Annotated in this window: 45 protein-coding genes, 3 tRNA genes and 1 pseudogene (1 of these 49 running past the window's edge); 33 read left to right on the top strand and 16 right to left on the bottom strand. The window is 42.2% G+C overall.

What is annotated here, in order from left to right:
• From tviB to wecA (IQO02_RS12930), 15 genes and pseudogenes are all read left to right on the top strand, one after another.
• Nucleotides 1–1,124 carry the 3' portion of a Vi polysaccharide biosynthesis UDP-N-acetylglucosamine C-6 dehydrogenase TviB gene (gene tviB, locus IQO02_RS13000; protein WP_322626534.1) on the top strand. 154 nt of this gene lie to the left of the window's left edge, so only the last 1,124 of its 1,278 coding nucleotides appear in the window; its start codon lies beyond the left edge, outside the window; it ends in the stop codon at nucleotides 1,122–1,124.
• Between the two features lie 84 nt (nucleotides 1,125–1,208).
• Nucleotides 1,209–2,228, top strand: coding sequence for an NAD-dependent epimerase/dehydratase family protein (locus IQO02_RS12995; protein WP_193838574.1), 1,020 nt, complete (start codon nucleotides 1,209–1,211; stop codon nucleotides 2,226–2,228).
• 77 nt (nucleotides 2,229–2,305) lie between these two features.
• Nucleotides 2,306–4,126, top strand: a complete 1,821-nt coding sequence (locus tag IQO02_RS12990) for an ABC transporter ATP-binding protein (protein WP_193838573.1) — start codon at nucleotides 2,306–2,308, stop codon at nucleotides 4,124–4,126.
• Nucleotides 4,127–4,150: 24 nt separating this feature from the next.
• Nucleotides 4,151–5,272, top strand: a complete 1,122-nt coding sequence (locus IQO02_RS12985) for a glycosyltransferase (protein WP_193838572.1) — start codon at nucleotides 4,151–4,153, stop codon at nucleotides 5,270–5,272.
• The gene (locus tag IQO02_RS12980; protein WP_193838571.1) at nucleotides 5,269–6,369 is read left to right on the top strand and encodes a glycosyltransferase; all 1,101 of its coding nucleotides are present in this window, start codon (nucleotides 5,269–5,271) and stop codon (nucleotides 6,367–6,369) included. The genes IQO02_RS12985 and IQO02_RS12980 overlap by 4 nt, the downstream gene beginning before the upstream one ends.
• On the top strand, nucleotides 6,369–8,339 hold the full coding sequence (locus IQO02_RS12975; RefSeq protein ID WP_193838570.1) for an acyltransferase family protein: 1,971 nt from the start codon (nucleotides 6,369–6,371) through the stop codon (nucleotides 8,337–8,339). Before IQO02_RS12980 ends, IQO02_RS12975 begins: the two co-directional genes overlap by 1 nt.
• The gene (locus IQO02_RS12970; RefSeq protein ID WP_322626535.1) at nucleotides 8,332–9,471 is read left to right on the top strand and encodes a glycosyltransferase; all 1,140 of its coding nucleotides are present in this window, start codon (nucleotides 8,332–8,334) and stop codon (nucleotides 9,469–9,471) included. The genes IQO02_RS12975 and IQO02_RS12970 overlap by 8 nt, the downstream gene beginning before the upstream one ends.
• A gap of 88 nt (nucleotides 9,472–9,559) precedes the next feature.
• Nucleotides 9,560–10,603, top strand: coding sequence for an EpsG family protein (locus tag IQO02_RS12965; RefSeq protein WP_193838568.1), 1,044 nt, complete (start codon nucleotides 9,560–9,562; stop codon nucleotides 10,601–10,603).
• Nucleotides 10,604–10,608: 5 nt separating this feature from the next.
• Nucleotides 10,609–11,733, top strand: a complete 1,125-nt coding sequence (locus IQO02_RS12960) for a glycosyltransferase family 4 protein (protein ID WP_193838567.1) — start codon at nucleotides 10,609–10,611, stop codon at nucleotides 11,731–11,733.
• 58 nt (nucleotides 11,734–11,791) lie between these two features.
• Nucleotides 11,792–12,479 (top strand): annotated as a pseudogene (locus IQO02_RS12955) (UDP binding domain-containing protein); the annotation flags it as partial.
• Nucleotides 12,472–12,612, top strand: coding sequence for a hypothetical protein (locus IQO02_RS22190; protein WP_228006051.1), 141 nt, complete (start codon nucleotides 12,472–12,474; stop codon nucleotides 12,610–12,612). The pseudogene IQO02_RS12955 and the gene IQO02_RS22190, both read left to right, overlap by 8 nt.
• Nucleotides 12,613–12,915: 303 nt before the next feature.
• Nucleotides 12,916–14,082 carry a nucleotide sugar dehydrogenase gene (locus IQO02_RS12945; protein ID WP_193838566.1) on the top strand — a complete coding sequence of 389 codons (1,167 nt, stop codon included), beginning with the start codon at nucleotides 12,916–12,918 and terminating at the stop codon, nucleotides 14,080–14,082.
• 12 nt (nucleotides 14,083–14,094) lie between these two features.
• Nucleotides 14,095–15,099 carry an NAD-dependent epimerase gene (locus tag IQO02_RS12940; RefSeq protein ID WP_193838565.1) on the top strand — a complete coding sequence of 335 codons (1,005 nt, stop codon included), beginning with the start codon at nucleotides 14,095–14,097 and terminating at the stop codon, nucleotides 15,097–15,099.
• Between the two features lie 186 nt (nucleotides 15,100–15,285).
• Nucleotides 15,286–16,152 carry a UTP--glucose-1-phosphate uridylyltransferase GalU gene (gene galU, locus IQO02_RS12935; protein WP_016768882.1) on the top strand — a complete coding sequence of 289 codons (867 nt, stop codon included), beginning with the start codon at nucleotides 15,286–15,288 and terminating at the stop codon, nucleotides 16,150–16,152.
• 99 nt (nucleotides 16,153–16,251) lie between these two features.
• The gene (gene wecA / locus IQO02_RS12930) at nucleotides 16,252–17,328 is read left to right on the top strand and encodes a UDP-N-acetylglucosamine--undecaprenyl-phosphate N-acetylglucosaminephosphotransferase (RefSeq protein WP_016799437.1); all 1,077 of its coding nucleotides are present in this window, start codon (nucleotides 16,252–16,254) and stop codon (nucleotides 17,326–17,328) included.
• A gap of 240 nt (nucleotides 17,329–17,568) precedes the next feature.
• On the opposite strand, the gene wecA (IQO02_RS12925) is transcribed toward wecA (IQO02_RS12930), so the two are convergent.
• Nucleotides 17,569–18,633, bottom strand: coding sequence for a UDP-N-acetylglucosamine--undecaprenyl-phosphate N-acetylglucosaminephosphotransferase (gene wecA / locus IQO02_RS12925; RefSeq protein WP_016801067.1), 1,065 nt, complete (start codon nucleotides 18,631–18,633; stop codon nucleotides 17,569–17,571).
• Between the two features lie 516 nt (nucleotides 18,634–19,149).
• Here wecA (IQO02_RS12925) and gpmM point away from each other — a divergent pair.
• The gene (gpmM, locus tag IQO02_RS12920) at nucleotides 19,150–20,682 is read left to right on the top strand and encodes a 2,3-bisphosphoglycerate-independent phosphoglycerate mutase (RefSeq protein ID WP_016790150.1); all 1,533 of its coding nucleotides are present in this window, start codon (nucleotides 19,150–19,152) and stop codon (nucleotides 20,680–20,682) included.
• A gap of 505 nt (nucleotides 20,683–21,187) precedes the next feature.
• Complete coding sequence (locus IQO02_RS12915; protein ID WP_193838564.1) at nucleotides 21,188–21,769, top strand: hypothetical protein; 582 nt, start codon at nucleotides 21,188–21,190, stop codon at nucleotides 21,767–21,769.
• Between the two features lie 173 nt (nucleotides 21,770–21,942).
• Here IQO02_RS12915 and IQO02_RS12910 read toward each other — a convergent pair whose 3' ends face one another.
• Together IQO02_RS12910 and IQO02_RS12905 are read right to left on the bottom strand one after the other, a co-directional pair.
• Nucleotides 21,943–22,485 carry a methylated-DNA--[protein]-cysteine S-methyltransferase gene (locus tag IQO02_RS12910; RefSeq protein ID WP_102282504.1) on the bottom strand — a complete coding sequence of 181 codons (543 nt, stop codon included), beginning with the start codon at nucleotides 22,483–22,485 and terminating at the stop codon, nucleotides 21,943–21,945.
• Between the two features lie 74 nt (nucleotides 22,486–22,559).
• Nucleotides 22,560–23,903: an MATE family efflux transporter gene (locus IQO02_RS12905; protein WP_010433995.1), complete on the bottom strand. Its 1,344-nt coding sequence runs from the start codon at nucleotides 23,901–23,903 to the stop codon at nucleotides 22,560–22,562.
• Between the two features lie 218 nt (nucleotides 23,904–24,121).
• On the opposite strand from IQO02_RS12905, the gene IQO02_RS12900 reads away from it, so the two are divergent.
• Entirely contained in the window at nucleotides 24,122–24,412 is a 291-nt protein-coding gene (locus IQO02_RS12900) for a co-chaperone GroES (protein ID WP_010433998.1), read from the top strand.
• 206 nt (nucleotides 24,413–24,618) lie between these two features.
• Entirely contained in the window at nucleotides 24,619–26,265 is a 1,647-nt protein-coding gene (gene groL, locus IQO02_RS12895) for a chaperonin GroEL (protein WP_010433999.1), read from the top strand.
• 334 nt (nucleotides 26,266–26,599) lie between these two features.
• Here the strand turns inward: groL and IQO02_RS12890 are convergent, their stop codons facing one another.
• Nucleotides 26,600–27,895 (bottom strand): PAS domain-containing methyl-accepting chemotaxis protein, encoded by a 1,296-nt coding sequence (locus IQO02_RS12890; protein ID WP_016795236.1) that lies wholly within the window; start codon nucleotides 27,893–27,895, stop codon nucleotides 26,600–26,602.
• 344 nt (nucleotides 27,896–28,239) lie between these two features.
• Between IQO02_RS12890 and IQO02_RS12885 the strand changes: the two genes are divergently transcribed.
• Complete coding sequence (locus tag IQO02_RS12885; RefSeq protein ID WP_065099703.1) at nucleotides 28,240–29,340, top strand: sensor domain-containing diguanylate cyclase; 1,101 nt, start codon at nucleotides 28,240–28,242, stop codon at nucleotides 29,338–29,340.
• A gap of 54 nt (nucleotides 29,341–29,394) precedes the next feature.
• Here the strand turns inward: IQO02_RS12885 and IQO02_RS12880 are convergent, their stop codons facing one another.
• Nucleotides 29,395–30,738 (bottom strand): sensor domain-containing diguanylate cyclase, encoded by a 1,344-nt coding sequence (locus IQO02_RS12880; protein ID WP_065107161.1) that lies wholly within the window; start codon nucleotides 30,736–30,738, stop codon nucleotides 29,395–29,397.
• A 767-nt stretch (nucleotides 30,739–31,505) separates the two neighbouring features.
• Between IQO02_RS12880 and IQO02_RS12875 the strand changes: the two genes are divergently transcribed.
• From IQO02_RS12875 to IQO02_RS12845, 7 genes are all read left to right on the top strand, one after another.
• Entirely contained in the window at nucleotides 31,506–33,068 is a 1,563-nt protein-coding gene (locus tag IQO02_RS12875; RefSeq protein WP_010434009.1) for a sensor domain-containing diguanylate cyclase, read from the top strand.
• Nucleotides 33,069–33,208: 140 nt separating this feature from the next.
• The gene (locus tag IQO02_RS12870; RefSeq protein ID WP_065099700.1) at nucleotides 33,209–35,008 is read left to right on the top strand and encodes a CHASE domain-containing protein; all 1,800 of its coding nucleotides are present in this window, start codon (nucleotides 33,209–33,211) and stop codon (nucleotides 35,006–35,008) included.
• A complete protein-coding gene (locus IQO02_RS12865) occupies nucleotides 35,005–35,433 on the top strand; it encodes a response regulator (RefSeq protein WP_010434014.1) in 429 nt (142 codons plus the stop codon). Before IQO02_RS12870 ends, IQO02_RS12865 begins: the two co-directional genes overlap by 4 nt.
• A 16-nt stretch (nucleotides 35,434–35,449) precedes the next feature.
• Nucleotides 35,450–37,147 carry a GGDEF domain-containing response regulator gene (locus IQO02_RS12860; RefSeq protein WP_029189233.1) on the top strand — a complete coding sequence of 566 codons (1,698 nt, stop codon included), beginning with the start codon at nucleotides 35,450–35,452 and terminating at the stop codon, nucleotides 37,145–37,147.
• Between the two features lie 351 nt (nucleotides 37,148–37,498).
• Nucleotides 37,499–39,145, top strand: coding sequence for a methyl-accepting chemotaxis protein (locus IQO02_RS12855; protein WP_010434020.1), 1,647 nt, complete (start codon nucleotides 37,499–37,501; stop codon nucleotides 39,143–39,145).
• A gap of 265 nt (nucleotides 39,146–39,410) precedes the next feature.
• Complete coding sequence (locus IQO02_RS12850) at nucleotides 39,411–39,968, top strand: VC2662 family protein (protein ID WP_016787278.1); 558 nt, start codon at nucleotides 39,411–39,413, stop codon at nucleotides 39,966–39,968.
• Nucleotides 39,969–40,214: 246 nt separating this feature from the next.
• Complete coding sequence (locus IQO02_RS12845) at nucleotides 40,215–41,675, top strand: sensor domain-containing diguanylate cyclase (RefSeq protein WP_081304418.1); 1,461 nt, start codon at nucleotides 40,215–40,217, stop codon at nucleotides 41,673–41,675.
• A gap of 184 nt (nucleotides 41,676–41,859) precedes the next feature.
• On the opposite strand, the gene IQO02_RS12840 is transcribed toward IQO02_RS12845, so the two are convergent.
• Nucleotides 41,860–42,348 carry an MgtC/SapB family protein gene (locus tag IQO02_RS12840; protein WP_016787276.1) on the bottom strand — a complete coding sequence of 163 codons (489 nt, stop codon included), beginning with the start codon at nucleotides 42,346–42,348 and terminating at the stop codon, nucleotides 41,860–41,862.
• Between the two features lie 202 nt (nucleotides 42,349–42,550).
• Nucleotides 42,551–43,573 (bottom strand): EF-P beta-lysylation protein EpmB, encoded by a 1,023-nt coding sequence (gene epmB / locus IQO02_RS12835; protein ID WP_010434032.1) that lies wholly within the window; start codon nucleotides 43,571–43,573, stop codon nucleotides 42,551–42,553.
• A 33-nt stretch (nucleotides 43,574–43,606) separates the two neighbouring features.
• Between epmB and efp the strand changes: the two genes are divergently transcribed.
• Complete coding sequence (gene efp, locus IQO02_RS12830; protein ID WP_009847919.1) at nucleotides 43,607–44,173, top strand: elongation factor P; 567 nt, start codon at nucleotides 43,607–43,609, stop codon at nucleotides 44,171–44,173.
• A 274-nt stretch (nucleotides 44,174–44,447) separates the two neighbouring features.
• Here efp and frdD read toward each other — a convergent pair whose 3' ends face one another.
• The 4 genes from frdD to frdA are packed head-to-tail and all read right to left on the bottom strand — an operon-like array spanning nucleotide 44,448 to nucleotide 47,819.
• Nucleotides 44,448–44,834 carry a fumarate reductase subunit FrdD gene (frdD, locus tag IQO02_RS12825; RefSeq protein ID WP_010434036.1) on the bottom strand — a complete coding sequence of 129 codons (387 nt, stop codon included), beginning with the start codon at nucleotides 44,832–44,834 and terminating at the stop codon, nucleotides 44,448–44,450.
• A 12-nt stretch (nucleotides 44,835–44,846) separates the two neighbouring features.
• On the bottom strand, nucleotides 44,847–45,230 hold the full coding sequence (gene frdC / locus IQO02_RS12820) for a fumarate reductase subunit FrdC (protein WP_010434039.1): 384 nt from the start codon (nucleotides 45,228–45,230) through the stop codon (nucleotides 44,847–44,849).
• Between the two features lies 1 nt (nucleotide 45,231).
• A complete protein-coding gene (locus tag IQO02_RS12815; RefSeq protein ID WP_010434042.1) occupies nucleotides 45,232–45,996 on the bottom strand; it encodes a succinate dehydrogenase/fumarate reductase iron-sulfur subunit in 765 nt (254 codons plus the stop codon).
• Nucleotides 45,996–47,819, bottom strand: coding sequence for a fumarate reductase (quinol) flavoprotein subunit (frdA, locus tag IQO02_RS12810; RefSeq protein ID WP_010434045.1), 1,824 nt, complete (start codon nucleotides 47,817–47,819; stop codon nucleotides 45,996–45,998). The genes IQO02_RS12815 and frdA overlap by 1 nt, the downstream gene beginning before the upstream one ends.
• Nucleotides 47,820–48,335: 516 nt before the next feature.
• Here frdA and epmA point away from each other — a divergent pair.
• Nucleotides 48,336–49,307, top strand: coding sequence for an elongation factor P--(R)-beta-lysine ligase (gene epmA / locus IQO02_RS12805; RefSeq protein WP_016793743.1), 972 nt, complete (start codon nucleotides 48,336–48,338; stop codon nucleotides 49,305–49,307).
• A 98-nt stretch (nucleotides 49,308–49,405) separates the two neighbouring features.
• On the opposite strand, the gene IQO02_RS12800 is transcribed toward epmA, so the two are convergent.
• The 5 genes from IQO02_RS12800 to rsgA all read right to left on the bottom strand — a co-directional run bounded on the left by IQO02_RS12800 (nucleotide 49,406) and on the right by rsgA (nucleotide 56,391).
• Nucleotides 49,406–50,293, bottom strand: a complete 888-nt coding sequence (locus tag IQO02_RS12800) for a DMT family transporter (protein ID WP_016787270.1) — start codon at nucleotides 50,291–50,293, stop codon at nucleotides 49,406–49,408.
• Nucleotides 50,294–50,427: 134 nt separating this feature from the next.
• Nucleotides 50,428–52,308 (bottom strand): methyl-accepting chemotaxis protein, encoded by a 1,881-nt coding sequence (locus IQO02_RS12795; RefSeq protein ID WP_010434053.1) that lies wholly within the window; start codon nucleotides 52,306–52,308, stop codon nucleotides 50,428–50,430.
• Between the two features lie 275 nt (nucleotides 52,309–52,583).
• On the bottom strand, nucleotides 52,584–53,999 hold the full coding sequence (locus IQO02_RS12790) for an SLC13 family permease (protein ID WP_010434057.1): 1,416 nt from the start codon (nucleotides 53,997–53,999) through the stop codon (nucleotides 52,584–52,586).
• A 293-nt stretch (nucleotides 54,000–54,292) separates the two neighbouring features.
• The gene (gene asd, locus IQO02_RS12785; protein WP_010434059.1) at nucleotides 54,293–55,210 is read right to left on the bottom strand and encodes an archaetidylserine decarboxylase; all 918 of its coding nucleotides are present in this window, start codon (nucleotides 55,208–55,210) and stop codon (nucleotides 54,293–54,295) included.
• Nucleotides 55,211–55,335: 125 nt separating this feature from the next.
• Nucleotides 55,336–56,391: a small ribosomal subunit biogenesis GTPase RsgA gene (rsgA, locus tag IQO02_RS12780; RefSeq protein ID WP_010434062.1), complete on the bottom strand. Its 1,056-nt coding sequence runs from the start codon at nucleotides 56,389–56,391 to the stop codon at nucleotides 55,336–55,338.
• 150 nt (nucleotides 56,392–56,541) lie between these two features.
• On the opposite strand from rsgA, the gene orn reads away from it, so the two are divergent.
• The 4 genes from orn (at nucleotide 56,542) to IQO02_RS12760 (ending at nucleotide 57,632) form a co-directional block, all read left to right on the top strand.
• Nucleotides 56,542–57,087 carry an oligoribonuclease gene (gene orn, locus IQO02_RS12775; protein WP_010434065.1) on the top strand — a complete coding sequence of 182 codons (546 nt, stop codon included), beginning with the start codon at nucleotides 56,542–56,544 and terminating at the stop codon, nucleotides 57,085–57,087.
• 179 nt (nucleotides 57,088–57,266) lie between these two features.
• Nucleotides 57,267–57,342 (top strand) — tRNA-Gly (locus tag IQO02_RS12770).
• 61 nt (nucleotides 57,343–57,403) lie between these two features.
• Nucleotides 57,404–57,480 (top strand) — tRNA-Met (locus IQO02_RS12765).
• Between the two features lie 76 nt (nucleotides 57,481–57,556).
• Nucleotides 57,557–57,632, top strand: a tRNA-Gly gene (locus tag IQO02_RS12760).
• The last annotated feature ends 39 nt before the right edge of the window (nucleotides 57,633–57,671 follow it).

The following is a 57,671-nucleotide window of genomic DNA, read 5'->3' as shown; positions in this document are numbered from 1 at the left end:
CGCTTGAATGCTCAGAAGAAGAACTTAAAGATGCCGAGTTTCTTACGTACACGGCAGACCTTAACGAACTTAAAGAAGCCAATGTTTACATTGTTACGGTACCGACGCCAATTGACGAGCATAAGCAGCCTGATTTAACTCCATTGATCAAAGCATCAGAAGCTTTGGGCTCTATTGTTAGTAAAGGTGATGTGCTGATTTATGAATCTACAGTATACCCAGGTGCAACAGAAGAAACCTGCATTCCAGTGGTGGAGACTGTGTCAGGGCTAAGGTTTAATAAAGATTTCTTTGCTGGTTACTCGCCAGAGCGTATTAACCCTGGTGACAAAGAGCACCGAGTGACCAATATCTTAAAAGTCACGAGTGGCTCGAATGATGAGATTGCCGAATTTGTAGACCAACTTTACAAAACCATTATAACGGCAGGCACACATAAAGCTTCAAGTATCAAAGTAGCAGAAGCTGCGAAAGTAATAGAGAACACTCAACGCGATGTAAACATTGCATTGATTAACGAACTTTCAATTATCTTCAATAAGCTAGATATCGACACCCTAGAAGTACTAGAAGCCGCTGGCACAAAATGGAACTTCTTACCGTTCCGTCCAGGTTTAGTCGGTGGTCACTGTATCGGCGTTGATCCATATTACCTAACACATAAAGCACAGACTGTTGGTTATCATCCTGAAATGATCCTAGCTGGTCGTCGTTTGAACGATGGCATGGGTAAGTATGTTGTTTCTGAGCTGGTAAAGAAGATGCTCAAACAGCGTATCCACGTTGAAGGAGCAAACGTATTAGTTATGGGGCTTACCTTTAAAGAGAATTGCCCAGATCTGCGTAATACGAAAGTGGTTGATATTATCGCTGAACTAAAAGAATACAACATCAATGTCGATGTTATTGATCCTTGGTGTTCAAATGAGCAAGCGCAGCATGAATACGGCTTATCGTTAACCCAGCCAAAACCTAACCACTACGATGCTCTAATCATGGCGGTAGGTCACAATGAGTTTAAGGAAATGGGTGCATCAGAAATTCGCGCATTAGGTAAAGAGTCTCACGTACTCTACGACCTGAAATACGTACTGGATAAATCAGACGTAGATATGCGTTTATAGGTTGGTTTACGGGAGGGTAGATGTTGGTTACTTAACAGAATTTTTATACCTCCTTAAGCACTGAATCGTTAGTAAAGGGAAATCATGACTAAATTTGGACAAATCAAAAGCGAACTTGTTACCGCTCCTAAAACCTGGTTAGTAACTGGGGTTGCCGGCTTTATTGGCTCTAACCTTCTAGAAGCGTTATTAAAACTAAACCAAAAAGTAGTTGGCTTGGATAACTTTGCAACCGGCCATAAGCGTAACCTAGATGAAGTAAAAGGTTTAGTTGAGGCTAAACAGTGGGATAATTTTACCTTAATAGAGGGTGATATTCGCAATTATGAAGCCTGTCAGGATGCTGTCAAAGGCGTAGATTACGTATTACACCAAGCGGCATTAGGTAGTGTGCCACGTTCAATAGCCGATCCTATTACCACTAATGCTGCGAACATCACGGGCTTTCTTAATATGCTCACTGCTGCCAAAGAAGAGCAAGTTAAAAGCTTTACCTATGCGGCGAGTAGCTCGACTTATGGCGACCACCCAGCGTTGCCTAAGGTTGAAGACAATATCGGAAATCCGCTATCACCTTATGCAGTAACCAAGTATGTAAATGAGCTTTATGCGAATGTTTTTGCTCGTACTTATGGGTTTAAAAGCATAGGGCTGCGCTACTTTAACGTATTTGGCCCTCGCCAAGACCCGAATGGTGCCTATGCTGCAGTAATCCCTAAATGGACAGCTTCTATGATTCGAGGTGAAGAGGTGTTCATTAATGGTGATGGTGATACTAGCCGTGATTTCTGCTTTATAGAAAACACCGTACAAGCAAATATTTTAGCAGCCACGGCCAAAGATGAGGCAAGAGACGAAGTTTATAACGTTGCGTTAGGAGATAGGACCACTTTGAGTCAGTTGTATCTTCATATTTCTCAATCATTAGAAAAGCAAGGTATTAAGTCGAAATCAAATCTTCTTTATCGTGAATTCAGAGAGGGCGATGTTAGACACTCACAAGCAAATATATCTAAAATAGTAAATTCTTTAGGTTACAAGCCAACAGTAAGAGTCGAAGACGGTGTATTTAAAGCTATGCCTTGGTATATCGATAAACTTTAAGTAAATCGAAGAATCGCTCGAAAATTTTTATTAAATAATCGAAAAGCCAATATCTGATAAACAATGGTTCATTAAAAATGTACAGAACAATAGGTCAGTTGTATTCAATTCTAAATAAAAGCCAAAAGAAAAGAATATTAAAACTTCAGTTTCTCGTTATAACTATGGCTATATTAGAATTAGTCGCAATTAGTAGCATAGCTCCATTTATGGCACTGGTCGGTGATATATCTATAATAGAAAACGAAGGTGCACTTTCTCAGTTATATGCTATGTCTAGTGTAGAAAGTCCAATTAGCTTTGTCTTTATATTAGGTGTTCTACTTTTAGTAATTTTAGGTATATCGACTTTTTTTTCTGTTATTACGGTATGGAGACTTTCAACTTTTGCATATGACACGGGAACAGAAATAGCAGATCAATTATTTACTTATTATATAGACAGGGATTGGTTGTTTCATGTCGAAAATAATAGTTCTTACCTGATAAAACAAATTGCTGGCGACTCTCAAAGAGTTACAAATAATGTGTTACAACCTTTATTACAATTAAATGCCAAAGTAGTATTAGTCATTGTTTTATGTAGTGCTTTAGTAATATATAGATGGGAGGTTGCTGTTGGAGGTTTATTAATCTTTACTTTCGCTTATTTAGTTCTTTTTAAACTAGTTAGAAAACGCCTTGATAGAAATGGGAAATTTATTTCAAAACTGACTGAATATAGATTTAAAATCATGTCAGAAGTTTTTGGTGGGGTAAAAGAGCTAATTCTAACAAATAGAAAAGATGATGCAAAAAGTAAATTTAATAGATCTGGTTCTGAATTGGCCGAGTGCCAAGGTGTGAATACTGCAATTGGTTCTACGCCTAGATATATCATGGAATTTATTGCTTTCGGTAGTATAATAATATTATTACTATATCTGTACGTGAAGTTTGAAGGGAATATATCAGAAATACTCCCTGTAATATCTTTGTGTGCATTAGCCGGTTTTAAGCTTTTACCTGCATTTCAAGCTATTTATACATCTATCGCACAGATCAAAGGCAATGTCGCAGCATTTGAAGCAATTAAGGTGGATATGATTAAGTCAAAAGAATCAATGAATACTTTTAATCTGGAAACTAGCGAGAATCTTAGTGTTGTATATTTCGATAATATATCAGATGAAACAGAAATTCTCTTAGATAAGGTTAAATTTTCGTATCCGAACAGTCATGATTTGTCATTAGATATAGAGCATTTAGCTATCAAAAAATCGACGACTGTGGGTTTGGTCGGCTCATCCGGTGCTGGTAAATCAACGCTTGTTGACTTAATACTTGGTTTACTTGAACCGTCGAGCGGAAATGTTCGTTTTTCTATCTCCAATAGAAAAGAGAAATGTGTAAAAAGTTGGCAACAACAGATAGGTTATGTTCCTCAAACAATTTATTTGAGTGAAGGTAGTATCCTAGAAAATGTTGCTTTTGGTTTAGATCGAGAAGATATTGACATTGAAAAAGTAAAAATAGCTTTAGATAAATCAGAATTGCTTAATTATGTATTAGAACTCCCAGATGGATTGGAGACGAATGTAGGTGAAAAGGGGATAAAATTATCTGGCGGACAACGACAAAGAGTTGGGATAGCGAGAGCTCTATATCATGACCCGGATGTTTTGGTTTTTGATGAAGCGACTAGTGCACTTGATGGAATAACGGAGAAAGCCATAATGTATGCAGTAGACAAAATGGGGCATGATAAGACAATTATTATAATTGCCCACCGGTTAAATACAATTAGAAATGCTGATGTAATATACTATCTAGAGAAAGGCAAAGTTTTAGATTTTGGAACCTATGAAGAGTTAGTTAATAAAAATACACATTTTAAAAATATGTCTAGGCATTCATAATAAGTATATTACAAAGGTTGTTTCATGAATAAAATAAAAACGGAAACTATTTCTTTTTTTGCAACAAGAAATAGTGGCGGTGGGGCATCGAGAATTGTTAGGCAATTATCAAATGGTTTACATAAAAATAAAATAAAGGTTGATGTTAATTATTTGGCTGAAAAAACACTCTCGAATAAAAGTAGTTGGCCGGAAATTAACAAGGGTGTCACTGTAAACTGTTCAGGAAAAAAAAGATCGGTGACGTCAATACCTTGGATTATAAAAAAACACAGAGATCGTAAAGACCCTATTATTTGCTTTGGTAGAACCGCTGCAGTTACATTAGTAATTGCTTCTTTATTTTTTAAGCATGAAAGAGATATTTATATATGGGAAGGAAAGTCATTATCTGATGCACAGAAAGGTGCGAAAGATATTATTGGTAAATTTATATTACCTCTCCTAATTAAGTTCAGTTATAAAAAAGCAAAAACTCTAATTGGAATATCAAATGAAGAGATCGATGATTTCAAAAATTACTTGTCGATTGATGAATCTAAGTTAAAAAAAATATATACACCAGCAATTACTAAAGAGCATCATGATAAAATTTTCGAACCGTTACCTACATGGTTTAAAAAAACAACTGAAGGTAAAGTTGTTATTACAGCAGCCGGTTCTTTTTTGCCTCAGAAGAATTTCCCACTGTTGTTGAGTGCATTTGCAAAGTTAAATGAAAGCAAAGGAAATCTTCAGTTGATTTTAATGGGTGATGGGCCAGATAAGGAATCGCTCATAGAGTTAGCGAAAAGCCTAAAAATAACTGAAAATGTGCTTTTTACAGGTTACGTGGATAACCCTCTCCCAATCATTGCTGCTGGTGATTGTTTTGTATTGAGCTCTAGTTGGGAGGGTCTTCCTGGTGTTTTGATCGAGGCAGTATTCTGTCAAACACGTATTGTTGCCACAAATTGCCCTTCGGGGCCTTTTGAGATTCTAGACGGAGGTTCTTATGGAAAGTTGGCAAATGTTAACGATCCTATTGACCTATCAGAGAAAATTTCACAAGCACTCAACTCGCCAATTCCTGAAGGTTTAAGAAAGCGTTCTAATCTATTTAGTGAAGAAGTAATTATTGAGCAGTATTTAGAGATGTTGTCATGAAAAGTCGTATTGTGTTCGTAACCAATGATGAAACTTATGGCGGACCTAATAAAGTGTGTGAGAGAGTCTTTAATTTATTGAAAGAGAGCCAACCTACAGAGTTAATTGTACAGGGGGAAGGAAATCCTGGTTTTAAGGACCTATCTAAAACGCAGTACCGTCAATTTACTCGTGCTAATTTTAAGTTCATTACTCAATTTATAAAAGAAGAACGCAAGTACTTTGATCATTCGATCTACATAGCATTTGGCACTAAACAATCTTTATTACTATGTTTTTTGAAAATAGTATTAGGTAAAAAGATTAAACTAATTGTTCGGACTGGATTAAATAAAGAGGGGTCAAATCGAAAAAAAGGGAACTTTTTTAAAGATTACGTACAGTTGCACATATGTAAAGTGCTATACAATCTTTCCGACTCTTTGGTAACGGAAACTAAGTCAATGCAAGAGTGGTGGGTTTCTGAGGGCGTTGATCAGCAAAAAGTAACTCACATTAATAACCCAGTTAAGAAATTAGAGATAAATAATGAAGGCTTGAGTTTTTACAATAAAGTTACGAAAGGGTTTACTAAGGTAATTGTATCGGTCGGGCGGTTATCTTATCAGAAAGATCATGAACTTTTAATTTTGTCTTTTAATGACTACCTTACAAAAAAACGAGATAGTAATGACCTATTAATAATTCTTGGTGAGGGTGATGAATTAAATAGATTGAAAAAAATCACTTCCGATTTGGGTATTTCTAATAAGGTGTTGTTTTTAGGATATGTTAGTAATGTAAGGCCTTTTTTGGAGATGTCTGATCTATATTGCCTTACATCTCGTTGGGAGGGTGGGGTTAATTCTCTTATCGAGGCTGTTTATTATGGTTCTAAAATACTGTCAATAGACTGCCCTGTAGGGCCTAAAGATATTTTAAATGGTATAAGTGGAGCTAGACTCGTTCCCAATCGAAGTCCTGTCGAGTTCTCTAATGCAATGTTCGATATTTTAAATGATGAAGCAACCAGTGAGGTCAAAAGAAAGATTAACACTTACAGTGATGCTTATATCAGAGCAGAATATCATAGAGTAATTAGCGAGGCTAAAAAATAATGTTGTGGTATATAGAGGCGCTTCGGGCGTTAGCTGTAGTAGCAGTAGTAATATTTCATTCCAGTAAAGAGGTACTACCAGGTGGATTCTTAGGTGTAGATGTTTTTTTTGTTGTCTCTGGTTACTTGATGGCGTATCTAGTAGTTAAAAATCAGACGAAGGACTTTAAAGTCATAGATTTTATTTGGCGGAGGTTTTCGAGACTAGCCCCCTCCATGTTAGTATTAATATTGTCGGTCATCATAATTAATGTTTTTATTCAACCTGAATTTTATATTTCAGAATATTTAGACTCCGCAATATCCGCTCTAGTATATATATCTAATATTAATTTTTGGTTTGGTTCAGGATATTTCAACGTAGAGCAAAAGTTTGATCCTTTATTGCACACTTGGACATTAGGTGTGGAATTTCAATACTATATTGCTTTTGCAATCGTAACGTATTTGATGAAGGGAGTTGATAGGAAATACTTGATAGCTATTTTTAGTCTGGCTAGCATTCTCTCTTTCTTTCTTAATATATATTTTGCTGAACACTTTAGTGCTATATTTTATAATCTTCCTACGCGAGGATGGGAGTTTGGGATAGGTGCTATTTTAGGTTTCATGTTGAGTGGGCGAAATAAATCCGATTTTATTGACAGTAAGAGAGCGGAAGTTATAATTTACTTTTTCCTTTCTTTTATAGTTATTCTTTTTGTTAATTATCAATTGGAATTCGATAGATTATATTATACTTTGCTAGTGTGTCTTTCAACAGGAATGGTACTAATAGTTGGGATATATGCAAATATAGAGGCTAGTTCAAGAAAATTAAATGGCATTTTTTTAACGGTTGGTAAGTTATCATATACCGTTTACTTAGCTCACTATCCAATTATCATTTTTCTCTCACCGTACTTGCAGTCGAAATTTTTGGTCATATGTGTAAGCTTACTCTTGTCATTTTCTATTGCGCAGTTATTGAGTCCTTTTGAAAATAAATCTCGCCGCTACATGTATTCGTTCCAAACTCTCAAGAAAAAGGCATTAGCATTAAGTGTTTATTTAGTACTCCCTCTTACTCTATACGTAAATAATCAAAATCTAATAGACTTAAATGCTAATATTTCGTCTAAGCGCATGACCGCTGACCAACAAAAGGTGCAAAAGCTATATCTATCGGAGATAAAGAGACGAGAACAAGCTGTTGATGACTTTAATAAGGCTAACAATAAAACTTGCTGGCAATCATATCAGAGCGTGACGGCTCAATTTAGTGAAGAATTCGAACGCTGTCGAGATAAATACGGTAACGCAATTATTGTTTTAGGTGATAGTCATTCCGAAGGTCTTTTTCTTACATTAAGTAGTAACATTGTAAACAGAGAAGACTATCCATTCGTGTTTGGTATTAATTCTGGTGGATGTCGATATTCATTGGGTAGTAGTCAAAACTGTTTTAAAGGGGTAGATGACTTCTTGAAAGCAAACACAAGTTCGATTGATTCTGTACTTTATCATCAAGCTGGATTTTATCTACTGGAGCGGAAAGGTACTCGTGCTGTTGGAAGGGCTATACTTGATAGTACTTCAGCTTCTAACTCAGACCTTGTTGAGCCAAGTACTCAGAGTATAAGTTTAGTGTTCGCTAAACTAAAGCAACTGTCTGAGTATAATAAAACAATATGGGTTGGCCCATGGATTGATCCATTTATAAATCGACGTAAAGCAATTGAGAGTGGGTGCAGTCAACCAGTTGTTATGAAGGACTGGATAAACTCATCATATAAGAGTCTCGATGAAGGGTTGCACTCCAGTCAAGTAACAGAGTACGTTTCTCTAATAAAGCTACTAGATATTGATTATAAGAATGAGTTCTTAACTTGCGATGAACTATATTGGGCCGATACTGATCATATGACTGTAACTGGACATAGACACTTCTCAAGTAGACTGAGTTTGGGAGATATTGTTGAAAGTGAATAAACTACTATGTTTCGTTGATAAGACGATAGAACCGCAGCATTCCTTTATAGATGGTATGCTTGCAAAACGAATGTCAGATGAATTTGATGTTACTATTTACACATCTTGGGATAGATTATCTGATATCAAAAAAATGAATTATCACAATGCAAAATTGCGCCCTTACCTTTTTCCTAGAAAAGGGTTTCTTCGTATTTTAAATATATTTGTTGTTAGTTTTATTTGTTTATTTCATTCTTTGACTAATCTTAGGTCAAAAACTGTTTCTTTCTGCAGGAATGAGCCTACTTTTTTATTGGGTAGTTTTTTAGTTACTTTGTTGCCAAATTTTTCTTACGTGTTCCAGAGTAGTTTTCCTCATGAAGACGTAGGGGAAGGTATTAAAGCTAAAATAGCGAAATCTATTTTTAAAATATGCGGTCCTCATGTGAAAAAGATAACAGCGGTCAGTGATGAGGGTTTAATAAGAATGGAAAAATATTTTCCTAATGCTTATGGGGTCGTGATTCCATTGATGGGGGATGATGTAATAGATGAACCGCTTAGGCTTGTCAATGATAAGCATTTGAAGTTTATATATATTGGTACACTTGCTGAGTCTAGGGATTTTGAGGTAGTAGTAGATTCTTTTGTAAAGGCTAAAATAGAAACCAATGGGTCTTTTATATTGGACATATATGGCGGTAGCACTTATGAATGGAATAATATTATTAAAAAATCCAAATATTATAGTAAGATAAAGGATTGCAATGTAGTAAATTATAGAGGAAGTCTTGTTAGAGAAGAAGTTTTGAAGACTATTTGCGACTATGATATTGGCATTAGTCAAGTCCCGGAAAATAAAGTGACTTCAGAGATGTCTCCAACCAAACTCAGTGAATATATGAGTTGTGGGCTTGCTGTTTTAGCTAGTGATACCGTACCTAGTCAAAGTGAGCTAATTAATAATTCAAAAGGTGGGGTATTAACTGGGTTTAATGAAGAAGAGATTAAGAACGGTATTGAATGGTTCGTGAATAATAAGTGTGACATTTACGGATTAAAGAAAAATAGTATTTCTTATATCAAGGATAACTTCACTTACGATAATGTGAAAGAAGATTTGTTATTGTTATTAAGGAATGGGTTGTGATTTTAACTGATTTCTTGTACTTCTTGATAAAGTAATTTTAATAATAAGACTGCGTCGTGTAATGGTAATTTATTGGGTAATTTTCATCATGGCTACTTTGTTAGCGTTGAATGAGAAAGCTTTTGAATATAAAGGTGTTAAGCAAACGATATTTAATATTCCAGTTGCTTGGTTATTTTTGCCTTTGTTTGTGTGTGTCGTCATAGGGTTTCGATTCGAAGTCGGAGGCGATTGGGGTGCGTATCTGAAGTATTATGAACGAATTGAGGGAGTGAGCTTTGAAAATGTATGGTTGATGAAAGATCCTGGTTATCAAGTTCTTAATTACATAGGTTACAATGTTGGTGGTGGTATATATACCGTCAATTTTCTTTGTGGCTTGATATTTGTCAGTGGCTTGATGAAATTCTGCTCAATGCTGCCGCGACCAATGTTAGGATTTGTAACAGCTATACCATATATGACAATCGTGATTGCTATGGGGTACAGTAGGCAAGCTTGTGCTTTAAGCCTTATTATGCTCGCAATTCACTCATTAATGAATGTGTCAATTTTTAGGTTCATATTTTGGGTAGTAATTGCAGCGCTGTTCCATAAGTCAGCCGTTTTGTTGATGCCTGTGGCTGCATTGTTGAATAGCAAAAATAGATTAGTTAGTATTCTATGGATTTTATTGGCCGTAGTTTTGTCATATATAACTTTGTTGCAAGACAGTGTTGATGGTTTTTATACTAATTACGTTGAAGCAAACTATCAGTCCCAAGGTGCATTAATTCGGATAGCTATGTGCTTAGTGCCTTCTCTGATTTTTATTGTATTTAAGAAACGATTCGATATGTCTTTGAAGGAGAAACAATTGTGGTATTGGTTTGCATTAGGAAGTATAGGTGCTTTTACTCTATTACTTGTTAGCTCTGCCTCAACAGCAATCGATCGAGTCGCATTATATTTACTGCCAATTCAATTGGTCATTTTCTCCTACCTTCCTGAGGTTTTGGGTAATAGAAATAAAAATATTTGGATAATTTTAATATGTTCTTATTATGCGTTAGTTCAATTTGTTTGGTTAATGTTTGCTGATAATCGTTCAGTATGGGTCCCTTATCAGTTTTATCCCTTTACTCTTTTGTGATAGCAATGAAAATAATATTATTTACAGCAAATACGTCGTGGTATCTATATAACTTTAGAAAATCTACCATTAATGCATTTATAAAAAATGGGTTTAGAGTTGTATGTTTGTCTCCAGAGGATAGCTATTCTTCAAAGTTAGTAAGCAATTTGAATTGTGAGTGGTATCATCTAGAAATGGACAATAAAGGAAGCAACCCTTTTCATGATTTAAAATTGTTATGTGGAATGCAAAGACACATCTCTAGAATAAACCCAGATATTATTTTTAACTTTACAATTAAAAATAATATCTATGGAACTTGGGCGGCAACTATATCCGGTGTTTCTGTTGTGAACAATGTTTCAGGTCTAGGTACTGCTTTCATTAACAATAATGTCACTTCAAAGATAGTAAAACTTTTGTATCGTTTGTCTCAACCATTTGCTACTAAGGTGTTTTGCCAAAACCCTGAAGATTTCGAATTGTTGGTCAGTGAAAAATTAGTAGACAGAAGAAAATTGCAACTTCTGCCAGGGTCCGGTGTTGATACTAGGAAGTTTAGCCCGACTACTAGAGTGAGTAGAAATGACAGAGATCGTTTTAAATTTGTTTTTATTGGAAGGATGATTGGTGATAAAGGTATTTATGAGTTGATAGATGCTACAGAGAAGTTGAGGGAATATCGACAAGATTTTGAACTCGAATTGTGTGGATTTTCTGACTCAGAAAATGCAAGCGCTCTATCGGCAGAGCAACTTTCTCAACTATCACGCAAAGATTATATCAACTGGATTGGATCTAGTGACTCAATAGAACAGGTATATGCCAACGCTGATTGTGTTGTACTACCGTCATATAGGGAAGGCATGCCACGAACGTTGTTAGAAGCTGGTGCTATGGGGTTACCTTCGATAACTACTGATGTCCCTGGTTGTCGCAACGTTATTACGCATGAATTCAATGGTTTGCTATGCGATGTCAAGTCAGCTAGTTCGTTATTTGAACAAATGTTAACAATGTTGAATATGGGCGAAGAGCATTACGACTTGCTTTCAAGGAATAGTAGACAAAGAATAATTGACGAGTTTGATGAAAAATTCGTGATTGAGTCAGCACTTGAAACTGTTTCCGAAATTTTCTCAAAGTAAATAAAATATAGATAGGACATGAGGGTTGCGATTGTTCGAGCTATGGATATTTAAATAAGCGTTATACGACAACCTACACCCATCATGTATTGTCATGGGTGGAGCGCTCTGAATGTGTCGCAAGTTGTTGCGAACTTGTTGTTAGAAGGTATTATTAACAAAGATGTTGAAATTTTGCATATAGACTCAACTGGAATCAGGGTTGTAAAGCTATTTTCTAATGCTTATTCAGAACTTTGTGTTGTTTATTTTAATGACCTGAACACCTACCAGAGATCTTACGGGTTAGACTCGAGTCAAATCATCGATGGCGTGAGCTTAAACGCTTGGATTGGTTCGCACCACAACAACTTTTTATTTAGTTACGGTGGCTACAGCTTTCCAAAAAATATAAAACAGTTGCGTGCTAACTACTCGGAAGTATCGAACATATCATAGGTGCCATTGTAGATTCGAATACCACACGTAAAGATTTTATTGCTGATTCTATTATGAAGCGTAACCCACAACGTGTGGGTATTTACCGCTTAGTGATGAAGTCAGGCTCTGACAACTTCCGTGCTTCAAGCATTCAAGGCATTATGAAACGCTTGAAAGCAAAAGGCATTGAAGTGGTTGTATTTGAACCAGAGCTGAAAGAGAAAGAGTTCTTCCGTTCATTAGTACTAACGGATTTCGAGCAGTTCAAATCAAGCTGTGATGTGATTGTCTCAAACCTTATGGCGCAAGAGCTAATGGATGTATAAGATAAAGTGTACACGCGCGATCTATTTGGTTCAGATTAAGGAAGAAATGATGAAATATTTGGTAACGGGTGCGGCGGGTTTTATCGATAGTGCCATAGTCGAGCAGTTAATAGCGAAGGCCATCGTGTCATAACTTGAATGAGTACTACGATGTAGCGTTGAACGAAGCTCGTTTAAATCGGATCCAACATGAAGATTTAAAATTGGTTCATTTGGATATCGTTGATCTTGATGGCGTTGTTACTCAATTAAACGTCCATATCTCTACGTCGATTCGAACTTAGTTGTTCATTACGTATAAATAGGTATCACTAATTATATCTTGCTATTCCAATTAGTTTTCTCTGTATGACATCACTCCTATTACATCTATTGCGAGAGTGATTTAATTATCATTTGGAGAAAACATGTTTTAATTTCTTATTATGGTTAATATATGAAAATTGCAATTGCCGGTACAGGCTATGTAGGCTTATCAAATGCGATGCTATTATCACAGCATCATGACGTTATCGCAGTCGATATTATCGAAGAGAAAGTGAGATTACTGAACGATAAATTATCTCCAATCGTCGATGCTGAAATTGAAGATTTCTTGGCGAACAAGCCATTAAACTTCACAGCGACACTTGATAAAAAGTTGGCGTATACAAATGCCGATTATGTGGTTATTGCTACCCCTACTGATTATGACGTAGAGACGAACTACTTTAATACCTCTTCCGTTGAAGCGGTAATTAAGGACGTGATGGCGATTAACCCAAATGCAGTAATGGTGATTAAGTCGACCGTTCCTGTGGGTTACACCGCGCGCATTAAAGAGGAGCTTGAATGTGAAAACCTGATGTTTTCACCTGAGTTCTTGCGTGAAGGCAAAGCGTTATACGATAACCTACACCCGTCTCGTATTGTAGTCGGTGAACGCTCTGAGCGTGCAAAAGTTTTTGCGAACCTGTTGTTAGAAGGCGCGGTTAAGAAAGACGTTGAGATTTTGTTCACTGATTCAACCGAAGCCGAAGCCGTAAAGTTGTTCTCTAACACCTATTTAGCACTCCGTGTCGCTTATTTTAATGAGCTAGACACTTATGCAGAATCTCACGGGTTAGATACGCGTCAAATTATCGAGGGTGTAAGTTTAGATCCTCGTATTGGTTCACATTACAACAACCCTTCATTTGGTTATGGCGGATACTGCTTACCAAAAGATACCAAGCAACTGCGTGCTAACTACTCGGATGTACCAAATAATATTATTGGTGCGATTGTGGACTCTAATACCACACGTAAAGATTTTATCGCCGATTCAATTATTAAAAGAAACCCAAAACGCGTCGGTATTTACCGACTAGTGATGAAGTCAGGATCTGACAACTTCCGTGCTTCGAGTATTCAAGGCGTTATGAAACGCCTTAAGGCGAAAGGCATTGAAGTAGTGGTGTTTGAACCAGAGCTGAAAGAAAACGAGTTCTTTCACTCATTAGTGTTAACGGATTTCGAGCAGTTTAAGTCAAGCTGTGATGTGATTGTCTCAAACCGCATGGCTCAAGAACTGGCGGATGTTAAAGACAAAGTGTATACGCGCGATCTATTCGGTTCAGATTAAGGAAGAAGAATAATGAAATATTTGGTAACGGGTGCGGCGGGTTTTATCGGTAGTGCAGTAGTCGAGCAGCTAACAGCGAAAGGCCATCAGGTTGTCGGTATTGATAACCTGAATGACTACTACGATGTCGCATTGAAAGAAGCGCGTCTAGCGCGTATTCAACATGACGGCTTCAAATTGGTTCATTTGGATATCGCCGATCGTGATGGCGTAGCTAGTTTGTTCGAAGCGGAGCAATTTGATCAAGTGATCCACTTAGCAGCGCAAGCTGGGGTTCGCTACTCTATTGAAAATCCACATGCCTACGCAGATTCGAATTTAGTCGGTCATTTGAATATTCTTGAAGGGTGTCGTCACAATAAAGTGAAGCACTTGGTGTATGCCTCTTCAAGCTCTGTTTATGGGTTGAATGCTAAAACACCATTCGCAACGTCAGATTCGGTCGACCACCCAGTTTCATTGTATGCGGCGACTAAGAAGTCGAATGAACTCATGGCGCACAGTTATTCTCACCTATATGACATTCCAACCACAGGCCTACGTTTCTTTACCGTGTACGGCTCGTGGGGACGTCCGGATATGGCACCGTTTATTTTCACTAAGAAGATTCTCGATGGCGATACGATTGACATCAACAACAATGGCGATATGTGGCGTGATTTCACGCATGTGAACGACATTGTTGAAGGGGTGGTGCGTATCGCTGATGTGGTGCCAACACGTGATAACGATTGGACAGTAGAAGCGGGTTCTCCAGCAACTAGCTCTGCGCCTTATGCGGTGTATAACATTGGTCACGGCTCTCCGATCAGCTTGATGGATTTTGTGAAAGCCATTGAAGACGAGCTAGGCATTGAAGCGAAGAAAAACTTCCGTGAGATGCAGCCTGGTGACGTTTACCAAACTTATGCTGACACACAAGACTTGTTTGCAGCTACGGGTTACACGCCAAAAGTAACAGTTAAAGAAGGCGTCGCTGAATTTATTCAGTGGTACCGCGAGTTTTACAATAAGTAACTTTCTATAGGGGCGTACTTAAAGTGCGCCTCTAGGAAATCCCTGAATTTATAAAAATAACAAATTCTCATATCTATAGCGTCTTATTTCAATTTTGATGTTGAGACATTTCTTTCGGTATTTCCAATTCCATTCCATCCGCAATATTTTATATACGTCAGTAAGAAAAACATAAGAACTAAAACAATGATTAAACACTGCTTATTCCCCGCCGCTGGTTATGGCACGCGCTTTTTACCTGCGACTAAATCCATGCCAAAAGAAATGATGCCTATCGTTAACAAGCCGCTTATTGAATATGGCGTTGACGAGGCGATTCAAGCGGGCATGACCAGCATGGCCGTTGTTACTGGCCGTGGTAAAAGCTCGTTAATGGATCACTTTGATAAGAACTACGAGCTTGAGCACCAAATTCAAGGCACAAATAAAGAGTCTTTACTCGATGATATACGTTCTTTGATTGATTCGGCTCAGTATACGTTTATTCGCCAACGCGAAATGAAAGGGCTAGGGCATGCCATTTTAACAGGCAAAGAGCTGGTGGGGGATAACCCATTTGCGGTTGTTTTGGCTGATGACCTTTGCATTAATGATGACAAAGGCGTGTTAGCACAAATGGCCGCGCTGTATCGCCAGTTCCGTTGCTCTATTGTCGCGGTAGAAGAAGTACCAGAATCTGAAACGCACAAGTACGGTGTGATTGCCGGTGAGCACTTAAGTGATGATCTGATTCGCATTACCGATATGGTTGAAAAGCCTGAGCAAGGTACTGCACCAAGTAATCTCGCGATCATTGGTCGTTATATCTTAACACCGGACATCTTCGATATTTTGGAAGAAACGCAGCCGGGCAAAGGCGGTGAAATCCAAATTACAGATGCGCTTTTAGAACAAGCCAAAAATGGTTGTGTGATTGCGTATAAGTTTAAAGGTAAACGTTTTGACTGTGGCAGTGTCGATGGCTACATCGAGGCGACCAACTACTGTTATCAAAATGTCTACCTCAAAGGCAACAAAGCCGAAATGGATAAAACAGCAACTGAAAAGGTGTAGTGAATCCAAATTTGATGAATCGCGATGGCAGTTTTTATTGTCGTCGCTTCATCGTTCTACTGAATTACCTTTATCTAATAACCCAAAGGGCTTAAATCAATGTCGCTGTTTGATTACCTTATTGAACTCTCTATGTTCTTCTTTCTTGCCCTTGCGGTGTTGTATTGTATGCGAAAAGTCGGCTACGCCATTGGCTTAGTTGATAAACCGAATGCCAGAAAGCATCATGAGGGTGTAGTTCCTCTGGTCGGCGGTATATCTCTTTGTATTACCTTGTTGTACTTCTTTTACCTGAATGCTGCCGAGATCAATAACGCTGGGGTGATAGGGCCATGTTTAGCGGTTCTGGTATTGATCGGTGTGGCTGATGACCGCTTCGATATCAGTTTTAAACTGCGTATGGGCGTGCAAGCAATCTTAACGCTGATCGTGATGCATTATACTGGGCTAACGCTTTCTCATGTTGGTAATGCGTTTGGGTTTGGTGTTTGGGACTTTCCGGTTGTCATCGATTATGTTGTTACCATATTGGCTGTGATTGGTGCAATTAACGCCTTTAACATGGTGGATGGTATTGATGGCCTGTTGGGTGGTTTAAGCATAGTGGTCTTTACATCGTTAGGTGTGGTGTTTTATGCCCATGGTCTTGAGTTTTATACCTTCTTTATGGCAGTGATGGTGGTTATCTTACTTCCCTTTGTGCTGTTTAATTTGGGGTATTTTGGCAAACTACGTAAAGTGTTTATGGGGGATGCCGGTAGCATGATGATCGGCTTTCTCGTGATCTGGATTTTAATCCGAGGAACACAGCCTGAACACGGCCACTATACGATTCGTCCGGTGACGGCATTGTGGTTAATTGCCGTGCCTTTGATTGATATGATGGCCATTATGATCCGTCGCATTCGAAAAGGGCATTCACCGTTCCAACCTGACCGAGAGCATTTCCATCACATTATGCAACGCATTGGTTTTACACCACGTGAATCTCTCGTTGTGATTTGTTCGGTACAGTTGATTTATTCCACCCTGGGTTTATTAGGTGAATACTTCCAAGTGCCAGAATACATTATGTTCTACACCATTACGGTGTGCTTCTTGTTCCACACTTACGCGATGACGCACTCTTTTAAAATGGCGAAAATCGTAAGAAAGTGGAAGAAGCTAGAAAGCTAGAAATGAGAAAATTAGAAAGCGAGAAACAAGAAAAGCGAGTCGTTCGATAAAATGGCGTAGCGCAAAATACGGTAAATTTAGAAAGGGCCCAACCTCACTGTGAGGTTGGGCCCTTTTTCGTTTATCTGGTGAGTTCAGGTTTAATCTTTTGGTTCATAACCCTCTTCGCTTGAAAGTCTTCATTGACTCTTCTTTCTTGAGCCTTCTTTCTTGAACCTTCTTTTTTAAGAACCTAGGCCATTAATACACTTTTTCGGGAAGGTTACGACAACGTCTAACCCAACTGGTAATGCGCCAAACATAACTCATCGCTACGGTATAAGCAGCAAAGCAAACCAGAAATAGGATGAACATGGTTGATTCCGGTACTTTTAAGAATTCACCGTAGATCCCAAACCCTGCAAAGCTGCTGGCAATAGCACAAATAATGGCGAGGGTTTGGCGAGGTGTACAACCCAGGCGTTGGAATATGTGGTGTAAGTGTTCTCTGTCGGGCTTGAATGGCGATACGCCACGTCTTACTCGTCTGAACATGATCGCGGCCATATCCATAAGCGGCACTGCAATTAACCATAAGGCGGTAATAGGGCGCATCAGTGATTCTGATGGATCTTGACTTGCGCCGAGCAGTAACCAAATAACGGTAAATCCAATCATCATGCTACCCGCATCGCCCATAAAGACTTTACGTTCTCGCCCAAGAATACCGAGATTCATTAAGATATAAGGAATAATCGCAACAATAAACACCACGCACAGGTATGCTAAGCCATGCTGACTGTCGACTTGCAGTAATATCGCGATAGCACCCAGAGTCACAATAGCAAGCCCACCGAGCAAACCATCAATACCATCCACCATATTAAAGGCATTGATTGCGCCTATCACCGCTAGAATAGTGATGACTGGGCTAAGAAAGCCTAAATGCAAATCGCCAAGCCCGAAAAGGTTACCGATGTTTTCCAATCGAAGATCGGCAAAGTACATCATGCAAATGGAGAGGATGGCTTGAACAATAAGGCGGATCTTGAAACTGATATCGAATTTGTCATCAAGGGCGCCGATAACAATAAGCGCTGCGATAGAGGCCAAAAAGACCTGACTATGCGGGATGACATCTGGGTGGGTAACAAGGTACTGGCTGATCGATAAGCTGATCGCAATGCCTCCGACAAGTGGGATTGCGCCGTTATGTAACTTCCTTTCATTTGGTTTATCGACTAAACCTACCGCTTTCGCGACTTTTCGCATCAAAAAGAGTGAGGAAAAGGAGAAGAAGCCAACAAATGATAGCTCTAATAACATGATGAATCCTAGCCAGTTTTTATTGTAGGTAATTTATTTGCGTAAATAATACGCTAACGAATTGGTTATGTATACTGTTGACTATGGTCTGATCTGTTTATGAATGTTTAATGATTCATTTTGTTTATTTATGTAAAAAAAGTTAAGTCGCTGAGACTTAACCTTTTCTTTTTCTAATGACTCACGAGTTGACTGTTTTAGTGAACAGACGTTTTTGGATTCGTGAACGAATGAACCGATAGAGGTGGTTCGTGTCCCTTTACCAATCTTCAAGGGTTGATTGAGGGTATATTGGGTGTAATCGTGTCGTACTCTTTGTGATTTGATTTGATAGCCCGCTAAATAAATATTCATAGGTGAGAAAAGAAACTCATCAAATGATGCTTTTTTTCATCTCAGTTCGGCTCGCTAGAAACGTTTCTTGATCTTCCACTACAGTTTTGACTGTAAACTGTAGTAAAATTACGCTAATTTGTTTTTATACCGATTTATTTTGAATTGAACGAGGTCAGTCCTATGTCAGCTAAGAAGCCAATGGCTCTAGTGATCCTTGACGGTTACGGTTACCGTGAAGACAACCAAGACAACGCTATCGCAAACGCTAATACTCCAGTATTAGACGGTCTTATTGCTAACCAACCTAACACGCTAATCTCGGCTTCTGGCTTAGATGTAGGCCTACCAGATGGTCAAATGGGTAACTCAGAAGTGGGTCACACCAACATCGGTGCGGGTCGCGTGGTATACCAAGATTTAACGCGTATTACTAAATCAATCGCAGACGGTGAATTCGGTCAAACTGAAACACTCGTGAATGCTATCGATAAAGCAGTAAAAGCGGAGAAAGCGGTTCACATCATGGGCCTTATGTCTCCAGGTGGCGTTCACTCTCACGAAGATCACATCTACGCAGCTGTTGAAATGGCAGCAGAACGTGGCGCAGAGAAAATCTACCTACACGCATTCCTAGACGGCCGTGATACGCCGCCACGTAGCGCAGAAAACACATTGGCTCGCTTCCAAGCGTTGTTCGCTAAACTGGGTAAAGGGCGTGTTGCTTCTCTTATTGGTCGTTACTACGCAATGGACCGTGATAACAACTGGGATCGCGTTCAAGAATCTTACGACCTACTGACTCAAGCAAAAGCAGAGTTCACATTCGACACGGCGGTTGCTGGCCTAGAAGCGGCTTACGCTCGTGACGAAAACGATGAGTTTGTGAAAGCGACGGAAATCAAAGCGGAAGGCGAAGAGTCTGCAGCTATCGTTGATGGCGATGCGGTTATCTTCATGAACTACCGTGCTGACCGTGCGCGTGAAATTACTCGTGCATTCGTACCTAACTTCGACGGTTTTGAGCGTAGCGTATTCCCAGCAATCGACTTTGTGATGCTGACTCAATACGCAGCAGACATTCCACTGCTTTGTGCATTCCCACCGGCTTCTCTAGAGAACACTTACGGTGAATGGCTATCGAAAGAAGGCAAAACGCAGCTACGTATCTCTGAAACAGAGAAATATGCGCACGTGACGTTCTTCTTCAACGGCGGTAAAGAAGACGAGTTTGAAGGCGAAGAGCGTCAGCTTGTTGCTTCTCCAAAAGTAGCAACGTACGACCTACAGCCGGAAATGAGCGCACCAGAGCTTACTGAAAAGTTGGTTGCAGCAATCAAAGGCGGCAAATACGACGCTATCGTTTGTAACTTCCCTAACTGTGACATGGTTGGCCACACTGGCGTTTACGATGCAGCGGTTAAAGCGGTAGAGTCGCTAGACGAATGCCTGGGTAAAGTAGTTGAAGCAATCAAAGAAGCCGATGGCCAACTGCTTATCACTGCTGACCACGGTAACGCGGAAATGATGGTAAACCCAGAAACGGGCGGCATCCACACGGCGCACACTAACCTACCTGTTCCACTTATCTATGTAGGTAACAAAGACGTTGAGTTCAAAGAAGGCGGTAAGCTGTCTGACCTTGCACCAACAATGCTTTCTCTGTCTGGTATTGATATCCCAGCAGAAATGTCAGGTGACGTGATCGTTAAATAGTCAGTAGTAAGTAGCTAAGTAATGACTGTTTTAGATAAATAGTTTTTTAACTTTTATCGAATACTAGAACGGCTGCACGCGAGTGTGGCCGTTTTTTTTGTGATTTTTTTTGACCCAATGCTATACCAATTGCAGTAAATCACGGGCCCCCCTGGCTTGTTAAAAACCTCGATAACGTCGTGAGAATTTTTGATTGTAGAATCACTACTTATCGAAACTTCTTGTCGAAAAAGCAGCCTTGTTCTCAAGCTTTTTCCTGCTTCTATTTCATGGCCAAGGCGGCCGGCCCCGACCTTGATGAGTCTGATTCTGATCATAAGCATGAGTCTGCTTATAAACATGAACCTTCTAATAAACATCAAAGCGAAATCTATTCATCCCCCATTGTTTAGCAAATGAACAAAACCTTGCACATCCATTTTGTTAGTGCTAATTTGCCAATTATTGAACGGTCGTTCAAGCTTTAAATCAAATTTTGGTTTAATGCAGCTTAATACGGCTTAATATGATTGATTTGATGAAGATAAACGCGATAAACCTTGGTGTGTTTTTCTATTCAAGTGGTTCTATTTCTCTACTGGAAGTTAAAAATATGAATAAAAAGACACTTATCATGACACTTATCATGACACTTGTTATCGGCTTGATGGCTAGTATCGCTTTTATCTTGATTCAGCCTTTGTTTGGTATGTCGACCCTGACATCTCGACACGCCGCTGCATACGTGACGTTAGGAGGCTACGATCCAACGAGTGCACTGGTGTTGTCGTGGGTTGTGCATGTTGGCGTTTCATTGTGCTATGCCTTTCTTTCGAACCTTATTTTTATCTTCAATTCATCGCTTTCCGTCAACCTCATCCAAATCGCCGTATTGGGTTGGATAACCACGCTGATTGCAACGCCAGCCAATGAATGGGTAGTGAAACTTGTGACGACAAAACAATCTCCGTCTATCAGTTCGTTATCTGCACTGAACACCGATGTCGGACCAAAATTATGGCTGCATGTTTTGTTTTTTGTTCTTATCGTTGGTGGGTTATGGCTGGCGAAAAAACAACGTTCTGCTATGGCCGTTGCTAAGATTTAAAGGGCTGTCGCGAAGGTTTAAAGGGCTCTCGCGAAGATTTAAAGGACTGTTGCGAAGGTTTAAAGGGCTGCCGCGAAGATTTTAAGCGCACTTAAATAGCTATCTTGGTTTATTCGGCTACCTGTTTATTTGCCATTACTCGTTGTTTGCCATTTTTAGTTCGTTGCCTGCTATTACTTGTTGTTTATCATTTTTAGCTCGCTGTTTACCATTTTTAGCTCGCTGTTTATCATTTTCAGCTCGCTGTTTACCATTTTTAACTCAAAGCTCAACAACCATTCTTTGCGGCTCATGCCGCCGGTGTAGCCCGTTAATGTACCGTTCGCCCCAATCACTCGATGGCAGGGGACAACAATGCTAAACGGGTTTTTACCGTTCGCACCGCCAACCGCTCTTACGGCTTTCGGGTTATCCATTCTTTTTGCTTGTTCACCGTAGCTGATGGTTTCGCCATAAGGGATACTGGTTAAGGCGACCCAGGCTTTGCGTTGGAAATCGGTACCTTTGGGTTCTAAAGGTAAGTCAAAGCTGGTGCGTTGGCCTGCAAAGTATTCGTCCAGTTGGCGAGCGGTTTCAAGGCATAACGAGTCGGGGTTTTCAGTCAGCTCTGGTTCGGTATTGAGATGGTCAATTTCAATGATTGCATCGCCATTGCTTATGATGACCATTTTTCCAATTGGCGCGTTGTAGAGCATTTTGTAAGTGGTGTCTTCCATGTCATATTCCTTCTTCTAGTCTTCTAGTCTTCTAGTCTTCTATCTGCTGTTACTTTAAAGCCTTCGTATTTCGGTTACTCGCATTCCGCATTGGCTTGAGCTCTAACACGAAGCGCAAAGCAATACCCGGATATACCCCCCAGAACATTGCCGAGTGCTAAACCAATAAACAGCCCTTCTACGCCGTCGATTTGGCTGCCTATCCACGCAAAGGGTAAGGTAAAAACAAACAGGCGCATGAAGCTCCATTGGAAGGCTTTAAGTGGTTGGTGCATCGCGTTCATGCCGCTGATCAACATCATCACAATGCCTTGGAACCCATAGCTAAAGGGCACGACTAGCAGGTAATGCCACAATATGCCTCGCACCGACTCTTCTTGAGAGAACAAAGCGGCCAAAGGGATGCTCAGTGGCACCATCATTAAGAAGACCAACCCTTGGAATAGTAGGGCAAAGCGCATGCTTAGAAACAGGGCCTTAAAACTGCGCTGAGGGTTGTTTGCGCCAAAGTTCTGCGCCATGAAAGGCGTAAGAGCCGAAGTAAGAGACATCAACACAATGATAAGAATGGACTCGATACGTTGGGCTGCGCCATACGCTGCTACAGCTTCAGTCCCTTGCTTGGCCAACATCATCATGATGATAGCGCCAGCAAGTGGGTTCAGAGCGTTAGACAGAGCCGCTGGGGTGCCTATTTTTAAGATCTGTCGCCAGTCACTGACGATGTTTGTCAGCTTAGGCGGCGCAAGCAGTTTTTCTCGCACCATCAATACGTAGAGTGAGCCACACAAAGCACCAAACCAACTGAAACCACTGGCAATCGCAGCGCCTTGAATCCCCAGTTCAGGAAAAGGCCCATACCCGAAGATGAGTAGCGGATCTAAAACGCCATTGATAAGGCCTGCCAGTAGCATGATCTTGGCGGGTGTTTTCGTATCACCGGTCGCTCGAATCGCGCTGTTGCCTGCCATGGGGATCACCAACAATGGGATCGCGAGATACCACACCGACATGTATTCCGATATCAGCGGCAACAACTCTTGCTTTGCCCCTAACAGGGTAAACATAGGTTCTAAGGCGATAATACCTAGCGTAGACGCGCAGCCGACCAGAAGCAGAGCCAGCAATAAGCCATGACAGGTAAAGCGTGCTGCATTTTGTGCGCTGCCTTGGCCAAGCAATCGACCGATACATGTCGATAAGCCAATACCAATCCCCATGGTGATGCAGTTGATGGCAAAGGTGACTGGAAAGGTAAAACTCACCGCGGCTAAGGCTTGGGTGCCGAGCAATGAGATGAAGAAAGTATCGACGAGATTAAACATCAAGATCGCCACCATACCGAATATGGTCGGTATGGTCATGGTACGCAATGTACTCTCAATAGGGGCGGTTAATAGCCCGTGCTTATCTTGCATGTAAAACGCCGATTGAAACTAAAACCGTAGGATAAACAGATGCGGGATACGAGTAAACGAAAAGCAGGGAAAGATGAGGGGTGAGAATCTGCACTTTAGCTCACAATTTTTTCGTTACCCCCTTGGGATTCATCACATTGTCCCCAACATATTGTTTGACCCACGCTAATCGTGGCAACTATCAAAATTTAAATGGAAATTATCAGGAGATAAGACCGATGAATATCCGTCCTCTACATGACCGAGTTATCGTTGAGCGCCAAGAAGTTGAATCTAAATCTGCTGGTGGCATCGTTCTAACTGGTTCTGCCGCAGAAAAATCGACTCGCGGTATCATTCTAGCTGTTGGCAAAGGCCGCATTCTAGAAAACGGTTCAGTGCAACCGTTGGACGTAAAAGTTGGCGATACCGTTATCTTTGCTGAAGGTTACGGCACGAAAACTGAAAAAATCGACGGCAAAGAAGTTCTGATCATGTCTGAAAACGACATCATGGCGATCGTCGAGTAATCTATTTTTCATTTAACTCTCAGTAAAAGTTATCAGAGCCAGTATTGGATGATTCATATCGTCATTCCAGAAATGAGGAACGAATTATCTGGAATCTAAACAGAGTGCGATTTGAGTAGATTCTGAATCACGTTCGTCCCTCACTGTTCAGAATGACGCGATAACGCTGAGACGCCCCGAAACAAAGAATTTGAAAGGAAATTAAGATGGCTGCTAAAGACGTTAAATTTGGTAATGACGCACGTATTAAAATGCTAGAAGGTGTAAACGTTCTGGCTGACGCAGTAAAAGTAACACTAGGTCCTAAAGGCCGTAACGTTGTTCTAGACAAATCATTTGGCGCACCGACTATCACTAAAGATGGTGTTTCAGTTGCACGTGAAATCGAACTTGAAGACAAGTTCCAAAACATGGGCGCACAAATGGTTAAAGAAGTGGCTTCGCAAGCGAATGACGCGGCGGGCGACGGAACAACAACAGCAACAGTATTAGCTCAGTCGATTATCGCTGAAGGCCTAAAAGCGGTTGCTGCGGGTATGAACCCAATGGATCTTAAGCGCGGCATCGACAAAGCGGTTATCGCGGCTGTTGAAGAGCTGAAGAACCTTTCTGTTCCATGTGCAGATACGAAAGCTATCGCGCAAGTAGGTACTATCTCTGCAAACTCTGACGCAACAGTGGGTAACATCATTGCTGAAGCGATGGAAAAAGTAGGCCGTGATGGCGTTATCACTGTTGAAGAAGGTCAGGCTCTACAAGACGAGCTAGACGTAGTTGAAGGTATGCAGTTCGACCGCGGTTACCTATCTCCTTACTTCATCAACAACCAAGAAGCGGGTTCTGTTGATCTAGAAAGCCCATTCATTCTTCTTATCGACAAGAAAATTTCGAACATTCGTGAGCTTCTTCCGACTCTAGAAGCAGTAGCAAAAGCATCTCGTCCACTTCTTATCATCGCTGAAGATGTAGAAGGCGAAGCGCTAGCAACGCTTGTTGTGAACAACATGCGTGGCATCGTGAAAGTCGCGGCTGTTAAAGCGCCTGGTTTCGGTGACCGTCGTAAGTCTATGCTACAAGATATCGCTATCCTAACGGGCGGTACGGTTATCTCTGAAGAGATCGGCCTAGACCTAGAGAAAGTAACGCTAGAAGACCTAGGTCAAGCTAAGCGTGTAACTATCACTAAAGAAAACTCAACCATCATCGATGGCGCGGGCGAAGAAACAATGATCCAAGGTCGTGTTTCTCAAATCCGTCAACAAATCGAAGATGCAACGTCTGACTACGACAAAGAGAAACTTCAAGAACGCGTAGCTAAGCTAGCTGGCGGTGTTGCAGTAATCAAAGTGGGCGCTGCAACTGAAGTTGAGATGAAAGAGAAGAAAGACCGCGTTGAAGATGCACTTCACGCAACTCGCGCTGCCGTTGAAGAAGGTGTGGTTGCTGGTGGTGGTGTTGCACTTATCCGCGCTGCATCTAAAGTTGCTGGCCTTGAAGGCGACAACGAAGAGCAAAACGTAGGTATCCGTGTTGCACTACGTGCAATGGAATCGCCTATCCGTCAAATCACGAAGAACGCAGGTGATGAAGAGTCTGTTGTTGCTAACAACGTTCGTGCTGGCGAAGGTAACTACGGTTACAACGCGGCGACTGGCGAATACGGCGACATGATTGCAATGGGTATCCTAGATCCAACTAAGGTAACTCGCTCTGCACTTCAGTTCGCAGCATCAGTTGCTGGTCTTATGATCACAACAGAAGCGATGATCACTGACAAGCCTCAAGATTCAGCTCCTGCAATGCCTGATATGGGTGGCATGGGCGGTATGGGTGGTATGGGCGGCATGATGTAATCATCCCCCTGACTTAATCCTATAAAGTCTGAAAAGCCCCGTAAACGTTGTGTTTACGGGGTTTTTTTAGTTTCTATTTTCTAACACACCCAACAAATAAGACATCCAACAAGTAAGAAATCCAATAAAATGCACAACTCTATTCGATGTATCAACCACGGTTCGGATCCTTTCTTTGCCTTTAATGACAAGGTTTCAGTTCCAAAGTTTATGGTTATTCAAGGCTGAGTTAACACGGAGCGACCTGCTTGCGGGCTTATCACGTCGTGAATTGCTCTATCGCTAAGTGAATCTATCTATCGCTAAGCTAATGTATCTATCGCTAATTTGTTGATTACTGTTGGCTATTAGAAAGATTCATCACCGTGCTCGAAACATTCTCTGCACCTTTATGGATCTCATCCATAACGGTCGAGACTTGGGTAATTTTGGCATTGCCTTCTTCCGTAATGGACGACATTTCAGCCATCATGGTGGTCACTTCGTTGATGAGCTTCTGGTTTTCTTCTACAACTTTGATTATCTCATTAGTCGAGTCTGAAGTTCGGGACGCGAGTTGTCTTACTTCGTCAGCGACAACGGCAAAGCCTCTTCCATACTCACCGGCTCTTGCGGCTTCGATAGCAGCGTTGAGTGCCAATAAATTTGTTCTATCTGCGATCTCTTGAATCGTAGCGACAATGTTTTGAATGCTTTTCGAGCTGTCATTGAGTGAATGCACCTTTTGAGAGGTACTGGCCGCTTTTTGGGATACCGTTAAAGAAACCTCGACCGAATCGGTAAGCAGCTTAGAGCCTTCAAGGGCTATTTGCGCGGTTTCTAGTGAGGTTGAGTAGGCCACCTCTGAAGCTTCAGCGATCGCATGGCTGCGTTCAATGCGATCCGTTATGTTACTGGCAAGCTTGACGATTTTCACGACCTTGCCTGCTTCATTCATGATGGGGTTGTAGCTGGCCTCAATCCAAATACTGGATCCATTAGAACTGCGACGCTGAAACAAGCCTGATTTTAGCTGTCCCTTTTGTAATTCTTGCCAGAAGTGAGGGTTATTACTATAGAACTCCTCAAAACAGAACATGCGATGATGTTTACCGACCACCTGGTTTTCTCTGTAACCCAACGTATTTAAAAAGTTTGAGTTGGCGGTCAGTATTGTTCCTTCAGGATCAAATTCAATAATCGCTTGTGACTTGTCTAAGGCAGAGAACAGCGCATCATTTTTTTTGTTTTGGTCGTTGATCTCTGTGATATCAGAAGCCAGTTTTGCTACGCCAGTGACACGACCATCTGAATCTTTGATCGGTAAATAGGTCGCTTCTAGAACAACCGTGTCACCTTGCTTATTTACTCTCTCGAACGTGCCTTCTTTTGAGATGCCATTGGCAAGCTCTCGCCAAAAGCTTTGATAAGGCGAAGAGCGGACATAGCTATCAGTGCAGAATATCTTGTGGTGTTGTCCTTTGATCTCATCTAATGAGTACCCGACAAGCGTTAAAAAGGGCGCACTGGCATCTTGAATAACGCCCTCAGGGGTAAACTCGATCCATGCAACATGCTTTTTTAAGGACTGGTAGATATTGTCGGAATGGCTAGGTTTTATCTCTGGTTTTTGCTTCTTAGTAAAAAACACCGCGGACCTTATTTAAACAGAAAAATAGTTGATATATTGCTCAGCATGACTTTGACACAATTATACACATTTGCAATCAATGTTTAAGAGGGGCACATCGGTGTGTTTCAGTCTGCTTGAGTATGAGTATGAATTTGATATGAGAGTGATATGAGTATAAGTGTGAGCGATGCCAATGAAAGCACTAAGGTTATTCATCCGTATTGGAAAGTCGCACCTTCGATAACGTGAGATCTGGCCAATAAAGAGTAAGACATTAAAATTAGATGTGTTACTAAGAGCATAGAAACCCGCGATTTTTTTCTTTATATTAAAATGCCACTTCCACAATTGTTGTCAAGATCATGCAAACCGATTTGAACATCATTGCCGAATTCGAAAAGAAAATTGCAGGACTCGAAAAAGAGAATGCTGAGCTCAAGCGAAGCAATGCTCGCCTGCAAGAAAAGTTGAATGCCGCACTCGACAGTAATGGGTTGTGTCTATGGGAGCATCATGTTCCGTCAGGAAAGCTCACTATCTTTAATATGGATTGGGGAAAAATGCTCGGCTACCAACCGCATGAGCTGACTGCGACGTTTGAAACTTGGAAAAATAACTTACACCCTGATGATTATCAGCAGGCCATGAAAGCTTTTGAAGATCACCTGTCAGGAAGCAGTGACTTATATGAAGTTGTTTACCGAATGACTCATAAAGATGGCAGTGATAGCTATGTGTACGACAGAGGTCGTGTGGTCGAGTTTGATAGCAATGGAGTACCGCTTAGGATTATGGGTACGCACATCGATATCACGCAAGAAAAACGCTTTGAACAACAATTGGCGGCCTTGGCCTCTACCGATAGGTTGACGGGGTTACTCAATAGACAAGCTATCGAACAACGTTTTCGTGAAATGAAAAGCGCAGATAAGTTAGTTCGAGCGGCGATGATCTTTATTGATATCGACAACTTTAAAGCGGTCAATGACACTTTAGGCCACCAGAAGGGCGATCAGTTGCTGAGTTTTATTGCTCAGCGCTTGGTCACGCTAGCTTCAAATGCAGCTTCGTTAGCTTCTGGTTTAGCTCCGCAAGTTTCTGGTTTAGCTTCGCAAGTTTCTGGTTTAGCTCCGCAAGTTTCTGATTTAGCTCCGCAAGCTTCTGATTTAGCTAAACCATCCTCTGAACCGGCGCAAATCGGGCGGATTGGCGGAGATGAGTTTGTCATTTTATTTCCTGAGACGGAACCCGATCAAGTCACGCACTTTTGTGAAGAGTTGTTGCAAACGGCTGTAACTGAGAGCAATCGAATGCTGACGGACGTCGCCATCGGCATGAGTATTGGTGTGTGCTTCTTTAATCAAGGTGAGCATCACTTTGATGACGTGTACCAGCAATCTGATTTGGCCATGTATCAAATTAAGAGAAACGGCAAAAACGGCGTGAAAACTCTGCATATTTGACCGGAAGGATACTGCATTCAGAGCACCGCTTAGGAAGCTTTATTGTGCACAACGCTATGAGTCAAGATTACTAGCGGTGACCACTTTGTTCTTCCCTTGCGATTTTGCTTGGTACAAAAATTTATCGGCGAGAGAAACAAGGTGCTTAATCAGCTGATTTGCTTTCTGAACCTGATCGGATTTCTGGACCTGATCTTCGTTTTGGGGCTTCTCTGTTTTTTGGAGCTGACCTGTGTTTTGGGACTTCTCTGCAAGTGAGATATCCTCTTGGCACACACTGACCCCGATACTGACGGTACGTTGAACGTTCTCTTCTGCGGTTGAGCAAACAAAAGATTCACAGCGTTGGCGAAGCTCTTCAGCAAGTTCAATGGCTTGAGAAAGACGCACATTGGACAAGAAAATAACAAACTCCTCACCGCCCCAGCGTCCCGTCACGCCATGGTTTGATACCACTTGTTTACATAAGTTGGCGATGTTGCGGAGCATGGCATCACCCGTTAAGTGTCCATGTTGATCATTGACGGATTTAAAGTCATCGACATCAAGCATCATACAAACCAGTGTATTTTGTTGGTGAGCTTGCGCTTCTACCCACTGATAGATGGCGTCTCGGTTGAGAAGGCCGGTCAGTGAATCGTGTGACGCTTTATAAGCCAGTTCTTTTTCGAGTTCAACTCGGTCGGTAATGTCTTCAATCACGGCTTGGACAGCCATCTCACCATCCCACTCAATGGCATTATCATAGATGCTAAAGTAACGTTCTTTACCATCAAAGCAGATATTTTTGATCACATTATGTGCGCCAGGGAGACTGCTAGAAATTAAGTTTTGATAGCGAGCTATGGCTTCTTCTTTTTGATCATCGTATATCAAATCCAATAAATAGACGTTCTCTAAGACGAATTCAATGGAAGGGGCTTTCATCAAGTCCACCCATGCCTGGTTGACCATAATGGGCTTGAAATTACGATGCACACTAATGCCTTGCAATGACGACAGGACTAAGCGTTGATATTGAAGTTTATTATGCTCTAACTGCTTCAGTGCTTGCTCTTGGACAGACAAATCAATCAAGGTGACTTGAAGTGCGGGTTCGCCTTTCCATTTTATGACATGGTCGATAGTGAAGGCCGTAAACTCACGCCCAAAACGGTCGCGGTTAGTAAAGGTGCGCCCGCGAGGGTTGGCGCGCCTTTCGACTTGTTGGTAATAATTGTCTTTTGCACTTTGATGGTGGTCCGGGACAATAAGATCAAGTATAGAGTCAATACTTGACATTAATTCTTGAGCGGATTTGTAGCCGAAAATATGCGCATAATTGTCATCGGCATGCACCAAATGAAAGTCTTTTAATATGGCGATCCCGTAGGTGGAATTGATCGTTAGTTTCGTCATGCAAATACCTCTACGCCAAGGACATATCGATAACTAAGGTGATATTTGGGTTGCAATACAATGTCTATCCTTTTCATCAATTGCTTTGTTCTGGTCGTGAATCATGTTTGGGCGTTGATGTATTCCTTCAAAGCGTTTTCGAACATGATGACCCGTGATTAGATATTTAACCACTCAAAACAATATACTGGTTTGGAGGGTAAATATAAGTAACACGTTACATAACTTATCACCGCTGCCAATAGTAAGCCAGTTCTTGTTTGTTTTTTGTCTAGCTGTTTGTATGTCGTAAATATCCACGCTGAATGCAGCAGTAAGACCTTAAATATATTAATGGTATTCGGCCGTTAAGTCGATCTGGAATAATACGCCTCATTCAGGATGTTGTTTTGCAAATTCGCATTATATTAACCATTGAAAATAAGAGGTAATAAGGATTAGTGCACCCTTCTTAGGTCAAATAAGGGATTTAGTTCTGTATATTAAGTGTTAAGTATCACAACTTAGAGTTGTTCATATTAATTTAAACTGGCTTTGCTTTATCGCAATAGGGGAGGTTGGGGCTGTCTAATCTTTTTTTATGGTCAAAAATTTCTTTTTTATGACTACGATTTTCTTTGTAGTGACCACAATATAAGTCGTGATGAGTGTAGATAATAAATTTAGCTTATGAACTATATTCCAACTTCGATGAGGAATAGGCTGAAAGTCCTAATTTTAAATGTTAATGTTGCGCAAAATATAGCGGTAAGAAATGGATAAAAACAATGTTAGAAAAGGTTAATTTGAGAAAATTAATTCTAGTCTTGTGTGTATTTTCTGCAATGGTTACGTTATTAAACGCTTTCTATTCACTCTATCAAGTGCAGCGAGATATCATCATCAATACGACACTAGAGTCGAACCGAGTTTATGCCAAAAAGATGGCAGAAATGACGGATGTTTTTCTTGATTCCGCGATGACCCAGCTCCAATACAGCGCCAAAGCTCTATCCGACAGCACCAATGATCAGCGTGCGTTGACAGAAGAAACGAAACGACTCAAAAATCAAACCAAGTTGTTTAACTCCGTTGTCGTTGTAAATTCTAATGGTGTAATTACGGCGGTCTCTCCAGAGACAGTGAAAGTGAAAGGGATTAAGTTAACGAATGAAAACTCACTCCAATCTCTAAAAGCCCAAGCCCCTTTGGTGACGGACCCTTTCGTATCTCCCGCAGGTAACTATCTTATTAGTCTGTCGTACCCTATTTTTTCGAATCAGGGAGAGTATCTCGGCTACATCAGTGGCACTATTTATCTAGAAGCTGAGAATATCTTAGGGAAATTATTGAATGAACATAGTTACGTGGATGGCTCTTACCTTTACGTTGTGGATCGTCATGGAACGTTGATTTATCACCCAAATGAGTCAAGGATCGGCCAAATAATCACAAACAACCGCGCAATTAATACTGTGTCAAAAGGCGAAAGTGGCAGTCTAGATATTGTGAACTCTTTGGGTATTCAAATGTTGGCAGGGTACGCCCCGGTCTCTCAGGCTGGTTGGGGAGTGGTTGCGCAGAAATCGAAGCAAAGTACTCTACTTATGGTTAATCAACAAATGAAAGAGGTGTTTGTAACGACGATTCCTGTTGGGGTGTTGACGTTAATGTTTATTTGGGTATTTTCTAGCTTTATCTCTAAACCATTAAGACAGTTAGCACTGGCGGTTACAGGTAGTGATCGTAACTCAAATACGGTGAATAATGTAAAGCAAGTTCACTCTTGGTATTTTGAAGCATCACAACTGAAGAGCAGCTTTATCAAGGCCTTTGGGATCGCGTTTGAAACGATTGACTCGCTTCATACGGCAAGTTTAACGGATTCGATGACGGGCTTGTTAAATAGGAGAGGTTTAGATAAAGCCGTTGATCAATTACAACATCAGGCTATCCCATTTTCTGTTCTCGCATTGGACATCGACTTTTTTAAATCGGTCAACGATAACTTTGGCCATGATACTGGTGATGATTTATTAAAAAGCTTTGCACAATTGATGAAAGAGCAATCTAGAGATCAAGACTTGCTGTTTCGTTCTGGTGGGGAAGAGTTTATTATTTTTCTGCTCAATTCCGATATTCAAGATGCTTTTAAATTTGCAGAACGGTTACGTAAAAAGGTCGAGTTATATGAATTTGCCAATGTAGGAGGTGTCACTGTTTCTATTGGCGTCGCTTTTTGGGGCGGTGAGGAGCAATCCATTAGGGTCACGTTAAAAGAAGCGGATACAGCTTTGTATCGCGCAAAAAATAACGGCAGAAACCGTTCTGAGCTTTTAAGTAGCGATTAAATCTAGGGTTGTCATTCTGTATAATATGTAATTTAGAGCAGTGACGTGAAGAATGTAAATATAGTATTTACATTTCGTTAGATAAAAGTTAGCGTCAGGGTTATTCGATATTATTATGCACTCTGTGCAATAGGTTAAGGATGCTTACTTTTATCAAAAAGTCGTCAACCGCTTTATCTTGGCTTCATTGGCTTGTTCTCGTCTGCTCTCTAATCCTAACTATTACCGCTTGGCAAATTACTCTTCATCAAACACATCAAAAATCTCAAGTTCAATTTGATTTTCAAGTGAGTCAATTACTCGGGCTTGTTCAAGATAGGATGAGCAAATATGAAGAAGCATTGACCGCGGGCGTATCAGCTATCCATATGTTTTCGGCCCCGGTTAATCGAGAGAGTTGGAAAACGTTTGCTAGTCAGTTTGATATATCATCCCACTTCCCTGGAGTGAGCGGGATAGGTGTGATTCATTACGTCCCTCAGAAAAAAGTGACGAGTTATCTTACTTGGCAACAACAAAGCTTTCCTTCGTATGACATGCACCCAATTCGTATCGCCAAAGATTATTGGCCTATTACGTACATTGAACCAGAAGAAGAGAACCGAGCAGCGGTTGGTCTGGATATGGCCCATGAAAATAATCGATATGCGGCAGCAAGGCTAGCTCGAACAAAGGGAACTCCTCAAATTACAGGGCCAATAACCTTGGTTCAAGATTCTAAGCAAACACCTGGTTTTCTTTTTTATGTTCCATGGTTCGATAAGAGAAAAGTCCCGCAATATTATGGTGATGAAAGTGATGGCTTTTTGGGGTTAGTTTATGCCCCTTTTATTGTTCAACATTTAATGAACGGTACGCTTGAGGATGTTAATCGTCTTATCAATTTCAGTATCCATGATGACAATATTTCACTCTACGATGAGCTTACAAATTCTCGTGAAGCCCTGAACCATCAACCTATGTTCGATGAACAGTTGGAAGTCAATATGTATGGGAGAAGGTGGCTCTTTGATTTTCAGTCTTCACCTTTATTTGAAGCTCAGCAGCATAGTAATCAACCAACATTGATCCTGATGTTCGGCCTACTCGTTAATGTCATGCTATTTGCCATTCTTATGATATTGCGTAACGGGGAAGAGAAAGCCCAAGGCTATGCAAGAAAGTTAAGTCGAGATTTGCAAGAGCGAACGGATAGCCTAGAAAAAGCCTCAGAAAATTTAGCAATAAGAAATCTTGCTCTAGAAAGAGCGAATAGAGATCTCGATCAGTTTGCTTACGTCGCATCGCACGATTTGAAAGCACCTCTGAGAGGGATCTCGCAATTGGTGTCATGGATCAATGAAGACATTGAGGAGCACCTAACCCCTGAAACAAAGGATTATAGTCGCCTTTTGCAGGGGCGAGTTGTCAGGTTGGAGCGATTGCTCGATGACTTATTGTCGTATTTTAGAGTTGGTAGAAAAAAGAATGAGATTCAAGAGTTCTCTTTAGCGAGCAATGTCCAAGAGACATTCGAGTTATTGAATATGAATAATAAGGCGACGCTTATTTGTGACGATAGCATTGGCCCGTTTCGTACGTTGGTCGTCCCGCTAGATTTAATATTGCGAAATTTAATGTCCAACGCGATTAAACACCACGATAAAGCACACGCCAATATTAAGGTTTCTGGTGTTTATCAAGGTGACCATTACAAGTTCTGTGTCGAAGATGATGGGCCAGGAATTCCAACTGAACTCTATGACAAGGTGTTTGAGTTATTCCACACACTACAACCTCGCGATAGCGTCGAAGGAAGTGGTATGGGCTTGTCTATCATCAAAAAAACCTTGGAGCTTTACGGCTGCCATTTCGAATTACACTCTAATTCACAAGGTGGGTGTTCTTTTGTTTTCACCTGGCCCACAGAAGAGTTATTAGAAAAAAAGGAGATCATATGAATCATAACTATATGAAAACCGTCAGTATTCTTTTAGTTGAAGACGATGATATTGATGCCATCGGAATTCAGCGTTCATTGAAGTCATTCAATTTGCTTAATCCAATCCATCGAACTCGTGATGGATTAGAGGCATTAGAAGTGCTTAAAAACGATGCCATTGCTCGGCCTTTTATTGTGCTTCTGGATTTAAACATGCCGCGAATGAATGGCATGGAGTTTTTATCTGCCATTCGGTCGGATTCGAATTTGAGTGACATTGTGGTTTTTGTACTCACGACTTCCCAACTTGATGAAGAAATCTCTGCAGCCTACAAGAAAAATATTGCTGGTTACATTGTGAAGTCTTCATCTAACCAAGATTACAAACAACTTATTCGTTTTCTAGAGAACTATTGGAACATTGTTGAGTTACCAAAATGCTAAAGCCAAGGGGGCTCAAATGAAGGTATTGATCATTGATGATGATCAGGTAGATACTTTGTCTATTGTCAGGACGTTGAAAAATACAGACTTACCTCTAGCGACTATTGAGACTGCCGATACCGGCGTTAAAGGTCTAGAGTTGGCATTTCAGAAACAATTTGATGTCATTTTACTGGATTATCAACTTCCTCCAACCGACGGTTTTGAATTGTTAATCGAACTGCGCGCGAAAAATGATTTCTCTACATCGATTGTTATGTTGAGCCACAATGACGATGAAGAGATCGCTCTGAAATGCATTGAATCAGGCGCTCAGGACTTCATTATGAAAAGTGAAGTTACGGCGGTAAGGCTGAGACGAGCGATTGTTATTGCGTCTGAACGCCATCAACTCGAGCAACAAGTGCTGGAGACGCATACCGAGCTAAAGCGATTAGCAGAGCGCGATAGTTTAACGGGTTTGAATAATCGCCACTTCTTTGAAGAGCGTTTAACCAAACAACTGCTTTCCTCAGCAAAAGATAACTCTTCGTTTGTCTTAATGCTGATTGATGTCGATAAATTTAAAGATGTTAATGATCGCCACGGACATGTCTTAGGAGATGGCGCCCTCAAAGAGGTGGCCAGTAAGCTTAACCGCTGCGTCGGATACAATGATATTTTATGCCGATTGGGGGGGGACGAATTCGCACTATTATTCCCTATCGGAAATAATAAGCAGTACGTCCAAAAAATGGTCAACCGACTCATGTCTGAGTTTAGTTCTTCGATATGTGTGGACGGAGAGTTATTAGATTTAACGGTTAGTGTGGGTATTGCAAGCTTTCCAGAATGTGCATCGAACTCTATTGAGTTACGAAAATGCGCTGATATTGCTTTGTATCGTGCTAAGGATAAGGGAAGAAATCAGGCCCAGTTTTATTCAAAAGCATTTCATGATCAAATGAATCGCCGAGCAGAGCTTGAAAGACACCTGAAGCGAGCTCTAGTAAAGAACGAGATGGAGCTTTATTACCAACCTCAGTTTAATGCGGATATGAAGCTAATAGGGGCAGAAGCTTTGTTGCGTTGGAAACATCCGAAGTTAGGAATGATTCCGCCAGACAGGTTCATTCCTGTTGCAGAAGAAACTGGGATGATTGTCGATATCGGTTTTTGGGTCATCGAAACGGCTTTGAAACAGTTACAATATTGGCTGAATGAGAAAACGTTGAGAGATGATTTTACATTAGCGATTAACTTATCTCCAAGTCAGTTAACCGACCGTTTTTTAGCGAAAAAAGTTAAAAACCTTCTTAATATTTATGAAATTCCAGCTTCAAATGTGGAGTTTGAAATTACGGAAAGTAATCTTATTTCTGGCGAGTGGGCATCTGAAGCTTTGCAGAAAATCAGTGACTTAGGTGTGAAAGTCGCAGTGGATGATTTTGGAACCGGTTACTCCTCACTGTCTCATTTGAAGGATTACACGATTGATGTGATCAAAATCGATCGCTCTTTCGTTGAGCGTATTGAATTGACAAAACCAAGGCAACTTTTTACGGCAATTTGTGCTTTCTCACACAGCTTAGAATACGAAACGGTCGCAGAAGGGATAGAGACGGATATTCATGATGCCATATGTAAAGAGGTCGGAGTGACACGCTTGCAGGGTTTCTATTACTCCAAACCGTTATCTGTATCGAACTTTGAAGGCAAATACTTTTTCGATTAGCGGACTCGTTTGTCGATATAGGAGAGGCTCAGTGTCTCTCTCAATAGCCTCCATAATGACTGCTTCAAGGAGCAGATGTTATGGGGGCTTTATCTTTTTGGATAGTGCTAAATTATGCCAGGCCGCTGTCCGTGAATCAGCATAAAAGCCTGTTATTTTTAGCTTATGCTGTTGGGTTAAATAGTGGGAATCTAGAGAGTTTTAAGTCAGTGAATTTTAACTATGTATTAGTCCTTACGATTTCTTTATATTATAGCTTGGAGCCAGATACTTGCTGATATTTATAAGTACGGGTGATGCTTAAGTGCGGTATTCGTACCTTAACGTTGAATTAATATAAAAAGAGATCATATGTTGGACAATCTATCAAAACTCACCATTAAAGCGAGGCTGGCTATTGGGTTTGGCACGACGCTTTTTCTTATGATGCTTTTAACAGTATTAGGTATTCAAAAAGTTAACTTCATCGATGAGACCCTGACGGAAATTACCGATGTAAACTCACTTAAGCAGCGTTATGCCATTAACTACCGTGGCAGTGTTCATGACCGCGCGATTACTATTCGTGATATTGCGATAGCCAGAACCTCTCAAGAAATTTCTCTTCTAGAGCAAGAAGTTAAGCAGCTCGAAGCTTTTTATCGTGAATCTGAAGCTCAAATGAACCAAATGCGTTCGCAAGGTGAGGTGTTTACGGCCGATGAACAACGTATTCTTGCGAAAATCGATAAGGTACAACAATACACTTTACCCTTGGTTGATGAGATTATTAGGGATAAGAAGTCGGGTACTGTAATGACCGATTCTATCCTTGATTCAGCTCGACCTGCTTTTATTCAATGGCTTGCTGCCATCAACGAATTTATTGATTACCAAGAAGAACAAAGCCAAAAGTTAACCTCTGAGGCTCGAATTGTTGCGGGTGACTTTCAACAGTTGATGCTGTTGCTGACTGCGATTGCATTGACGATGTCGTTATTCGTCGGCTTTATTATTGAACGCAGTTTCAGAGCTTCTTTGGGTGGTGAACCATGGGAGATTTCTGAAATGATCAAGAAAATCTCTGAAGGTAATTTATCCCAACGCTTTATCAAACCAGAAGAGGCCGTTGGCATCTATCGCTCGTTAATTATCCTTAATGATAAGGTGAGTACTGTCATTAAAAGCAGCCGAGGGATTTCAACACAAGTTGCCACGTCAGCTGAGCAGTTGACTGGGGTGATGGTTGATACCGCGAACAATGCTCAACATGAATTGACGCAAGTTGAGGAAATCTCTAATGCGATTAGCGAGTTATCAAGCACATCAAAAGAAGTAACATCAAACGCTGTTCATGCCGAGCAAGAGGCTAAAAAAGCGATTGATAATGTCTTTAAAGGTAACCAAACCTTAGAGGAGTCTATTGAGCTTACCCATAAGATTAATGACTCTGTAAAACAAACCGCCAGTATGATTGTCGATCTTAAAACAAATGCGATGGATATTGGTGAAGTGACGGCCGTGATCAGTACCATTTCTGATCAAACGAATTTGCTGGCCTTGAATGCAGCCATTGAAGCGGCACGAGCGGGTGAATACGGACGTGGTTTTGCCGTTGTTGCTGACGAAGTTCGTAACCTTGCATCTAAGACGCAAGATTCAACGAAGAGCATTCAAGATATTATTACCAAGCTTCAAGCTCAATCAGAAAAAGCCAACGACAACATGATCAGCAATGTTGAGCAGATCCAAGAGTCGGTGACATTGTCAGAAAATGTCCAGCAATCATTCAGTCATATTGAACAGTCTGTGCAATCTATTTCTGAAATTAATACGCTAGTGACAAGCACTTCTCAAGAGCAGTTTAGTTTAACTGAGCGTATAGCATTGAATACAAACAATGCCTTTGACCTAGTGAACCAAAATGTATCGGGTATTCATCAAACTCAACAAGCGGCCAAAGAGTTATCTCAACTGGCGGTAGAGCAGAAAAAAGAGCTGGAGTTTTTTAAGGTCTAGAGAAGTTAACTGAGAATCTAAAGAGCGTAACTTAGGCTCTAAAGAAGGTAACTTAGGATCTAGAAAGCGTAACTGAGAAGATTGCTGTATGCGACACTTGAGTAGACTGTGTGAACTTTCATTGCCCTTTGTTGTTTTTTAGGCCTATATTCAACAGTACAGTTATGACATTGATTTAACATGGATAGCTGTTGAGTAAAGGATAATAAATGCTTGATTGAAAATGGATTAATCAAGTTAACAATAAGTCAGTGGAGACTTCCCAATGAAAAAACTACTTTCGGTACTTGCTGTTTCTGCAGCGGTCATGGCGCCAGCAGCATTTGCTTCTTCGCCTGTTATGTTTTCAACGATCAACGGCTTTAACGCACCAGATTCCGATGCGGTTGGTGGTGTGCGCTTGGCTTTACTTCACGGACAAGTAAACGACCTTAAAGGTGTCGATCTTGCTATTGTTGGTATGTCTGAGACGCAAACGACGACAGGTGTAAACTTGGGTATTTTTGGTGCGCATAAAGTAAACCAAGAAATGACCGGTGCTTCACTGGGTATATTCAACTGGAACCCAGGAAAAACCACAGGTTTGAACTTGGGTGCCGTTAACATCACTAACGATGTGAAAGGCGCGAACGTGAGTTTTGTAAACTACTCGGAAGGCGACACTCTGGTTGATGTTGGTGCCGCAAACCTTTCTGAAGTGTCTACGGTTCAGGTTGGTATCTTCAACAAAACTAAAAAAATCGAGGGCGTACAAGTTGGTCTGATCAACTGTGCTGACAACGGTTTCTTCCCGTGCTTCCCGATTGTGAACTTTGCTAAGTAAAACGTAGCCAAGCCTTTTAACGCCTAAACTCTTGTTTAGGCGTTATTACTTTTAGTTTCCGTTTCCGTTTAGTCTCAGTCTCAGTTTAGCTTCACCTTCAATTCCACTTCCACTTCTAACCCATACTCCTCATCTGACTCAATAGGCGCTTGGTTTTATATTCCCTATTGCAGTATTTCTACTTATAAGTACAATGTGCGCTAAAATAACAACGTCGACTTATATGCTTTGATAAAACACCATACCATCGATTTTAAAAAGGCTTTCGTAAGCCTTACCGCCAGTTTTTTAGTCGTTTTGAGTATATTGCTCGTTGATTCAGCGGAAGAATCAGATAAACAGTATGGAATCGAAAACCAAGGCGTGACACGCTCTTTAGCGGAACTCACACAGATCATTAATGCGCTTGAGTACAACATTACTGCGCTCTACCCACTGCACGGCGATACGTATGTGTTCTCGCATGGCAAAAAGGTAGAGGGAGAAACGTGCTATTTCATCAGTGAGGAGCAACAAGCCCCACGTTTTGATTTTATGTTCTCTGGCCCTCGCGAGATGTGTGATCCTAAATCAGTGCTTAGTGCTGAAGCGGGTAAGCGTTTATTCATCGCTCCAACCATGGCTTATTTTGCCAATACCATTGATACCATCTCTGCGATTTACTTTATTTCGAAAGATAAATTCATCATCTCTTCGCCTTCGGATTTTGCCAGCACGATTAAAGGGGATACCTTCGATTCTGTGGTGAATAGCCGCCCGTACTGGGTGAATACGGTGCGTTTTGGCTTAGCTCAGGGACAAGATCAAGTGGTGTATACCGGGCAATACGATGATTACCTGACGGGTAAAAAAGTCGTGACGCTAACCAAAGGCATCTATGTTGATGGGGAATTTAAAGGGGTACTCGGTATTGATGGCTATGTTGCGAATTTAGTGTCGAACCCTAAACATGGTTATAAGGTGACGAGCACTCGCGGAGCAAACAAATACGGTTTCATGGACTTTACCCATTCGCGACCTTTGTATGTCGATGGTATCAATACTCAGCTCTATCTCAGTATTGAAGAAGACAAGAGTGAGCACTTTTTGCATGTATTGGAGATGGAAAGAGTTCAGTTATCGATACTTTTGGCTTTGTATGTGGTTTCCGCCTTATGGCTGTGGCGATTTTATACCAAACAAGAACACAATCGTTTAAATAACTTAGCAATGCATGATCCACTCACTGGCCTATTGAATCGACGCGGTTTTGAAGCTCGGTTGCTGGCGCAAGACGAAGAGCCAATCATTGGTGTGGGTGTCTTCGATATTGATGATTTTAAAGTGGTCAATGATGTTCACGGGCATAAGGTCGGGGACGAAGTGATTTGCCATGTCGCCAAGTTGATGATGAACAGTGTTAGGCAGCAAGACATTGTCGCTCGGTTTGGTGGTGAAGAGTTTGTTGTCGCGATCACGGGAGAATCATCTGAATTGCTGTCATCGATTTTTCAACGGATTCAAAACGACATTAGCCTGCAAAGTTACCGATGTCCGACGGGGGATAAGGTGAATATTTCTGTTTCAGGGGGAGCAACGCTCTACTCTTTGTATAAGTTCGACAGTGTTGGTCACTTGTGGGAAAACCAGAGCATTCGTTCTTCGGATGAGCAGCTTTATAAGGCGAAGGCCGCGGGCAAGAATCAAGTGTGTATTCACGTGTTTTAATTCGCAGTGAGCAGTTTGTGAGAACCAATGAGGGCCTAGTCGTTTGACTAGGCTTCTTTCTATGTATTTAACATCGACTATCGACTATCTAAGCCTAAGCGCTCTTTTATCTAAAAGGTGCCACTTAAGAAATGCCTCTAAGATGAAATACGTTCTGCGATAGCAATGCCTCTAAGATGCGACGCTATTTCTTGATGCGGCCCTTGTTCATCCATTTCTGATGCACACCACGACGCAGGCTCTGGAAGCTGTTTTCTACCTTATCGACACCAAGCAAGATAACCAGCGCCATTAGCGTGATGATAACAGACTGAGATAGGTGCCCTAAGGCTATCATCATCCCCAAAGCCGCCAGCACCCAGATGATCGCGGCAGACGTGACGCCATGAATCTTACCATCCAATGTCATCATTACTCCTGCACCAAGAAACCCGACCCCCGTTATTATCTGACCAAGCACACGGGCTTGATCGAGCGTGTTAGGAGATAAGCTAATCGCCATGGTGAGAAAGAAATAAGTACCGCTGATAATCAAAATTGAGGTTCGTATTCCAACGGGTTTACCGCGGGTTTGCCTTTCGATGCCGATTAACGAACCACACAGCATACATACCGCGAGGCCTGCCCAGCTAAAGGGGGCAAGGTTGAGAGTTTGTTCTATAAATTGTGGCATATCACCCCTCCTAAAAATTTAGAATAGAGCCGAGTATGCTAATAATAGACCGGACGATCGAACAAAAACTTTTTGTCTTAACGATTGGATTGTCTGCTTGAGGTTTAACAGCCAGTGGTGGTCAATGAGAAAGTAGGGGCTTCTGTCTCTGTCGCTTCTTGGTATTCAAGACGATAAGAAGCGACCATTGCTCGAGATAGAGTTATTCAATGTGCAGATCGAGTGGTGTCTTACTGCTGCGGCCGCCGATCTCGCGAGTTAACTTAGGCACTAGGTAACCAGAAACTTCAGAGATTAACCCCCTAAAGTGGGCTTTTGCTTCTTCATCTGAGATATAGAAGTGAGCGGCGCCCTGAACCTTATCAAGAACATGCATATAGTACGGTAAAACACCGGCATCGAATAGCTTTTCGCTCAACTCTTTCAATGAGTTAGCGCTGTCGTTGACGCCTTTTAGCATCACGCCCTGATTAAGCAGAGTCGCACCACTGAGTTTCAACTTATGGAAAGCTTGTTTGAGCTCCACGTTGATTTCATTGGCATGATTGATATGGCTGACCATGACTACATTGAGGCGAGTTTGAGCTAACAATTGGCATAGTTCATCAGTCACTCGAGCAGGGATCACAACCGGTAATCGGCTATGAATTCGAACGGTTTTTACATGCGGGATCTGTTCGATAGCATGGATAAGCCATTCGAGTTCGCTGTCTTTGGCCATCAAAGGGTCGCCACCCGATAAGATAACTTCGTTGATCTCGGGATGTTGAGCCACATAATCGAGGCTGGTTTGCCACACAGACTTAGAACCCTTGTTGTCTTGATAAGGGAAATGGCGACGGAAGCAGTAGCGGCAGTTTACAGCGCACCCCCCTTTTACAATCATCAGTGCGCGGTTTTTGTATTTATGCAGCAGTCCAGGTATTGCGTTTTCTTGCTCTTCTAGCGGATCGGCTGAATAGCCTTGATGAACCTCGAACTCTTCGTTGAGTGGTAACACCTGACGCAATAAAGGGTCGTGTGGGTTGCCTTTTTCCATTCGCTCTACAAAGCTTAGGGGTACTCGAAGTGAAAACAGCTCTCGTGCCGCGAATCCTTTTTGCCACGGTGTTGGGTCTATTTCTAATGCTTCAAGCAGTTTTGTCGGGTCAGAGATCGCATTCGATAGTTGTTTGAGCCAGTTTTGCTCAACAGATTCGACTTTTCGGGTTATGATATGCGGCATTGAAATTAACTCAAAGATGTGGAAGAGAAAATCATGGCGTCAGTAAGCACCAATGAATTCAAAGGCGGTTTAAAATTCATGTTAGATAATGAGCCTTGCGCAATTATCGACAATGAATACGTTAAGCCAGGTAAAGGCCAAGCGTTTAACCGTGTAAAACTTCGTAAACTGCTGTCAGGCAAAGTGTTAGAGAAAACATTCAAATCAGGCGAAAGCTTTGAGCTTGCAGATGTTGTTGACGTTGAACTAGGTTACCTATACAACGATGGCGAATTCTACCACTTCATGAACAACGAAACATTTGAGCAAATCGCAGCAGACGTAAAAGCAGTCGCTGACTCAGCAAAATGGTTAGTTGAAAATGACGTTTGTACTCTAACGTTGTGGAATGATAACCCTATCACTGTTACTCCGCCAAACTTTGTTGAGATCGAAGTAACTGAAACTGATCCTGGCCTTAAAGGCGATACACAGGGTACGGGTGGTAAACCTGCAACTCTAGCAACAGGCGCGGTTGTTCGTGTACCTCTATTCATCGCTATCGGTGAAGTTGTTAAAGTTGATACTCGTACTGGCGAATACGTTGGTCGTGTGAAGTAATTTGATTGTGTCCATCTTGTTTAAGGTGGCTCAGTGAAATAGAAAAGGTCGCTTATCGCGGCCTTTTTTGTATCTGGCGATCAGGAGAAGCGGTAGGGGCAGATGCGAGTAACCGAGATGCGAGATACGAAGAGCGGGAAGATCAAGAACGAGTGAGCTAGATGTGTGGTATTCGACAAACAATAAAAAAGCAGAGCTGGATAACCTAGCTCTGCTTTCGATTTTCTGTTCTTAAGTGCTTCGAATCTCGATTACTCGAATCTGCTCTTAACTGTTAAATCATAAAAATGAAGATAACAGACAGTGCGCTGATTAGGCCTGCGAAGAAGTAGCAACCCACTTTACCAGCAACGCCGACGTGGAACTTAAGGTCGTGCATGCCGTGGTGAAGACGGTGCATTGCATGCCACATTGGCAGTGCCAGCGTACCGATGATGAATAGCGCACCGATAATGCTGGTGGCGAATTCAGACACACGCTCGTAGCTCATTGCGTCAGCATCGATAATGCCCATTGGTACTAAGATACCTAACACTAGAATCGTGATAGGTGTGATCATCGCGAACCAAGTACCGCCAGCGCCAAATAGGCCCCACCAGATTGGCTCATCAGAGCGTTTAGGATCGTGGTTAACAGGTTTCACTTTGTAATTTGTGTTCATAACGAAAGCTCCTTACACCACAACAAGAACGATTAAAGAAATGAAAGCGACCGCTGCCCACTGAGTCAATACGATGATTCTTTTATCAACCAATTTACCTTTAAGGCGGATTGGCATTACTTGAGGCATCATGCTGAAGAAGGTTTGAGCGTGCATTAAGCTGCCCAGTAGCGCCACGATATTAATACCGATAACAACAGGGTTAGCCATAAAGCTTAACCAACCTGCCCATGCTTCAGGGCCTTTCACCAATGAACCCAAACCGAAGGTTAGGAATACAGTGAACAGAATCAAAGGCAGTACAGTTGCTTCACGTAACATGTAGAAGCGGTAGAACGGATGGTTGCTCCACCACGTTCTGTTCATCTCACGAACATAAGGTTTACGTTTGCTCATCTTATGCCTCCTCTGCTGATTTTACTTGCGATCCATCTGGCTTGAACATCGAGATAACGAAGTCCATTGAAGACTCAACTTTGCCTTGGTTAACGGCCGCTGCTGGGTCTACTTTCTTCGGACAAACTTCAGAACAGTAACCAACGAACGTACAACCCCAAGCGCCGTTTTCACCATTGATCAGCTTCATACGTTCAGCTTTACCGTTGTCACGGCTATCTAGGTTGTATCGGTGAGCCAGAGTAAGAGCTGCAGGGCCGATGAACTCAGGGTTTAGACCAAACTGAGGACACGCCGCGTAACACAAACCACAGTTGATGCAGTTAGCGAACTGTTTGTACTTCGCCATTTGCTCTGGAGTTTGGATGTTGGTGCCGTCTTCTGGTTTACGGTCGTTACCGATGATGTAAGGCTTGATCGCTTCAAGGCGCTCGATGAACGGTGTCATGTCGACAATCAAATCTTTCTCGATTGGGAAGTTAGCCAATGGCTCAATTTTGAAGCCGTTTGGATAATCACGTAAGAAGCTCTTACACGCCAGTTTTGGCACGCCATCAACCATGATGCCGCAAGAACCACAAATCGCCATACGACAAGACCAACGGTAAGACAGGTCTTTATCTAGGTTATCTTTGATGTAACCAATCGCATCAAGTACTGACATGGTTTCATCAAACGGAACTTCAAAGGTTTGAAAGTGAGGTTCTGCATCTTGCTCAGGGTCATAACGCAGGATTTCAATTTTTTGGATTCGATTCGCTGACATTATGCTTGCTCCTCTTCGCTCTTCTTCGCATTCTCTTCTGCTGCTTTTTCAGCGGCAGCGGCTTTCTCTGCAGCTTCACCGTACAGACGAGCTTTAGGTTGAGATTTAGTAATCTTAACGCCGCTGTAGTCGATGGTTGGTGCTGCATCTTCGTTGTAGAACGATAGAGAGTGTTTCAGGAAGTTCACGTCGTCACGTTCTGTGCAGTTGTCGTCTAGACGTTGGTGCGCACCGCGAGACTCTTTACGAAGAATAGCTGAGTGAACCATCGCTTCAGCAACTTCAAGACCGTAGCCGACTTCGATAGCGTAAAGTAGGTCCGTGTTGAACACTTGGCCTTTGTCTTTAATGCTGATTTTTTTGTAACGTGCTTTTAGCTCAGTGATTTTGTCGATGGTTTCTTGCATCAAGTCTTCTTGACGGTAGATACCACAACCCGCTTCCATGGTGTGACCCATTTCAGTACGGATATCAGCCCAGTTCTCATCGCCTTCTTGGCTTAGCAGACCTGCGATGCGATCTTCAACCGCTTTTACTTGCTTCGCGATAGACTCTTCATTCCAGCCTTTGAATTCTGCTGCACGTTTCACGGCTTGTTCACCCGCTACGCGACCAAATACAACGAACTCAGCCAGAGAGTTAGAACCTAGACGGTTTGCACCGTGCAGACCAACTGAAGCACATTCACCAACAGCGAATAGACCTTTAATGCGAGTTTCACAGGTACCGTTAGTTTCAATACCACCCATGGTGTAGTGAACGGTCGGACGAATTGGGATTGGCTCTTTTGCTGGGTCGACGTTTACGTACGCTTTTGCTAGCTCACAGATAAACGGTAGGCGTTCTTGCAGGTACTCTTCACCAAGGTGGCGAAGGTCAAGGTGTACGACATCACCAAGCGGGTGCTTGATGGTGTTGCCTTTCTGCTGCTCGTGCCAGAATGCTTGAGAAACTTTGTCACGAGGACCCAGTTCCATGTATTTGTTTTTCGGCTCGCCCACTGGAGTTTCAGGGCCCATGCCGTAATCTTGGAGGTAACGGTAGCCGTTCTTGTTGACGATGATACCGCCTTCACCACGACAACCTTCGGTCATCAAGATGCCAGTGCCTGGTAGGCCTGTTGGGTGGTATTGAACGAACTCCATATCACGCAGTGGTACACCGTGGCGATAAGCCATTGCCATACCGTCGCCAGTTACGATGCCGCCGTTGGTATTACAGTGGTAAACACGACCTGCGCCACCCGTTGCTAGAACAACAGATTTTGCTTTGATGGTAACAAGCTCACCTTCAGACATGTGAATCGCGATTAGGCCTTGTACTTCGCCATCTTCAACGATCAAATCCACCACAAAGTACTCATCAAATCGTTTGATTGTGTCGTACTTCATCGAAGTCTGGAACAGAGTATGAAGCATGTGGAAGCCGGTTTTATCCGCTGCGAACCACGTTCTCTCTACCTTCATACCGCCGAATCGGCGTACGTTTACTTCACCGTTTTCTTTACGACTCCATGGGCAGCCCCATTGTTCCATTTGGATCATTTCGCGAGTCGAGTTTTCAACAAAGTATTCAACAACATCCTGTTCACATAGCCAGTCGCCACCGCCAACAGTATCGTTGAAGTGGTTATCTAGGCTATCTTCGTCTTTAATTACTGCTGCTGAACCGCCTTCTGCTGCTACCGTGTGCGAGCGCATTGGGTAAACTTTAGAAATCAGTGCTACTTCCAATTCAGGATTAGCTTCAGCCGCAGCGATAGCTGTACGAAGACCAGCGCCGCCTGCGCCGATGACTGCGATATCTGTGGTAATTGTCTTCACAGTTATTCTCCAGTGTGATGCGGAGTATTCCGCTTGTAATTATAAAAAGCTTATTGGTAGCACTTACTAATTGGCAGTACTTACTTATTGAGAGCACTTACTAATCGATAGCACTTACTAACTAATAGTACGTAAACGGTATCAACCGCTTATCACCCCTAAGCCTTAAGTGGTAGGTTCAGTGTACGAGAGGAAGGTATTCTAAAAGTTGATGTATTTGGGTTTTTAGGTCGGTAATGCATATGGGGGCATAGAAATTATAGGTTATGTGACTGCAATCACGGCAATGAATTGTTGATAACGATTCCCCCACAAGAGTCGTGTTAACGGCTTGTTGAGTATGATTTTTGTTATCAATGTGGCTAGCGGCTAAATATTAGTAAATGTATTGTAGTACGTAATTTTCTGGCTTCATAAAACAACATGCTGGTTTGATAAGGCAAAGATAGAAGCTTACAAAAGAGACGAAAAGTGGTAATTTTCGTCGCCTAGAATTCAGTGATATGGAACTTAATAATGCACTCCACATGGCAACCTGCCGCAACCATTAAGCAGTTAAAGCAACGTGCTGATATCCTTAATCAAATCCGTCATTTTTTTGCAAAGCGAGACGTGATGGAAGTGGATACGCCAGCCATGAGTCACGCCACGGTGACGGACGTGCATTTACATACCTTCAAAACTGAATTCGTAGGGCCGGGTTATGCGCACGGTCAGCCTCTGTTCTTTATGACGAGCCCAGAGTTTCATATGAAACGACTGTTAGCGGCGGGCAGTGGTTGTATCTACCAAATTTGTAAGTCTTTCCGTAACGAAGAAAATGGTCGTTATCATAACCCTGAGTTCACCATGTTGGAGTGGTATCGCGTGGGGTTTGATCACCACGATTTGATGGACGAAATGGACCTCCTATTGCAGCAAATCTTAAAGTCTGACAAAGCGGAGCGAATGACTTACCAGCAAGCCTTTATTGATGTGTTGGGTGTTTGTCCGCTGGAAGACTCGATGGATACGCTGAAGCAAGCGGCTGCACCACTTGGGTTAAGTGATATTGCGGATCCTGAAGAAGATCGCGATACGCTATTACAGCTTCTTTTCAGTATTGGGGTAGAGGCGAAAATAGGCCAAGATGTTCCGGCCTTTGTTTATGATTTCCCAGCATCGCAAGCAGCGTTAGCCAAGATCAATTCTGATGACTCAAGAGTAGCGGATCGCTTTGAGGTGTATTTCAAAGGCATCGAGTTAGCTAACGGCTTCCACGAGTTAGATAAACCGCAAGAGCAACTTAAGCGCTTTGAAGATGACAATGCAAAACGTATCGAGATGGGATTATCGCCTCAACCGATTGATCATCATTTGATTGAGGCATTAAAAGCGGGCTTGCCAGACTGTGCAGGTGTTGCTTTAGGTATTGATCGTCTGATCATGTTGGCTTTGGGCTACGACCATATCGATGACGTGACGGCTTTTCCGTTCCCGCGTTCTTAGCTTTTTGCTTTTGTTGTTATTGAGAGTTAATGGTCATTAGCTATTAACCATTAGCTATTAACTATTAACTCTCAGCTTCCAGCTTCCAACTCGCCTCACTAGCTGACCAGAATCCCAGTGCCCACTACGGCAACAATGGCGCCTATCCAAGCGTAGGCATTTGGCCTCTGTTTGGTGTACAACCAGAGTATTGGTAACAACATGATGGGTGTGGTCGAAGATAACAGTGCGACCATACCGACATTGCCTTCCTGCAACGCATACAAAATCAGTGTCATTCCCACGGCCATCGCTAAAAAGCCATTAACCGCAGTAATTGCGAATATCTGTTTATTCATTGGGTTGATTGCGCGTGAAAGTTTAGCGCCCGTTAAACGAAACAGAGAGTGAGCCACAAAGGCGGTGATCATTCGAATGGCTGAAGCGGCGACAGGGTCGATGTTGGTTTGCATTACCGGCTTTGCAATGATGCCACCTAGCGCCTGGCAGATAGCGGCTGTAATTCCCAGAGCAACGCCAATCCACACTGTGCCTTTGATGGTTTCGAGCTGGTTTTTCGCTTGTCCACGACGACCAAAGAAGATGGCGGTTAATACCCCACTAAACACCAACGCTGAGCCAATAAGCTCAACCGAAGTCATGCTTTCGCTAAACAGGAAGTAGCCGAGAATAGCGGAAAATACCGCGTGACAAGAGAACAGCAAACCGGCTTGGCGTGGCCCCATGCGATTCAAGCACGCGAACAGGGCGGTATCACCAATGAAGATACCAATAAGGCCAGACAGCATCATAGGTGTGACGAGGTCGGCTTCGACACTTGACCACCCACCGGTGAACCAAGCCATGCTCGATAAGATGATTGCGGTGCAACCCATACGCCATCGGCTATAGGCAAAAGAACCTAAGTGTTGAGCGGGTTTTACTGACATCAGGCTTGCTATCGCCCATAGAAAAGCGGCGGCTAGAGCTAACCATTCAAATCCCATGTCATTAACGTCCTTGTGTCTGGGATAAATTAGCTCATCAATATGCATCAAACCGAACTGAGAACAAAGTGATTCTTAACAAAAGAACCATGAACGTGGACAGTTCGGCTTAGCTTGATGTGATTAATGACGCGTTACACCTTAAAGCGCTCCACATCTTGGCGCATCGACTCTGCTGCATTGCTCATTTCATTTGAACTGTTGCGGCTGCTTTCTGCTTGCTGCGCAAGATCGTCAGAGGCATCTTTGATGCCTTGCGTATTACGGCTGATGTCTTCGCTGACCGCGCGTTGCTCTTCTGCAGCACTGGCGATTTGCAGCGCCATGTCGTTGATTTCAGTGATCGCATGAGTGATTTTAGTCAGGCTGCCATGAGCTTGCTCGGCGAATCCAACACTATTTTCGGCCAGTTGAGTGCTGGTGGTCATGCTTTCAACGGCATGTTGAGTATTCTTTTGCAGCGTATCAATCATCACGCGGATCTCTTCCGTCGAACCATGCGTTCGTTGACTTAGCACTCGTACTTCATCGGCCACAACGGCAAACCCGCGACCTTGTTCACCTGCACGGGCGGCTTCAATCGCTGCATTCAATGCCAACAGGTTAGTTTGCTCGGCAATGCCCTGAATGGTGGATAGGATCTGGTTGATGCTTTGCGCATTACTCTCTAATTCACGAATCACATTGGCGGCGTCTTCAACTTGAGTTGCGAGGCCAGTAATCGCATCACGGTTTTGTTGAATGACTTCTTGGCCTTCATTACAAGCGGTCGCAGATGCCTGAGAGGCGGATGCGGTTAATTCGGCATGGCTAGCGACTTCGGCTGCGGTGGCTGACATCTCATGAATCGCAGTCGCAATCTGGTTGATGTCGTTTTGTTGATTCTCAACTCGGATAGAAGATTGAGTGGCCAGTTGATTGGCTTTTTCTGCATGGTTGTTGAGGTCGTGGCTGTGCTCTATGACGCCTTTCAACATGCTTTGCATTTGACTCAAGAACTGGTTCACAAGCTCGGCAAGTTTGCCAATCTCATCCATACGTGTGATATCAATACGTTGGGTGAGGTCACCTCTGCCTTGAGCGAGTTGAGTCAGCGCTGTAGACAGTGTTTGTAATGGAGAAAGTAGGCGGTTGATAACCACGGTACTCGCTATTGAAATGATGATGTACAAAATCAAAGAGGTCAGCGTGATGAATTGAATGGCATCGGATACTGCAGAAAACGCCATTTCTTTATCGATAACAATACCTAGCGACCAATCGGTGTTCGGGACATTGGCAATATAGACCAGTTTATCGCCTTGACCAGGCCAAGTTAGCGTAGTGATCATTTGGTCTTGGAGTAGTTGTGACACCTTGCTGGTTGTTAGTTCCGGATTCAAACTGGTCAGGGGTTTTTGACTCAAGGCTTCATCACTGTACGCCACGATGTTGTTGTTACCATCCACTAAAAATGCAAAACCATCGTTCTCGAGTTTTACATTGAGTACGGTATCAATAATGCTGGTAACGGTTAAGTCTGCTGCGAGGACGCCCTGTTTTTCACCGTTGAATGCTTTGGCAAAGCTGATGACGATACTGCCGTCAAAATCTTGGTAAGGTTCGGTAATGATGAGGTCTGATGTTGCGCTGGCATCTTGATACCAAGGGCGGGTACGTGGATCGTAGCCTGCTGGCCAATCTTCACCTTTGTCGCCATAAGCGATTGTGCCATCGCTGAAACCTGCATAAACAGACAGGAATTGTCCGGCTTGTTTGGTGATTAATAACTCGCGGTCAGAATTACTATTGCTTGAAATGGTCGATTCATTGGCAAGCATCATATCACTGCGGATGGAGAGCCAATCAGCAATATAATTTGTGGTGCCAACACTGACATTTTTCATTTCTTGGTTGATCGCGATTTCAGTTTCTTGAGTGAGTTGATTAACCGATATCCAAGCTTGGGTACCACTCACAACGGCGATAATGATCGCAATGGCGATCTGAATTTTAAATTTAATAGTATGTCTCAAGGTCCATTCCTCTCTATTAGACAAAAACCTAATTACGTACTTAATGGTGAATTGACGTGTCTTTGATGCGTGTATAGTGCCGCTCTCTCAAGTGGAATAAATGTGCTTAAAATCATAAATTATAAATATATCGATCCTACTTTTTGACAAACAGTGAAGTGGAATCACAGTTATTTATCGATTGAAAACTGATCAACCCTCCAGCTAGCGAAATTAGGACTGCTATCTGGAGGGCTGTAGTGAAAAGTTAACGTGCTAGGTGATAATAAGCCGTGTTAGGTGATAATAAACAGCGCGAGGTAGACCATTAATAAGCCTACGATACCTAAGATGATACCCATCTTCGCCATGTCTTTGCTTTCGATAAGCCCGGTTGAGTAAGCCAACGAATTGGGCGGTGTCGATACCGGAAGAATCATACCCAGTGAGGCGGAGAAGGCGACCACAACCAGCAAGCCTTGTAGGCCACCAATTGCGACTAAGCTTTCCATCGATGCGCCGATCGCAGCGGCAATAGGCATCAGTAAGTTGGCCGTCGCGGTGTTCGACATGAAGTTCGCCATTAACCAACACACGATAGACAATGTCAGTACCACAGCTGCAGGTGAGAGCGATTCATAGTCAATCGCGTGTGCCAATGCCGCCGCTAAGCCTGTTTTATCCAAGCCGATACCAATCGCGATACCACCGGCGACTAACCACAACACGTCCCAGTTAATTAGCTTAAGTTCTTCTTTGCCCATGATGCCGGTCAGTGTAAAGACGGCCAGTGGAATAATAGAGACTACGTAGGTGTTCATACCATGCAGTTTTGTCGTCATCCACAACAGAATCGTTGCGGCGAAGGTGATGTAAACGACAATCGCTCGCCAACTTTTTCTAAACTGTCCATTGAGCTTGAGTACCATGTTCTTCTGCTTGGAAGGAAAGAGTTTCTGAAGAAGGAACCAAGCGATAGTGAGTTGAATGATTACGAAGGGCAAGCCCATCATCATCCAACTTAAGAAGTCGATACTGTTTTCGCCAGTTAAATACTGCAATGCTATTGCGTTGGGCGGTGTACCGATTGGAGTGGCGATACCACCGGTGTTGGCCGCAATTGGAATACACAACACGAGTGCTTTAATCCCCATGTCGCCTTTAGGCGCAGAAGCCACAATTGGGCCTAGTAGAGCAAGCATCATGACTGTGGTCGCGGTGTTCGACATAAACATCGAGAACACGGCAGTAATCAGCATTAAGCCAAGCATAATGAAGCGCGGCTCTGTACCAAATGGCTTGAGCAGTACTCGGGCTAAGTTGTTGTCGAGTTCGTACTTGGATGCCGAGATAGCGAGTGCAAAACCACCCATGAAGAGGATGATGATTGGTGACGAAAACGCACCGAATATGTCGGTATATTTGATTAACTCACCGAGATCGTGTCCTGCTGGTGGGCTTCTGAATAAATGTAAGCCTTTGTCGGAAATCATCACCAATTCAAGTGCAATGATCAGAATTGACGTCGCGAATACCGGAACCGGTTCCAGAACCCAAAGTAGCGCAGCTAATAGAAATATCGCCAGTAAGCGGTGCTGAATCAAGGTGAGGTTATCTATGGGGATCGAGTCGATAGGCATGAATAGCACGCCCAAGGGAATCGCAAAACAAATCAATAGCTTGACCAATACGCCAACATTGAGTTTAGGCATGATACAAAGACCCTATGAATAAAATATCTTCAAATAGAGTAAGTTATCTGGATTTTTGGTACTTGGAGACGGGTTGTAAAATCGAAAAGTTGTTGAAGGTTTCGACAATTGTTTTGTTTTTGGTCAATTTTTTAATGAAGAGGTCTGAATTTGTTACGAAGGGCTATGAGCTTGTTATTTATGGCTATTAACTTGTTACGAAGCGCTACGAACAGTATGGTCGGTGACGAAAAAGGCGTGTTATTTACTAGAAATAACGCGCCTTTAGAATGTCTATGAACGAACTCAAGAAGCTATGCTTGGTCTGTATTCTCAACCGTTTCAGCCGCGTCTTCACTTACTTCAGCGTTTTTGCCTGCAATATGCGCGAAAGGGGTGCCTAGAACGGTTTTCTCACCATTCTGCATCGTTTCGTCAAACTTGATGGCATCTTTAGCAAATAGATTGATAACCGTTGAACCAAGTTTAAAGCGACCCATCTCTTCACCTTTTTTCAAGACGATTGCTTTATCACCTTGTGCAGGGTAGTCCCATTTGTAAACAGAGTTACCGCGAGGTGGTGTGATAGTGCCAGCCCATACTTGTTCGATACTGCCGACGATAGTTGCGCCAACCAGCACCTGTGCCATTGGGCCAAACTCTGTATCGAAGATACAAACCACACGCTCATTACGTGCGAATAGGTTTGGAACATTCTCTGCCGTTAGCGGGTTTACAGAGAAAAGGTCACCAGGAACGTAGATCATCTGGCGCAGTGTGCCATCGCATGGCATGTGAACACGGTGGTAATCACTTGGCGATAAGTAAAGTGTCGCGAATTCGCCGTCTTTGAACTCATCCGCTAGGCTTGAATCACCGCCCAATAGTTCGCGAGCTGAGTAGTTGTGGCCTTTAGCTTGAATAAGTTGGCCGTCAGTAATTGGGCCAAATTGGCTTACGCGTGCATCAGCAGGGTGAACAATAACAGACTCACCTTCAGCAATAGGACGCATGCCTTCTTTCAATTCACGTACGAAGAATTCATTGAATGTTTTAAAGTGTTTTGGATCGCTATGCAGAGCTTCATCCATGTTTACTTTGTATTGCTTGATGAACCAGTTGATGATCGCTGTCGTTAAGCCACCCGCTTTAGCAGACGCCAGTTTACCGACTAGGCGAGTTAGCCCATGCTGTGGGATCCAGTACTGCAATCCAACTTTAATCTTATCCATTGTATTAATTTTCCAATGCTAATTGTTTTTCAATTAAATCTGTCGATGACGGTTTAGGGCGCGAGATGTTACTTAAATTCACGCCAATTGTCAGTAAATGCACACATTTGTTCACAAAAACGCGATTAGAGATCGGCTTTCTTGCTTCGTGAGTACTGACGGTTATCTTTGTTGTCAGCCATGGTTTCAATAATGCGATGGTAGCTAGCAAAACGTAAACGGCTGATTCTACCGTCTTCTACGGCTTCACGTAGAAGGCATCCTGGGTCGTCATTGTGTTTACAATCACGGAACTTACAACCACCTAGAAATGGCTTGAATTCAATGAAAGCGTCAGTGATTTCGTCTGGTTCTAAATGCCATAAGCCGAATTCACGTACCCCTGGGGAATCGATAAGATCGCCACCAGAAGGGAAGTGATACAAACGTGCTGCCGTTGTCGTGTGTTGACCCAGCCCTGAGTTTTCAGAAACGGCGCCTTCCTCGATATCTAGTGTTGGCATGAGTGCATTCACTAAGCTTGATTTACCCACGCCAGATTGACCAACAAAAATGTTGATGCGATCTTTGAGTTCAGCTTCCAGCTCTTTGATGCCGTAACCCGACTCTTTACTCACAAACATCACCTTGTAGCCGATTTTTTCGTACACTTTCAGTGTTTCGCGGTATTCAGCAATCTGTTTTTCAGTCAGTAGGTCGACTTTATTGAGAACCACAAGTGGGGCAATGTTGACGGTTTCTGAGGCAATTAAGTAACGGTCGATAATATTAAGTGATAGCTCGGGTAACACTGCCGATACGATAACCATTTGGTCAACGTTTGCAGCAACTGGTTTTAGGCCATCGTAGTAATCAGGGCGAGTCAGCATTGAAGTTCTTGGCTCAACTGCTTCTACTACACCTGAAATACCAGCCATCGACTCTAAGCCTGCGCGCCAAGTTACTCGGTCACCAGAAACTAAGGTCTCGATACTACGGCGTAAGTTACAACGATGAACTTCGTTAGTTTCAAGATCTTCGATATCAGCATGTTGCCCAAAGCGCGTAATGACCAATCCGCTTTTTGTGCCACCAAGCATGTTCTCATCCCATTGGATAGAATCTTCTTTCTTGAGTCGCTTGTTCTGGTTGCTACGTACACGACGTACCTGACCTTTAGTTAACTTCTTTTTTTTAGCCACAATTTTTCACTTAACACATCTAACTTGATGATTGGGGACTCAAACAAGGTGTTGCTGGTGCCATATGATTTCGATGGCCCTAGAGCTAGTTTGAGTATAGTTATTTGGGTATAGTACCTCTTTTACACATAAACAAATAGGCGACGCCTTATGTCCTTTAGCGATCAGAACCTGATTTGGGTTGATCTAGAGATGACTGGACTTGATCCTGAAACTCACAAAATCATTGAAATTGCGACTATCGTTACCGATAGTGAGCTTAACATCCTGGCTGAAGGACCTGTTTTGGCTATTCACCAACCTCAGAGTGAATTGGACAAGATGGATGAGTGGTGCACAACGACTCATACCGGCAGTGGTCTAGTTAAGCGAATTCAAGAAAGCACGGTTTCAGAGCAAGATGCGATTCAACAAACCATTGAGTTTCTTGAGAAATGGGTACCAAAAGGTAAGTCACCGATTTGTGGTAACAGCATTGGTCAAGACCGCCGTTTCCTATACAAACACATGCCTGAGTTGGAAGAGTACTTCCACTACCGCTATGTTGACGTAAGCACTTTGAAAGAGCTGACTCGCCGTTGGAAACCTGAAGTGTTAGATGGGTTTTCTAAGTCGGGAAGCCACCTTGCATTAGACGATATTCGTGAGTCGATTGCTGAGCTGCAGTACTACCGAAAAACGATTATTAACATCTAATCAGATCAAACGATCACGTTTATCTAACTTTTCAGGGACATAAGAGCCAATTTTTTTGCAAATCTGTGTGCTTTTACAGCAGTTGAGTAAAAACTTTCGTAATTTTGCATTAAGGACTTGCATCACAAAAAAATGCTCTTATAATTCGCAGCCCTGAACGGCGAAAGACGTTTCAGATTGCGATACTAGCTCAGTTGGTAGAGCGCAACCTTGCCAAGGTTGAGGTCATCGGTTCGAACCCGATGTATCGCTCCAATTTCTTTCTTAGGATCGATGTTGGAAATATAGAGTCATTAACTTAAATAATGCATCCGGACGCGGGATGGAGCAGTTTGGTAGCTCGTCGGGCTCATAACCCGAAGGTCGTCGGTTCAAATCCGGCTCCCGCAACCACATTACAGCTACACGTTGATAGCTTCTTTGCAGTAAGAACTTAGTTTCTAGCAGAGAAGATGAACGGTTAGCTTATGCGATACTAGCTCAGTTGGTAGAGCGCAACCTTGCCAAGGTTGAGGTCATCGGTTCGAACCCGATGTATCGCTCCAAATTCTCTCTTTTTAGAGAACAGCCTCATTGTCTTAAAC

Source organism: Vibrio sp. OPT24 (genome assembly GCF_015163545.1).
In the GTDB taxonomy this organism is placed as follows: Bacteria; Pseudomonadota; Gammaproteobacteria; order Enterobacterales; family Vibrionaceae; genus Vibrio; species Vibrio cyclitrophicus.
This window is presented reverse-complemented; position numbering and strand designations above follow the sequence as displayed.

Excerpts from the sequence above, each read along its gene's own strand:
- IQO02_RS12860 (WP_029189233.1), top strand. The coding sequence starts at position 35,450 with ATGAAGGTATTGATCATTGATGATGATCAGGTAGATACTTTGTCTATT.
- IQO02_RS12880 (WP_065107161.1), bottom strand. The coding sequence starts at position 30,738 with ATGACGAAACTAACGATCAATTCCACCTACGGGATCGCCATATTAAAA.
- IQO02_RS12960 (WP_193838567.1), top strand. The coding sequence starts at position 10,609 with ATGAAAATAATATTATTTACAGCAAATACGTCGTGGTATCTATATAAC.
- IQO02_RS12800 (WP_016787270.1), bottom strand. The coding sequence starts at position 50,293 with ATGGGATTTGAATGGTTAGCTCTAGCCGCCGCTTTTCTATGGGCGATA.
- groL (WP_010433999.1), top strand. The coding sequence starts at position 24,619 with ATGGCTGCTAAAGACGTTAAATTTGGTAATGACGCACGTATTAAAATG.
- IQO02_RS12990 (WP_193838573.1), top strand. The coding sequence starts at position 2,306 with ATGTACAGAACAATAGGTCAGTTGTATTCAATTCTAAATAAAAGCCAA.
- IQO02_RS12870 (WP_065099700.1), top strand. The coding sequence starts at position 33,209 with ATGCTTACTTTTATCAAAAAGTCGTCAACCGCTTTATCTTGGCTTCAT.
- asd (WP_010434059.1), bottom strand. The coding sequence starts at position 55,210 with ATGGATAAGATTAAAGTTGGATTGCAGTACTGGATCCCACAGCATGGG.
- wecA (WP_016799437.1), top strand. The coding sequence starts at position 16,252 with ATGTCGCTGTTTGATTACCTTATTGAACTCTCTATGTTCTTCTTTCTT.
- IQO02_RS12815 (WP_010434042.1), bottom strand. The coding sequence starts at position 45,996 with ATGTCAGCGAATCGAATCCAAAAAATTGAAATCCTGCGTTATGACCCT.
- IQO02_RS12985 (WP_193838572.1), top strand. The coding sequence starts at position 4,151 with ATGAATAAAATAAAAACGGAAACTATTTCTTTTTTTGCAACAAGAAAT.
- gpmM (WP_016790150.1), top strand. The coding sequence starts at position 19,150 with ATGTCAGCTAAGAAGCCAATGGCTCTAGTGATCCTTGACGGTTACGGT.
- frdC (WP_010434039.1), bottom strand. The coding sequence starts at position 45,230 with ATGAGCAAACGTAAACCTTATGTTCGTGAGATGAACAGAACGTGGTGG.
- IQO02_RS12940 (WP_193838565.1), top strand. The coding sequence starts at position 14,095 with ATGAAATATTTGGTAACGGGTGCGGCGGGTTTTATCGGTAGTGCAGTA.
- efp (WP_009847919.1), top strand. The coding sequence starts at position 43,607 with ATGGCGTCAGTAAGCACCAATGAATTCAAAGGCGGTTTAAAATTCATG.
- IQO02_RS12915 (WP_193838564.1), top strand. The coding sequence starts at position 21,188 with ATGATTGATTTGATGAAGATAAACGCGATAAACCTTGGTGTGTTTTTC.
- orn (WP_010434065.1), top strand. The coding sequence starts at position 56,542 with ATGTCCTTTAGCGATCAGAACCTGATTTGGGTTGATCTAGAGATGACT.
- IQO02_RS12965 (WP_193838568.1), top strand. The coding sequence starts at position 9,560 with ATGGCTACTTTGTTAGCGTTGAATGAGAAAGCTTTTGAATATAAAGGT.
- wecA (WP_016801067.1), bottom strand. The coding sequence starts at position 18,633 with ATGTTATTAGAGCTATCATTTGTTGGCTTCTTCTCCTTTTCCTCACTC.
- IQO02_RS12980 (WP_193838571.1), top strand. The coding sequence starts at position 5,269 with ATGAAAAGTCGTATTGTGTTCGTAACCAATGATGAAACTTATGGCGGA.
- galU (WP_016768882.1), top strand. The coding sequence starts at position 15,286 with ATGATTAAACACTGCTTATTCCCCGCCGCTGGTTATGGCACGCGCTTT.
- IQO02_RS12855 (WP_010434020.1), top strand. The coding sequence starts at position 37,499 with ATGTTGGACAATCTATCAAAACTCACCATTAAAGCGAGGCTGGCTATT.
- IQO02_RS12850 (WP_016787278.1), top strand. The coding sequence starts at position 39,411 with ATGAAAAAACTACTTTCGGTACTTGCTGTTTCTGCAGCGGTCATGGCG.
- IQO02_RS12885 (WP_065099703.1), top strand. The coding sequence starts at position 28,240 with ATGCAAACCGATTTGAACATCATTGCCGAATTCGAAAAGAAAATTGCA.
- epmB (WP_010434032.1), bottom strand. The coding sequence starts at position 43,573 with ATGCCGCATATCATAACCCGAAAAGTCGAATCTGTTGAGCAAAACTGG.
- IQO02_RS22190 (WP_228006051.1), top strand. The coding sequence starts at position 12,472 with ATGTATAAGATAAAGTGTACACGCGCGATCTATTTGGTTCAGATTAAG.
- IQO02_RS12840 (WP_016787276.1), bottom strand. The coding sequence starts at position 42,348 with ATGCCACAATTTATAGAACAAACTCTCAACCTTGCCCCCTTTAGCTGG.
- epmA (WP_016793743.1), top strand. The coding sequence starts at position 48,336 with ATGCACTCCACATGGCAACCTGCCGCAACCATTAAGCAGTTAAAGCAA.
- IQO02_RS12905 (WP_010433995.1), bottom strand. The coding sequence starts at position 23,903 with ATGCAAGATAAGCACGGGCTATTAACCGCCCCTATTGAGAGTACATTG.
- IQO02_RS12900 (WP_010433998.1), top strand. The coding sequence starts at position 24,122 with ATGAATATCCGTCCTCTACATGACCGAGTTATCGTTGAGCGCCAAGAA.
- IQO02_RS12865 (WP_010434014.1), top strand. The coding sequence starts at position 35,005 with ATGAATCATAACTATATGAAAACCGTCAGTATTCTTTTAGTTGAAGAC.
- IQO02_RS12875 (WP_010434009.1), top strand. The coding sequence starts at position 31,506 with ATGTTAGAAAAGGTTAATTTGAGAAAATTAATTCTAGTCTTGTGTGTA.
- IQO02_RS12910 (WP_102282504.1), bottom strand. The coding sequence starts at position 22,485 with ATGGAAGACACCACTTACAAAATGCTCTACAACGCGCCAATTGGAAAA.
- IQO02_RS12945 (WP_193838566.1), top strand. The coding sequence starts at position 12,916 with ATGAAAATTGCAATTGCCGGTACAGGCTATGTAGGCTTATCAAATGCG.
- IQO02_RS12790 (WP_010434057.1), bottom strand. The coding sequence starts at position 53,999 with ATGCCTAAACTCAATGTTGGCGTATTGGTCAAGCTATTGATTTGTTTT.
- IQO02_RS12995 (WP_193838574.1), top strand. The coding sequence starts at position 1,209 with ATGACTAAATTTGGACAAATCAAAAGCGAACTTGTTACCGCTCCTAAA.
- IQO02_RS12975 (WP_193838570.1), top strand. The coding sequence starts at position 6,369 with ATGTTGTGGTATATAGAGGCGCTTCGGGCGTTAGCTGTAGTAGCAGTA.
- frdD (WP_010434036.1), bottom strand. The coding sequence starts at position 44,834 with ATGAACACAAATTACAAAGTGAAACCTGTTAACCACGATCCTAAACGC.